This window comes from Paenibacillus barengoltzii NBRC 101215, from assembly GCF_004000745.1.
GTDB lineage: Bacteria > Bacillota > Bacilli > Paenibacillales > Paenibacillaceae > Fontibacillus > Fontibacillus barengoltzii.
Genome location: NZ_BILV01000055.1, coordinates 1 through 41,819, shown reverse-complemented (window position 1 = coordinate 41,819; position 41,819 = coordinate 1). Strand labels below are relative to the sequence as shown.

General features: G+C 51.2%; 41 protein-coding genes and 1 other annotated feature. Of the genes, 33 read left to right on the top strand and 8 right to left on the bottom strand.

Annotated elements, in window-relative coordinates; translation table 11 throughout:
* From PBA01S_RS15625 to PBA01S_RS15590, 8 genes are all read left to right on the top strand, one after another.
* On the top strand, positions 1-270 hold a 270-nt coding region (locus tag PBA01S_RS15625), incomplete at its 5' end, for a hypothetical protein (RefSeq protein WP_164744172.1).
* Positions 271-908: 638 nt separating this feature from the next.
* Positions 909-1,403 carry a phosphatidylglycerophosphatase A family protein gene (locus tag PBA01S_RS15620; RefSeq protein WP_028540011.1) on the top strand — a complete coding sequence of 165 codons (495 nt, stop codon included), beginning with the start codon at positions 909-911 and terminating at the stop codon, positions 1,401-1,403.
* 256 nt (positions 1,404-1,659) lie between these two features.
* Positions 1,660-1,848 carry a hypothetical protein gene (locus PBA01S_RS15615; protein WP_009226742.1) on the top strand — a complete coding sequence of 63 codons (189 nt, stop codon included), beginning with the start codon at positions 1,660-1,662 and terminating at the stop codon, positions 1,846-1,848.
* A gap of 123 nt (positions 1,849-1,971) precedes the next feature.
* Entirely contained in the window at positions 1,972-2,865 is an 894-nt protein-coding gene (gene accD, locus PBA01S_RS15610) for an acetyl-CoA carboxylase, carboxyltransferase subunit beta (protein WP_028540010.1), read from the top strand.
* Positions 2,866-3,966, top strand: a complete 1,101-nt coding sequence (locus PBA01S_RS15605) for an acetyl-CoA carboxylase carboxyltransferase subunit alpha (protein WP_127576306.1) — start codon at positions 2,866-2,868, stop codon at positions 3,964-3,966. It abuts the gene before it with no gap.
* A gap of 247 nt (positions 3,967-4,213) precedes the next feature.
* Positions 4,214-5,635, top strand: a complete 1,422-nt coding sequence (pyk, locus tag PBA01S_RS15600) for a pyruvate kinase (protein ID WP_127576305.1) — start codon at positions 4,214-4,216, stop codon at positions 5,633-5,635.
* Between the two features lie 135 nt (positions 5,636-5,770).
* Positions 5,771-6,190 carry an acyl-CoA thioesterase gene (locus PBA01S_RS15595; protein ID WP_009226746.1) on the top strand — a complete coding sequence of 140 codons (420 nt, stop codon included), beginning with the start codon at positions 5,771-5,773 and terminating at the stop codon, positions 6,188-6,190.
* 66 nt (positions 6,191-6,256) lie between these two features.
* A complete protein-coding gene (locus PBA01S_RS15590) occupies positions 6,257-6,649 on the top strand; it encodes an FxsA family protein (protein ID WP_127576304.1) in 393 nt (130 codons plus the stop codon).
* Positions 6,650-6,739: 90 nt separating this feature from the next.
* Here the strand turns inward: PBA01S_RS15590 and ytvI are convergent, their stop codons facing one another.
* On the bottom strand, positions 6,740-7,858 hold the full coding sequence (gene ytvI / locus PBA01S_RS15585; protein WP_127576303.1) for a sporulation integral membrane protein YtvI: 1,119 nt from the start codon (positions 7,856-7,858) through the stop codon (positions 6,740-6,742).
* Between the two features lie 353 nt (positions 7,859-8,211).
* Here ytvI and citZ point away from each other — a divergent pair, with 353 nt between their 5' ends.
* The 3 genes from citZ (at position 8,212) to PBA01S_RS15570 (ending at position 11,313) form a co-directional block, all read left to right on the top strand.
* Entirely contained in the window at positions 8,212-9,324 is a 1,113-nt protein-coding gene (gene citZ / locus PBA01S_RS15580) for a citrate synthase (protein ID WP_127576302.1), read from the top strand.
* Positions 9,325-9,412: 88 nt separating this feature from the next.
* Positions 9,413-10,708: an NADP-dependent isocitrate dehydrogenase gene (gene icd, locus PBA01S_RS15575; RefSeq protein WP_085279265.1), complete on the top strand. Its 1,296-nt coding sequence runs from the start codon at positions 9,413-9,415 to the stop codon at positions 10,706-10,708.
* A gap of 179 nt (positions 10,709-10,887) precedes the next feature.
* Complete coding sequence (locus PBA01S_RS15570) at positions 10,888-11,313, top strand: hypothetical protein (RefSeq protein WP_016312837.1); 426 nt, start codon at positions 10,888-10,890, stop codon at positions 11,311-11,313.
* Between the two features lie 80 nt (positions 11,314-11,393).
* Here PBA01S_RS15570 and PBA01S_RS15565 read toward each other — a convergent pair whose 3' ends face one another.
* Complete coding sequence (locus tag PBA01S_RS15565; protein ID WP_009226752.1) at positions 11,394-11,747, bottom strand: helix-turn-helix domain-containing protein; 354 nt, start codon at positions 11,745-11,747, stop codon at positions 11,394-11,396.
* 164 nt (positions 11,748-11,911) lie between these two features.
* Between PBA01S_RS15565 and PBA01S_RS15560 the strand changes: the two genes are divergently transcribed.
* From PBA01S_RS15560 to PBA01S_RS15505, 12 genes are all read left to right on the top strand, one after another.
* Positions 11,912-12,802, top strand: a complete 891-nt coding sequence (locus PBA01S_RS15560; RefSeq protein WP_028539528.1) for a glycosyltransferase family 2 protein — start codon at positions 11,912-11,914, stop codon at positions 12,800-12,802.
* A gap of 99 nt (positions 12,803-12,901) precedes the next feature.
* On the top strand, positions 12,902-13,771 hold the full coding sequence (locus PBA01S_RS15555) for an SDR family oxidoreductase (protein WP_009226754.1): 870 nt from the start codon (positions 12,902-12,904) through the stop codon (positions 13,769-13,771).
* Between the two features lie 303 nt (positions 13,772-14,074).
* Positions 14,075-15,628, top strand: a complete 1,554-nt coding sequence (locus PBA01S_RS15550; RefSeq protein ID WP_028539527.1) for a fumarate hydratase — start codon at positions 14,075-14,077, stop codon at positions 15,626-15,628.
* 2 nt (positions 15,629-15,630) lie between these two features.
* Positions 15,631-17,427 carry a two-component system histidine kinase PnpS gene (gene pnpS, locus PBA01S_RS15545; RefSeq protein WP_016312833.1) on the top strand — a complete coding sequence of 599 codons (1,797 nt, stop codon included), beginning with the start codon at positions 15,631-15,633 and terminating at the stop codon, positions 17,425-17,427.
* A 146-nt stretch (positions 17,428-17,573) separates the two neighbouring features.
* Positions 17,574-18,299 (top strand): response regulator transcription factor, encoded by a 726-nt coding sequence (locus tag PBA01S_RS15540; RefSeq protein WP_016312832.1) that lies wholly within the window; start codon positions 17,574-17,576, stop codon positions 18,297-18,299.
* Between the two features lie 118 nt (positions 18,300-18,417).
* Positions 18,418-19,644 (top strand): methyl-accepting chemotaxis protein, encoded by a 1,227-nt coding sequence (locus tag PBA01S_RS15535; RefSeq protein WP_127576301.1) that lies wholly within the window; start codon positions 18,418-18,420, stop codon positions 19,642-19,644.
* A 241-nt stretch (positions 19,645-19,885) separates the two neighbouring features.
* Complete coding sequence (pstB, locus tag PBA01S_RS15530; protein ID WP_028539525.1) at positions 19,886-20,641, top strand: phosphate ABC transporter ATP-binding protein PstB; 756 nt, start codon at positions 19,886-19,888, stop codon at positions 20,639-20,641.
* Positions 20,642-20,659: 18 nt separating this feature from the next.
* On the top strand, positions 20,660-21,319 hold the full coding sequence (phoU, locus tag PBA01S_RS15525) for a phosphate signaling complex protein PhoU (RefSeq protein ID WP_028539524.1): 660 nt from the start codon (positions 20,660-20,662) through the stop codon (positions 21,317-21,319).
* Between the two features lie 156 nt (positions 21,320-21,475).
* Complete coding sequence (polA, locus tag PBA01S_RS15520) at positions 21,476-24,136, top strand: DNA polymerase I (RefSeq protein WP_127576300.1); 2,661 nt, start codon at positions 21,476-21,478, stop codon at positions 24,134-24,136.
* 43 nt (positions 24,137-24,179) lie between these two features.
* Positions 24,180-25,043, top strand: a complete 864-nt coding sequence (mutM, locus tag PBA01S_RS15515) for a DNA-formamidopyrimidine glycosylase (RefSeq protein ID WP_127576299.1) — start codon at positions 24,180-24,182, stop codon at positions 25,041-25,043.
* A gap of 29 nt (positions 25,044-25,072) precedes the next feature.
* Positions 25,073-25,669, top strand: coding sequence for a dephospho-CoA kinase (gene coaE / locus PBA01S_RS15510; protein WP_028539521.1), 597 nt, complete (start codon positions 25,073-25,075; stop codon positions 25,667-25,669).
* Positions 25,666-26,229 (top strand): lytic transglycosylase domain-containing protein, encoded by a 564-nt coding sequence (locus PBA01S_RS15505; protein ID WP_028539520.1) that lies wholly within the window; start codon positions 25,666-25,668, stop codon positions 26,227-26,229. Before coaE ends, PBA01S_RS15505 begins: the two co-directional genes overlap by 4 nt.
* Before the next feature lie 72 nt (positions 26,230-26,301).
* Here PBA01S_RS15505 and PBA01S_RS15500 read toward each other — a convergent pair whose 3' ends face one another.
* The gene (locus PBA01S_RS15500) at positions 26,302-26,523 is read right to left on the bottom strand and encodes an alpha/beta-type small acid-soluble spore protein (RefSeq protein WP_016312824.1); all 222 of its coding nucleotides are present in this window, start codon (positions 26,521-26,523) and stop codon (positions 26,302-26,304) included.
* Between the two features lie 137 nt (positions 26,524-26,660).
* Here PBA01S_RS15500 and nrdR point away from each other — a divergent pair, with 137 nt between their 5' ends.
* From nrdR to PBA01S_RS15470, 6 genes are all read left to right on the top strand, one after another.
* A complete protein-coding gene (gene nrdR / locus PBA01S_RS15495) occupies positions 26,661-27,131 on the top strand; it encodes a transcriptional regulator NrdR (RefSeq protein WP_016312823.1) in 471 nt (156 codons plus the stop codon).
* A gap of 181 nt (positions 27,132-27,312) precedes the next feature.
* The gene (locus PBA01S_RS15490; protein WP_085170748.1) at positions 27,313-28,269 is read left to right on the top strand and encodes a phosphate ABC transporter substrate-binding protein; all 957 of its coding nucleotides are present in this window, start codon (positions 27,313-27,315) and stop codon (positions 28,267-28,269) included.
* Positions 28,270-28,356: 87 nt separating this feature from the next.
* Positions 28,357-29,259 carry a phosphate ABC transporter permease subunit PstC gene (gene pstC, locus PBA01S_RS15485; RefSeq protein WP_127576298.1) on the top strand — a complete coding sequence of 301 codons (903 nt, stop codon included), beginning with the start codon at positions 28,357-28,359 and terminating at the stop codon, positions 29,257-29,259.
* On the top strand, positions 29,256-30,143 hold the full coding sequence (gene pstA / locus PBA01S_RS15480) for a phosphate ABC transporter permease PstA (protein WP_028539517.1): 888 nt from the start codon (positions 29,256-29,258) through the stop codon (positions 30,141-30,143). The genes pstC and pstA overlap by 4 nt, the downstream gene beginning before the upstream one ends.
* A gap of 14 nt (positions 30,144-30,157) precedes the next feature.
* Positions 30,158-30,916, top strand: coding sequence for a phosphate ABC transporter ATP-binding protein PstB (gene pstB / locus PBA01S_RS15475; RefSeq protein ID WP_028539516.1), 759 nt, complete (start codon positions 30,158-30,160; stop codon positions 30,914-30,916).
* Between the two features lie 167 nt (positions 30,917-31,083).
* Entirely contained in the window at positions 31,084-31,707 is a 624-nt protein-coding gene (locus tag PBA01S_RS15470; protein ID WP_085279259.1) for a DedA family protein, read from the top strand.
* A 40-nt stretch (positions 31,708-31,747) separates the two neighbouring features.
* On the opposite strand, the gene PBA01S_RS15465 is transcribed toward PBA01S_RS15470, so the two are convergent.
* Positions 31,748-32,020 (bottom strand): hypothetical protein, encoded by a 273-nt coding sequence (locus PBA01S_RS15465; protein ID WP_244268331.1) that lies wholly within the window; start codon positions 32,018-32,020, stop codon positions 31,748-31,750.
* Between the two features lie 203 nt (positions 32,021-32,223).
* On the opposite strand from PBA01S_RS15465, the gene PBA01S_RS22970 reads away from it, so the two are divergent.
* On the top strand, positions 32,224-32,343 hold the full coding sequence (locus tag PBA01S_RS22970) for a hypothetical protein (protein WP_016312816.1): 120 nt from the start codon (positions 32,224-32,226) through the stop codon (positions 32,341-32,343).
* 56 nt (positions 32,344-32,399) lie between these two features.
* Here the strand turns inward: PBA01S_RS22970 and PBA01S_RS15460 are convergent, their stop codons facing one another.
* The 4 genes from PBA01S_RS15460 to PBA01S_RS15445 all read right to left on the bottom strand — a co-directional run bounded on the left by PBA01S_RS15460 (position 32,400) and on the right by PBA01S_RS15445 (position 37,710).
* Positions 32,400-33,233: a carbohydrate ABC transporter permease gene (locus PBA01S_RS15460; RefSeq protein ID WP_028539514.1), complete on the bottom strand. Its 834-nt coding sequence runs from the start codon at positions 33,231-33,233 to the stop codon at positions 32,400-32,402.
* A 23-nt stretch (positions 33,234-33,256) separates the two neighbouring features.
* Complete coding sequence (locus tag PBA01S_RS15455; protein ID WP_028539513.1) at positions 33,257-34,144, bottom strand: carbohydrate ABC transporter permease; 888 nt, start codon at positions 34,142-34,144, stop codon at positions 33,257-33,259.
* Between the two features lie 49 nt (positions 34,145-34,193).
* On the bottom strand, positions 34,194-35,564 hold the full coding sequence (locus PBA01S_RS15450; RefSeq protein ID WP_028539512.1) for an ABC transporter substrate-binding protein: 1,371 nt from the start codon (positions 35,562-35,564) through the stop codon (positions 34,194-34,196).
* 274 nt (positions 35,565-35,838) lie between these two features.
* Positions 35,839-37,710: an arginine--tRNA ligase gene (locus PBA01S_RS15445; RefSeq protein WP_164744171.1), complete on the bottom strand. Its 1,872-nt coding sequence runs from the start codon at positions 37,708-37,710 to the stop codon at positions 35,839-35,841.
* Positions 37,711-37,753: 43 nt separating this feature from the next.
* Positions 37,754-37,976: a binding site (T-box leader), on the bottom strand.
* Positions 37,977-38,085: 109 nt separating this feature from the next.
* Between PBA01S_RS15445 and PBA01S_RS15440 the strand changes: the two genes are divergently transcribed.
* From PBA01S_RS15440 to PBA01S_RS15430, 3 genes are all read left to right on the top strand, one after another.
* A complete protein-coding gene (locus PBA01S_RS15440; protein WP_127576296.1) occupies positions 38,086-39,243 on the top strand; it encodes a Ger(x)C family spore germination protein in 1,158 nt (385 codons plus the stop codon).
* A 247-nt stretch (positions 39,244-39,490) separates the two neighbouring features.
* Complete coding sequence (locus PBA01S_RS15435; RefSeq protein ID WP_127576295.1) at positions 39,491-40,579, top strand: GerAB/ArcD/ProY family transporter; 1,089 nt, start codon at positions 39,491-39,493, stop codon at positions 40,577-40,579.
* Positions 40,580-40,786: 207 nt separating this feature from the next.
* Positions 40,787-41,440 carry a transcriptional regulator gene (locus PBA01S_RS15430; RefSeq protein ID WP_028539508.1) on the top strand — a complete coding sequence of 218 codons (654 nt, stop codon included), beginning with the start codon at positions 40,787-40,789 and terminating at the stop codon, positions 41,438-41,440.
* The last annotated feature ends 379 nt before the right edge of the window (positions 41,441-41,819 follow it).

The window sequence follows — 41,819 nt, the reverse complement described above, 5'->3', positions numbered from 1 at the left end:
GCGCCCGCGCCGGGCGCGCGGCGCGGGCAGGAGAAGACGCCGGCGCAGCGCGTCTTCATCAAGATCACAGCCGCGGCGGAGAACGCGCGGCTGCTGGAGCGGCTCAAGCTGCTGCTGGAGCAGCATCCCGGCCCGATCGCAACGGTGCTGTTCTACGAAAGCACCGGCAAGCTCTTGGCCTTGACGGAGCGCTACAGCATCAAGCCTTCGCCCGCTTTGATCCGTGAAATGGAGCAGATGCTAGGCCCCGACACGGTCAAAATCAAATAACGGCGATCTGCCGACCAAGGATCGCCATGATCCGGTGGCCATAACCCGGTTCTGCATAGATGCAGGGCCGGGTATTTATTTTGCACCCGATCTAATGGACTCCAGTGCCGTTATTCCAACGTTTACAAGAAGGTTGGCAAAGTAACGGACCTGAGCGACCTTATTTCATCGCATAGTGCCTGAAATCACCAGTTGGGTGCCAAATAACGGCCGTAGTGTCCGTTACATTGGGAAATCTGCGGGAAATGGGCAAATAGCGTCGCTGAGGTCCGTTAGCGCGGGCAAGCTTCGGATAGGTCGGGACACGGTTTAACGAACATTTTTGGAGGGTGGTGCATACACTTAGGAACACACGAATGACCAAGAATCGATCATGAAATGAATTCCGGCATCGTCAACTAGCGGGGGGAACTACGGTCAACGGTAGCCATCATCAGCACCAGCCAACGTCAACAACACCAACTCTACACAGGCACTAGCCAACGTCTGTACCAGTTCAGCAGCAGCACTAGCCGAGTTTCGTTCCTGGAGGTTACGAAGACGACACTAAATGGACAGCACCTCGCAGTGTGACGACAACCCTATCGCGACAATTACGGGCAACGGCGGTTGCGCCGGGATCAAGGGAGGAAGAAACGATGACATATGAATTGGCGAAAGCGCAACTGCTGCGCCGTGGAGTGAAGCTGGAGGATATCGCTCAAATTGTGCATTCGCTGCAAACGGCGTATCATGCGGATCTGACGCTGGACCAATGCTTGGAAAGCGTCAAAGCTGTGTTGCAGAAGAGAGAGGTTCAATATACCCTATTTACGGGAATCGCACTTGATGAACTGGCTGAACAGAAGCAGCTCCCTGAACCGCTGCAAGCGATCCTGGAGGCCGACGAACCGCTGTATGGGGTGGATGAAACGATGGCGCTGGGCATCACGAGTGTGTTTGGAATGATTGGCCTGACAAGCTTCGGCTATTTGGACAAGGTCAAACCGGAGATCATAGGGAAGCTGAACAATCGCGGCGAACGCATTCATGTCTTTCTTGACGATTTAGTCGCCGGTCTGGCCGCAGCGGCTTCCGCGCGAATCGCCCATAAACATGAACAGGCCACGACCTATCCGTCGGGCTCCTCTTGAAAAATCGAGCCCAAGAGCCCATTGTCTTTGGACGGGATCCCGTCTCATCCAATGCCCTTGCCCCATTACTTCTGAAAATATCTTTCAGAGTAATGCCTACTGTCCCGTGGAACCTAGCGCCGGGCTCTGCGGCGGATCTGTTGCCGAGACCCGCTTTCTGCGCGGGTTTCCTTTTGTTGCGGGATTTTTGAAAATTATGTTATCATTACTCTATTATACGGGCTCAAAGATTAGGTTAGGGGGCTTTGAAAAGGGCATGTGGACTGTTATGTATATTGCGCCTACCGCGAAAGTTGCGGATATGATCAAGACGAAACTCACCGAAGAAGGCTTCCTTGTCCAAACACGTCCTGTTAATTTATCCAAACAGCAATACGAGATTTTAGTTCCTTCCGGGGAACTGGAAGAAGTGCAAGAAGTGTTGAATTCGATTTTGCATCCTTAGCAAAGGGATTCGAGATTCCTAGTGCAGATAAGGCCTAGAAGTGCGGGTTCATATAGGGTCGTCTGGGTTTTTATAGACTTTGTGGAACTGCTACGATAAATAAACGGCTGAAGAGGTGTAGTTGTGTTCAAAGATTTGTTTCAGAAGAAGAGGAAGTACGCGACCATTCCCTCAGGACGAACCGGCAATGAAGAGGGCACGCCGCAGGCAGATCGCCCCAAACGCGAAATTCCGGAAGGCCTGATGAATAAATGCGGCCGTTGCGGTGCGATTCAGTACAGCAAAGAACTGGAGAAGAATTTGATGGTGTGCCCTTCCTGCGGACACCATATGCGGCTGAACGCTCTGGATCGGATTCGCTATACCTTTGATGAAGGCAGCTTTACGGAGTACGATGCTGACCTGATCTCGGTCGATCCGCTGAAGTTCCCGGGGTATGCCAGCAAGCTGGAGCAGCAGGCTTTGAAATCGGGACTACGCGAAGCGGTCGTGACCGGAGAGGGGACCATCCATGGCTATCCTGCTGTGGCAGCCGTGATGAGCTTTGACTTCTTCACCGGGAGTATGGGATCGGTTGTAGGGGAGAAAATTACGCGTGCCATCGAGAAGGCCATCGAAAAACGTCTGCCGATGATCATTTTCTCCACATCGGGCGGAGCGCGGATGCAAGAGAGTATCCTCAGTTTGATGCAGATGGCCAAGACGAGCGCCGCTTTGGCCCGACTAAGCGAACATGGTGGTTTATATATATCAGTCATTACAGACCCGACGACGGGTGGTGTATCGGCTAGTTTTGCCATGCTTGGCGACATTATTGTGGCCGAGCCCGGGGCCGTGTTTGGTTTTGCCGGAAGAATCGTTATTGAGCAGACGATCCGTCAGAAGCTTCCGGACGACTTCCAGACGGCGGAATTTAACCTGCAGCATGGTCAGATCGATCTTGTCGTGCACCGCAAGGATATGAAATCGACGCTGGCGAAATTGCTAGAATTGCACGGCGTGAAGGGAGGAGTATAAATGGCAGGCGAATTGCCTTTTGAGACGCCTCTTGTGAAGCTGCGTGAGAAGATTTCCGAATTGGAGCAGTTTGGCAAAGAGAAGGGAATCGATTTTACCGATGAAATCGCGCGCTTGGAAGAGCGTTACCGGCAGCTGGAGGAAGAGATCTACAGCAACATTTCTCCCTCCCAAAAGATGCATCTGGCCCGCCATCATCAGCGCCCGACATCGCTGGATATGATCGGCTTGATCTTTGAAGATTTTATTGAACTTCACGGGGACCGGTTGTTTGGGGATGATTTGGCTGTTGTTGGCGGTCTCGCGAAGCTGGGCGGCGTGCCGGTCACGGTGATCGGGCAGCAGCGGGGGAAGGATACGAAGGATAATATCGCCCGCTTCTTCGGCAGCGCGCATCCGGAGGGCTTCCGCAAGGCGCTGCGGTTGATGCAGCAGGCGGACAAGTTCCGGCGGCCGATCATTACGTTTATCGATACGAAGGGGGCCTATCCGGGAATTACGGCGGAGGAGCGCGGGCAATCGGAAGCGATCGCTCGGAATTTGCGCGAGATGTCGATGCTGCGGGTACCGATCATCTGCGTTGTTCTCGGAGAAGGCGGAAGCGGCGGCGCGCTCGCCCTTGGCGTAGGCAACCGCGTGCTGATGCTGGAGAATGCCATTTACTCCGTTATTTCGCCAAACGGAGCGGCCTCGATCCTTTGGAAGGATGCCTCCAAGGCGGATCAGGCGGCGGAAGCGATGAAGATCACCGCCCAAGATCTACTCGCGATGGGCGTCATTGAAGAGATTGTTCCCGAACCGCGCGGCGGCGCGCACCGGGATTACGATTCGACAGCCGCCTCGATCAAAGAGGCGTTGCTTCGTCATTTGGAAGAACTGTCCAACTTGAATCCCGATGAGCTGGTGGAGGACCGTTATCGGAAATTCCGCAAAATCGGCGAGTTTCAGGTAGCAGGCAAGGCAGGAGCGCCGAAGGCGCAAGGAACTGTGGTGCCGGAAACGGTGGCTGAGGTCGCCGGCATCCCTGAGGATGAGAAGTCTTCAGAAGCGCCAAGCGAACCGGAGGCGGCTTCGAAAGTTCAAACTGCCAAGCCAAGTTAAAGTTTCACAGCGATAACCTTACGGGGGAACCTACGGGACCTGCGGTAAGGTTATTTTCGCTGTTTTCGGGAAATACTGGAAATTTAGATACCGAGAATCCCTGCGCTTAGCCAAGTCGTTAGGCGCGTAATCATGGATAGTTCGTTACAATATGATAAACTTCCTATACAAATCGACAAAACTGTAGTAAATTTAGTTGTTGGAAAAGATTATATAGAGAGAACTATTTTAAACGGAGGAAACCCAAATGCGCAAAACAAAAATCGTATGTACTATCGGTCCTTCTAGTGAATCGTTAGAAAACATCAAGAAGCTGATCATGGCCGGAATGAACGTCGCTCGCTTGAACTTCTCCCACGGTGATTACGAAGAGCGTGGGAACCGGATCAAGAATATTCGTCAAGCGAGTGCGGAGCTGGGGAAATCGATCGCCATACTGTTGGACACCAAAGGTCCTGAAATCCGTACCGGTAAATTGAAAGAAGAGCCTATCGAGCTGGTACAGGATGAATTCATTACCTTGACGACCGAAGAAATTCTCGGCGATAAGAACCGGATTTCCATCACATACAAAGATCTTCCTGGAGATGTGGAAGTCGGTTCGACGATTCTGATCGACGACGGTTTGATTGGTTTGACAGTCGTTGACATTCAAGGAACGGAAATCAAATGCCGCATCGTCAATGGCGGAACGATCAAGAGCAAAAAAGGCGTGAACGTACCCGGCGTAAACATTTCCCTGCCAGGCATCACTGAGAAAGACGCTAACGACATTAAGTTCGGGATCGAGCAAGGCATCGATTTTATTGCCGCTTCCTTCGTTCGTAAAGCGAGCGACGTGCTTGAAATTCGTCAACTGCTGGAGCAACACAACGCAACTCATATTCAAATCATCTCTAAAATCGAAAACCAACAAGGTGTGGACAACCTTGATGAAATCCTGGAAGTATCTGACGGCCTGATGGTTGCTCGCGGTGACCTCGGCGTGGAAATTCCTGCGGAAGATGTACCGCTCGTGCAAAAACGCATGATCGAGAAATGTAACCGTGTTGGCAAACCGGTCATCACAGCTACGCAAATGCTTGACTCCATGCAACGCAACCCAAGACCTACGCGCGCAGAAGCCAGCGACGTGGCTAACGCGATTTTTGACGGTACGGACGCAATTATGCTCTCCGGTGAAACGGCTGCCGGGAAATATCCGGTGGAATCGGTGCTGACGATGTCCCGCATCGCAGAGAAAGCAGAATCCGCTTTGGAATATCGTGAAATCTTCTTGAAGCAAAGCAATGCCCAACAAACGACCGTAACCGAAGCGATCAGCCAAGCAGTTGCCAACTCGGCGCTGGAGCTGAACGCGAAAGCGATCATTACTTCGACGGAAACCGGTTATACGGCACGGATGGTCTCCAAATATCGTCCGAAAGCACCAATTATCGCTGTGACGACGGAAGATCAAACCTTGCGCCGCCTGGCCCTGAACTGGGGCGTAACGCCGGTGAAAGGCGATATCGCCAGCACGACGGACGAAATGTTCGACAAAGCGATGAAGGGCGGCTTGGATTCCGGACTGGTGAAGGAAGGCGACCTCGTAGTCATTACTGCCGGGGTACCGCTCGGACGTTCCGGTTCCACGAATCTGGTGAAAATCGGGCAAATCCGCAAGTAGCTTAAGGTTTATATACATCGACTTCAAGTCACAAAGAAAGCAATGGGGCCCGCTGAGGGACCATTGCTTTTTTTGCCGCCGAACGGGAACTGTACCTGCGGCAGCATCAGGCAAATCAGAAAGGAGCGGAGAATCGTGTACGTATGCGAACTGTCTATTGAGCCGAAATATTCGGAGTTTGACATGATGGGGATCATTTACCATGCCCGTTATATCGAGTGGTTCGAGCAGGGGAGGCTGCATCTGAGCCGGAATCTCGGCTTCGATTATTTCGATATGGAGCAGGCGGGGTATATCTCGCCCGTTCACGAAATGAAAGTAGAATATAAACGCGGGATCCGGTACGGGGATACCGTCCTGCTTAAGACCCGGGTCATTGAGAACAACGGGGTTAAAACGGCCTACGGATATGAGGTGTATAACGGGGAAGGCACGTTGTGCGTCGAGGGTTCTTCTTCGCATTATGTCGTTCGCCGCGAGGATTTCAAACCGGTGCAGTTCAAGAAGGTGTTCCCGGAATGGTACGCGGCGTTGGAGGAAGCCCGAAAACCGTAAAATTTTGATTATGTGACGCGGAGGCGGTAAAATACAAGTACAGGAATGTGATAAAGGAGTCCTAATATGCGTAAATGGATAGCCGCTCTCATCGTGTTGATTCCGATTGTTGAGTTTTGGGGGTATATGTACGTCGGCGAGAAGCTGGGCGTTGGGAAGACGATATTTTTGACGCTGGCGACTTCGGTCATCGGCGGGTTGATGATGCAATTTGAAGGACGTAAGGTGCTCGCGGATGCCCGAGCTCAGATGAGCGGCGGCCAACTTCCGGGACGAATGGTCCTAGATGGCTTATGCGTATTTGCCGGCGGGATTCTGCTGCTGATCCCTGGCTTCATTACCGATATCATTGGGTTTACGATGGTGTTTCCGCTGACGCGTATTCTCTATCGGAGCCCGCTGATGAAATGGGTCAGCAAGAAGATCAAGGACGGAACGATTACGTATTTCCGCCGTTAACTCTGGTGGCAGGCAGCCCCTAAACAAGTCAAGAAAGGCATCTCGTCTCGGAGGGACGGGATGCCTTTTTTTTCAAGCGTGAAGCTAATTCTATCTCAATCGACCATGCAAAATATAGTTCCGCAAATCCCGGACAACACCTGCACGGACGGCAGCACCCAGGATGACCAGCGTCACCGGACCGATGATCAGTCCCAATACGCCAAACAGCTTGAGCCCAACAAACATGGCGATCAGCGTGGGCAGGGGATCAAGTCCTACGCTGCTGGCCAGGACCTTTGGTTCAATGAGCTGACGGGCCAGCAGGATGACGCCGTACAAGACGGCCAGTCCAATCCCCAGCGTGTCGTGACCGGTGGCAAAGGCGTAGATGAGCCAAGGAATCATCACTGTACCGACACCGAGATAGGGCAACAGGTCGACAAGGCCGATCAGCAGGGCGTAGGTGAAGGCGGAATCGACGCCGAGGATGAGCAAGCCGATGAGAACGATAAACGCGGTGATCGAGATCATGATAAATTGCGCGCGCAGATAACCCGATAACGCCCGCTGGAGGTCGCGCCAGATGGCGCCTACGGTTTTGCGGAACGGCGCAGGGACCGAGGCGGCCAGAAATCGCATATCCCGCTCCCAATGATTGCTGATAAAAAAAGTAGCCAGCAGGATCACTCCAAGAATCACCCCTAAATTCGGGAGAGAAGAGAGCAGGTTGACGATCGTTTCCAGCACGTGATTAATGAGATGGGAGACAAACGATCCGAACTTTTCGGCGGTATTGTCGATGTTTTTGTGGATCGTATTTTCATAGCCAGGGTTATCCGCAATAAACCGGTTGATTTCAGTAATGATCGACTGAATGCCTTCGCTTTGCGTCCATGAGATCAGCAGATTTCTCCACTCCGCGATTCGATGATCAAAGGATTCGGCGAAATGGATGAGCTCCTTGACCAGCCGTGTTAAGGCCGCGGACACAATGATTCCTGCACTGCCTACATAAATGAACAATGAGAGGGTCACAGCCAGCCATTTTGGCACTTGCAAGTGTCTTTGGAGCCACAGGACCAACGGATTCATCGCGTAGGCGATCAGCCAGGCGATCAAAAATGGATAAACGAGCGGGAGCAGCCAGTAGACCGCCAGGACAGAGACGATGAGGACAACGCATATCCAGCTGCCGCGCAGCACGCGCTTGACAATCACGTGATCCAAGTGGCATCTCCCCTTTTTCCCAAAAAACCTGTCCTAGTTCAACTCTATGATTTGTCCACCCCGGATATTCCGCTATGCACATTTTTTGGAAGATGTGATATAATTCATTGCACAACTGCAATCGTTTACAAAATTTCTTTATTGTTGTGATAAAATCATTTAATGTACCCGGTGGTGTCGAAGCGGTTCCCATGTTTTCGGAAATCCAGTATGATGAAGAAGTAAGCGGTGGAGCTCTATTAATGCATTTATAAGCCCGTTATTGGTTAACTTCGAAAATTTAAAACTTTCAATTTTGAGAGTGTTTCATGGGCTTGTTTGCTCACAAAATGTTAACAAAGGAGAGATGAATCATGACAGCTACGAAAGGCCTGGAAGGCATTGTTGCGGCAACCTCTTCGATCAGCTCCATACATGATGGCGTTCTCGCTTATCGTGGTATCAATATCGACGAATTGGCGGAACGTGCGAGTTTTGAAGAAACAGCTTATTTGTTGTGGTACGGTAAATTGCCTAATCGAGCCGAATTGGACCGCCTGCGGCAGCAATTCAGCGATTATGCCGAAGTTCCTGAAGCGGTGCTAGAACAGATGAAGCTGTATCCGCAGACTGCTAACACGATGGCAGTGCTTCGTACTGCCGTATCGGCTCTTGCTTTGTATGATGAGAACGCCAATGACAACTCCCGCGAAAGCAACCAATTAAAGGCGATTAAGCTGCAAACTCAAATTCCAACTCTGATTGCCGCGTTTGCCCGGATCCGGGAAGGCAAGGAGCCTGTGGCTCCGCTCAAGAACGTATCGATCGCGCACAACTTCCTGTATATGCTGACGGGCGAAGAACCGGATCCGATTGCCGTTCGCGCCTTAGATCAAGCGTTGGTGCTGCATGCCGACCACGAGTTGAATGCTTCGACGTTCTCTGCACGGGTCACGATCGCAACGCTGTCTGATATTTACTCCGGAGTAACCTCCGCGATTGGCACCTTGAAGGGACCGTTGCACGGCGGTGCCAATGAAGCGGTAATGATTATGCTGGCCGAGATCGGGACGCTCGATCAAGTAGAGCCGTATATTCTGAAGAAGCTGGCCAATAAGGAGAAAATTATGGGCTTTGGCCACCGGGTATACAAAAACGGCGATCCGCGGGCAAAACACCTGCAAAATATGTCCCGCCAGTTGAGTATTCTGAAGGGCGATAGCACATTGTACGATATTTCTGTCAAAGTGGAACAGTTGGTTACTTCGCAAAAAGGGCTGAAGCCAAACGTTGACTTCTACTCTGCTTCCGTCTATACGATGTTGGGCATTCCGCGTGACCTGTTTACGCCGATTTTTGCCATCAGCCGCTTGTCCGGTTGGACAGCTCATATTCTGGAGCAGTTGGAAGATAACCGTCTGATCCGTCCTCGTGCGGAATATACCGGTGCGACCAATCAGAAATACATTCCTATCGAACTAAGATAAACCGCAATACGGGAGCTCCAAGGAACATTGTGGTAAAATGGAGACCGTGAGATGCAGCAAACAGACTTGAAGGAGGAAAACGTAAAAAATGTTGAAACTCGAAAAGTTTGATCTTCCTACTGAAGGCGAGAAAATTACAATTCAGAATGGGAAGCTCCAAGTGCCGAACAACCCGATCATTCCGTTTATTGAGGGCGACGGGACTGGCCGTGATATTTGGAAAGCTTCGAAACGTGTACTCGACGCCGCCGTGGAGAAAGCCTACGGCGGTGAGAAGAAAATCGCTTGGTATGAAGTGTTCGCCGGCGAGAAGGCCTTCAATACATACGGGGAGTGGCTGCCAGCAGATACGCTGACGGCGATCCGTGAGTATATCGTGGCCATTAAAGGACCGTTGACAACGCCGATCGGCGGCGGTATCCGCTCGCTGAACGTAGCGCTCCGTCAGGAGCTGGACCTGTACGTCTGCCTCCGTCCGGTCCGTTACTTCCAAGGCGTGCCGTCTCCGGTGAAGCATCCTGAGCTCGTGGACATGGTGATTTTCCGGGAGAACACCGAGGATATCTATGCCGGCATCGAGTATAAAGAAGGCTCCGAGGAAGTGAAGAAAGTACTGGCCTTCCTGCAAAACGAAATGGCTGTGAAGAAGATCCGCTTCCCGGAAACGTCCGGTATCGGGATCAAGCCGGTTTCGGAAGAAGGTTCGAAGCGTCTCGTCCGTGCAGCGGTTGAATATGCAATCAAGCACGGCCGTAAGAGCGTGACTCTGGTGCATAAAGGCAACATCATGAAGTTTACGGAAGGCGCGTTTAAGAATTGGGGTTATGAAGTAGCGGAAGCTGAATTCGGCGATAAAGTGTTTACTTGGGCTGAATACGACCGGATTAAGGAGCAGTCCGGTGTGGATGCAGCGAACCAAGCGCAGAAGGCAGCAGAAGCCGAAGGCAAGATTATCGTGAAAGATGCCATTGCCGATATTGCGCTTCAACAAGTATTAACGCGGCCGACGGATTTTGACGTCATCGCTACGCTCAATCTGAACGGCGACTACTTGTCTGATGCCTTGGCTGCACAAGTTGGCGGTATCGGTATCGCGCCAGGCGCTAACATTAACTATGTCACCGGCCACGCGATCTTCGAAGCCACCCACGGTACAGCTCCGAAATATGCCGATCTCGACGTGGTAAACCCGGGCTCCGTCATTCTGTCCGGCGTCATGATGTTGGAGCATCTGGGCTGGCAAGAAGCTGCGGATTTGATCTATAAAGGCTTGGAAGTTTCGATTAACAACAAAACGGTGACCTACGACTTTGCCCGCTTGATGGACGGAGCAACGGAAGTGAAATGCTCCGAGTTTGCTGATCATGTCATCAAAAACATGTAATCGTTCATTTTAAGCTACAGCAGGACAATCTCCGTTGAAGTAAGCCCTCCCTAGCGTTTGGCAGGGAGGGCTTTTTTACCTTGTAATTCAGCAATTTCTTTGGTTACCATTCTTTGTTTCCATCCATAAAGAAAATAGATTATAATAAATGTAATTGACACGAAAGGACGGTTACGTTCATGTACCAAGTTATGTTATTCCTACATATTGTCGGCGCATTGGCGCTTGGCTTCTATCTGGTTCTGCCGTTTGTACTCGGCCGGATCGGCAAATTATCGCTGGCAGCTCAGGAGGGTACGGTATCAGCAGTGATCTCTTTGAACCGATACGCACAAATCGGGCTGATCATCCAATTGTTGACGGGCGGTTATTTGATTGGACAAGGCGATTATTCCGTCGCATGGATGATCGTGATCGTGATCTTGTATTTAGCGATCGGTGCATTTAGCGGAATTATGGGCAAGCCGCTGCGTTTAGCGCTGGATGGCATTCGCAAGAATCAAACGGTGACGGCAGAGGAAGGGAAGCTTCGTACATTAAGCGCTCTGCTCTCTGTGACGGTGTTGCTCATTTCGTTCTTTATGGTGTTCAGCACCATCATTTAATGGATCAAAAAAAGACCTGACGGTAGATCTACCGGCAGGTCTTTTTGTTGAACGCTGTTTAAACAGCGTTGGCGCTAAGTTCAGGAAGGACTTTGATTCGCCTTTTTCAACTCGTCCAAATGGGTGAACATTAATTTTAAAATATCGAGCGCCAGTTGCTTCTCTTTCGTAGAACGGTTCATGACGATCTGTTGGATCTGATCCAAGAAATGATCGTCACTAATCTCAATCGAATCGTGGAGCAAATAATCAACGGTAACACCCAATTGATTCGCCAATTTCACCAGCGTTTCCAGGGATAGACTACGTTCTCCCCGTTCGATTTGCCCTATGTATGCGTCCGAAACTTCAATGCGTTCGGCGAGTTTTTCCTGGGTCAAGTGCATTTTATGCCGTTCTTGACGCAGCCTTTTCCCCAATGCCTCGTAATCCATATTACCCCTCCTGTATTTACCTTAAGTTAGAACCTGTTGGAAAGATAATAAACTACAGGTTTTGTTTGTATTTACTGAAAGTACGAATTGGGTTATTATGGAATTACAGGATTTACTAAATTATATCCTATTATTTATTCTTACTAAATATAAGGAGATCATGTATGTCTTCCTCATCAACATCAGTATCAATTATTATCGCAGTCAAGAATAATGGAATCGATTTGTACACGACGATGGAATCTTTGAAAGTGTCGCAGACGACCTTGCCGTATGAAGTGATCATCGTTGATGAAGGTTCGATTGACGGGTGCTGTGATTTCTTGATGAACTATCGGTTTGATCAGCCGTTTCAACGGATCAAGGGGGAGCCCGGAACATCGGCGCGTAATCTCGGTGCAGCGCATGCTAGGGGGGATTATCTGATCTTCAGCGGCTCTCATTTATATTATGATGACGGATGGATGGAGCGGCTGTTGGAGCCGCTTATGCAGGGACAAGCCGATGCCGTATCCCCGGCTTTTGAGAAGAGTGAACGTTCCACCGTCCCGGCCAGCAAGGAGGTCGGAGGGATGATTGGCTTGTTGCGCCGCTACCCGATCCAGCGTGCAGATCAGAACCTGGACATCCCGTGGTTGTCTTGGGAATGCTTTGCCGTCGGGCGTAGTACGTTTCGCGAGATGGAGGGGCTGGTGGACGGCTTTTTCGGCAAGGATGTGGAGACGGCGGAATTTTCCTTGAGGCTCTGGTTGCAGGGGAGAACCTGCCAGATTGTCCCGGATGTGACGTTAATGCAAGTCTTCCGTCAGAATTTCCCCTATGACAATAGCCGGGAAATGTGGGGTGTGGATCTACTGACCCTTGCGAACTTACATTTTGGGGATGAACTGACTTCGGTTTGTAGGGAACAGGTGAATCAGGCGTTTGGCGAAGAGTTGTTGGAAGCAGCACAGCTCAGCCCACTGGCATTAGCTCGGAAGGAGAAATTTGCTTCCCTGCGGAAGCACGATGCAGCATGGTTGTTTGAACGATTCGGGGTCCATTGGAAATCATAGACGGATAAGCTGGGGATGTCAGGCTATCCTAAGAGGTGAGTGAGTGGACAGGTACGTTCGTACCGAGGTTCACCAATTACCGTAAAGGAGGATGCAGCAATGGCAGGTAATGGACAAGCGAAGCAAACCTTGCCGCCTCAGCATCAAAACCATCAGCCAGGTATCGAATCCGAGATGCACCCGCGTCCAGAATATGAAGGGAACTACAAGGCAGCAGGCAAGCTAAAGGGCAAAGTGGCGTTGATCACCGGAGGTGACAGCGGTATTGGCCGGGCGGTGGCGGTAGCTTACGCTAAAGAGGGTGCCGATGTGGCCATCGTTTACTTAAATGAACACGAGGATGCGAACGTGACTCGACAGGAAGTCGAACAAGAAGGACGCAAATGCCTGTTGATCGCCGGTGATATCGGCGACGAAGCATTTGCCGAGAAGGCGGTACAACAGACGGTACAGGAGCTCGGACGCTTGGACATCCTGGTGAACAATGCGGCTGAGCAGCATCCGCAGCCAGACATTACAGCCATTTCGGCGGCACAACTGGAGAAGACATTCCGGACGAACATCTTTTCCATGTTTTATTTGACGAAGGCAGCGATGCCGCATTTACGCAAGGGCAGCTCAATTATTAATACGGCATCGGTAACGGCTTATAAAGGCAACCCGCAGCTGATTGACTACTCCGCCACGAAAGGGGCAATTGTCAGCTTCACACGGGCGTTATCGATGAACGTTGTTGGAAGCAAAGGCATCCGGGTGAATGCTGTTGCCCCGGGACCGATCTGGACGCCCCTCATCCCGTCTACCTTCGATGCGAAGCAAGTATCCGAATTTGGTGGAACAACGCCAATGCAACGGCCTGGTCAACCGGAGGAGTTGGCTCCGGCTTACGTCTTCTTGGCTTCGGATGATTCTTCGTATATGAGCGGCCAGGTGCTGCATATCAACGGCGGTGAGATTGTCAACGGCTAGCCTTCAGGCTAAGATTCTGAGATTGGATCAATTCATGTAATCGAACCCTCAGGAAATTCGGCACAGGACCGAACAGCTTGAGGGTTCTATCCGTTTTTTTCGCAGAATCAGCCCTCTATAGAAATTGTTCAGTGATAAATCTCACTGAATTCGGAGCTGATTTTGGACAGAAATCGTCAACCGAATCGAGTTCTTATGTTATTATGAATCTAAAGAATGCGATATGTTAAAGACATCATGGGATGAATCATATTTTGCGCCAAAGGTACTAACAAGATGGCAGGGAGAGGGGATTCTTGGATCATGCACCAGTTTGAAGAAAGCGTATACGAATTGATTGTGGAAGCTTCAACGAAATTGCCGGGCGACGTTCGTCGTGCAGTGAATCGGGGCCGTGCCTTAGAAAACCGGGCGACACGGGCCGGGTTGGCCATGTCAACCATTGCGCAGAACATTCGGATGGCAGAGGAGCAAGTTTCACCGATCTGCCAAGATACCGGGATGCTCACGTTTATGATCCACACGCCGGTAGGGGCGAATCAAATTGAAATGAAGAAGGCGATTCACGCTGCGGTGAAGCGTGCCACGGAAGAAGGTAAGCTGCGTTCCAATTCGGTGGATTCACTCACCGGAGCGAACAGTGGAGACAATTTGGGTCCGGGGACGCCGGTCATTCATTTCGAGCAATGGGAACAGGATTCGATTGACATCCGGCTGATTTTAAAAGGCGGCGGGTGCGAAAATAAAAATATCCAGTACAGCCTTCCAACCGAGTTAGAGGGACTGGGCCGAGCCGGACGTGACCTTGACGGTATTCGTAAATGCATCCTGCATGCCGTGTACCAAGCGCAGGGGCAAGGATGCAGCGCAGGATTCCTTGGCGTGGGCATCGGCGGCGATCGGACGACAGGATACGAGCTCGCTAAACAGCAATTGTTCCGCCCGCTGGATGACGTGAATCCTAATCCGGATTTGGACCGACTTGAAAAATATATTATGGAAACCGCCAACCAGTTGGGGATTGGAACGATGGGCTTTGGCGGAGAGGTTACCCTGCTGGGCTGCAAAGTCGGGGCGATAAATCGGCTTCCGGCAAGCTTCTTTGTCTCCGTTGCTTATAACTGCTGGGCGTTCCGCCGTCAGGGCGTGGAGATTGATCCAGCAACCGGCGCAATTCGGGAATGGCTTTATGAACGTGGCAGCGAGGTGCCGGTTGAGGACGAATTTGAGTCGGTTACAACTGAAGCCGCTGCGGAAGGGACACCTGCGCCAGCCAGCCGAGAAGTAGTGCTGCAAACCCCGGTGACGGAAGAGCAAATCCGTAGCCTGCGGGTGGGAGATGTAGTCATCATCAATGGGGAAATGCACACTGGTCGGGATGCGCTGCACAAATACTTAATGGATCATGACGCTCCGCTGGATTTGAACGGTGCGGTCATTTATCACTGTGGACCAGTTATGCTAAAAGACGAGGAAGGATGGCACGTGAAGGCGGCTGGACCAACGACCAGTATTCGCGAAGAACCGTATCAAGGGGATATCATGAAGAAGTTTGGCATTCGCGCCGTAATCGGTAAGGGCGGCATGGGGCCGAAGACGCTGGCTGCCTTGAAAGAGCATGGCGGCGTGTATTTGAACGCGATTGGCGGGGCAGCACAGTACTATGCGGAATGTATCAAGAAGGTCAACGGCGTTGATTTCTTGGAATTTGGTGTTCCGGAAGCGATGTGGCACCTGGAGGTCGAAGGTTTTGCAGCGATCGTGACGATGGATTCGCACGGGGACAGCTTGCATGAAGGTGTGGAGAAGGATTCGTTGGCGAAGCTCGCCGCATTTAAGGATCCGGTGTTTAAATAACCATGAAAACCTTTCGCTCGCGCCTAACCCTCATCCTGATGATTTTGCTGGGCATTTCCATGTTGGCCGCCGGACTAACGATGGCCCAGATGTTTAAGAATATGCACATTCGTGCGCTAGAAGAAAATATGGCCCGGGAAATTAATTTGCTGGAAGCTACTGTGGATTTCGTTCCCGCCCAAGGGAATCCCGAGGCTGAGGCTTACTACGAACGTCAAGCGAAGAAATTCGAAGAGCTGACCGGTTCCCGGGTCACGTTCATCACCCTGGACGGGAACGTTATTGGTGATTCGGAATCCGACCCGGAGCATATGGATAACCATGCCCATCGTCAGGAGATTGAATCTGCAGCAGGCGGGAACGTCGGGAGTGCAATTCGGTACAGCGATACGATTGGCCAAAATATGCTGTATGTCGCTCAACGCGTGACCGCCGGCGGATTTGACGGTTATATTCGGCTTTCGATGAGTTTGGCTGAGGTGGAGGAAGGGCTTGCCCAAGCTTGGATGTGGCTTTTTGGCGCGTTGCTTGTTTTATTCCTCATCGCGGGGCTGGTGAGCTATCGAGTGGCTTCGGGATTAACAAGGCCGCTGGTGCAAATTACTCGCGTAGCTCACCGGATTTCCCGTTTTGATTACGACGCTAGAGTGAAATTGGCTCGTAAGGACGAAATCGGTCAGCTGGGCATGGCGATTAACGGAATGGCGGACAGCCTTCAGCAGCAGCTTAAGCTGATCCGAGATAACGAGGATTTGATGCAAAGCGTCCTCGCCAATATGACCGGCGGTATTCTTATGGTCGATGCCACTGAGCATGTCGCCTTGATTAACCGGAAAGCAGAACGCATCCTCCATACGAAGGGCGAGATGGTATTGGGCAAACCGTATCAGGAGCTTAAGCGAAATTACGAATTCGTGAAATTTATGGAGGAAGGCATCGCCCGGAAGGAAGCGGTACAGGAAGAACGTAATGTCTATGATCCCGAAGAGAAAATTTTGCATTTCGACGGGGTGCCGATGTTTGAGGATAATGGCAACTATCGCGGCATGTTGTTCCTGGTGCAGGATGTTACCGAAATTCGTAAGCTGGAACGGATGCGCAGCGAATTCGTAGCCAACGTGTCCCACGAATTGAAGACACCCATTGCCGCGGTCAAGGGCTTTGCCGAGACGCTGCTTGCCGGCGGGGTGAAGGACGAGGAAACCACCCGTTCTTTTCTGCAGATCATCTATGACGAAGGCGACCGGCTGAACCGGCTGATTGGCGACCTGCTGGAACTGTCCAAAATCGAATCGAAGCGAGTACCGCTGGAGTACGCGCCAGTGCAGTTGAGCGAGCTGTTTGACAGCTTGTATGAGGTGCTTCTCCCGGCTGCGGAGAAGAAGTCGATCTCGATGTCGCATGACGTGCCCGAGCATTTGTTTATCGAAGCGGACGAAGACCGGCTGCGGCAAATCTTCATGAATTTGCTGTCCAATGCGATCAGCTATTCCCTGGAAGGCGGGAAAGTTCGAGTATCCGCTAGCATCATAGGCGAAGGCGGGGACGAGGAGAAGGTGCGTATTCTCGTCAGCGATACGGGGATTGGCATTCCGAAGAAGGATTTGCCGCGAATTTTTGAACGGTTCTACCGGGTGGACAAAGCTAGATCTCGCAGCTCCGGTGGGACAGGACTTGGTTTGTCCATCGTCAAGCACCTTGTCGATCTGCACCGCGGCAGCATCCGCGTGGAGAGCAAGGTAGGCGAAGGGACAACGTTTATTCTGGAGCTGCCTCTGATGCATTCTCTGGATGATTAAGAACGATCCGGGGACCATAAAATAAAATGTAAACCGTTTTTTGTTGAACTTTACACTACGTTAACATTGCCGTGATATGCTGGGCTTGTCATTAAAGTGATATTGGTTCAGACATGAACTTGTACCGCTAACAAATGGAGGGTACTATGACTCAACGTCTATTGGTTATCGAAGATGAACCGACGTTATCCCGGCTTTTGTCTTACAACCTGACGAACGAAGGCTATGAAGTTATCGTAGAGGATCACGGGCAAACCGGTTACGAAACCGCACTTCGGCAGGATTTTGATCTGATCTTGCTTGATTTGATGTTGCCGGGCATGAACGGTTTCGAGATCATGACGAAGCTTCGCAGCGAGGGCGTGAAGACGCCAGTGATTATTCTGACCGCCAAAAATGCGGAGGAAGAGGTCGTCCAAGGCTTGAAATCCGGTGCTGACGATTATATCACGAAGCCCTTTGGCGTTGCGGAGCTGCTGGCTCGCGTTGCTGCTGTTCTCCGCCGTTCCACCGGCCAGGAAGAACGCGAGCAGCCAGCCAAGCAGGATACTTCCCATATCGTGCTGGGCCCCTTGGCGATCTACCCCGAGAAATACGAGGTGACGCTGAACGGGGAACCTATCACGCTGAGACCTAAGGAATTTGAGGTGCTGTTGTACTTGGCCCGCAAGCCCGGTGTGGTCATGACTCGAGACGATCTGATGAACGCCGTGTGGGGATTTGATTATATTGGAGGACAGCGGACGGTGGATGTGCACGTCAGCTCACTGCGCAAGAAGCTGGAGCTGGATCCGCAGTCTGTGCATATCGATTCCATTCGCGGTGTCGGCTATAAGCTGGTTGTCAATAAGAAGCAAGCGTCCATCATGTAACTTTGAGGGTGGACGTTCTTTTTTTTACATAGACCTAACATCCTAGGTGCAAAGACTTAATATTCTCCCTCTATGATTAGATTGAACGCAGTGTTTACATATGGGGGAGTGAAGCAGGTTGGTTAAACAGGCCATAGCAGTGCTGGAAAGCTCGACAGATAAAGAGACAAAGAGCGGGACAGCAAGCGGCGAAGCAGGCGAGATTCACCGTGCGGCATCGGTGAGGTATGAGGAACGCTCGAATGGAGGGCAGGCAGGAGCAGGCAGTAAAGTGATCACAACGGTGGAAGCCCGTTCTTTCTGTCGCAAAGTACCGGTTATTGGCCCGGAGGTTCCCTGTCGTCAGGTGATGGGGCAGTTTCAACGTCAGCCTGATCTTCCGTGTATCGTGGTTTGTGATGATGATCACATACCTCTGGGGCTGTTGATGAGGGATCGGTTTTTTCGCCATATGGCGGGTCGGTTTGCTGCTGATCTCTTTTATGAAGTCGCAATATTTCAGTTTGCCGAGCAGCAGCCTTTGATTTGCGAGGTGGACACAACAGCAGGTGAACTGCTGGATTTGGCGTTGGGAAGGGAGGGAGCCTCCTTCTATGATGGGCTCATCCTGACCGATCAAGGCAAATATTACGGGATTCTGACGATTCAGGATTTGATGCAGATGTCTCGGGAGCTGCAACGGGAGGCAGAGGAAGCAAGGCAAGCGGCGGTGCGTGACAGCCGGGACCGGATCGTAGAGATCGAATACTCGATGGGAGATGTGGCGGAATCGGCAAAACGAAGCTGGCAGGAATTAGAACAGATGAACGCATTATCGTTGGCGGGGCGGCAAGAGCTTGAAGCTGTCAAGGCGTCGTTTACCCGGGTGCTTGAGATGGCTCGTTTCCAAGAGAAGCAAATGGCCAAGCTGCTGGAGCAGATGCAGCAGATCTCATCAGTGGCGGATCATATCCGCCGCCTTGCGGACCAAAGCGGCATGCTTGCGATGAACGCCTCCATTGAAGCGGCACATGCCGGCGAGCACGGCCGCGGTTTTGCAGTCGTCGCCTCCGAGGTTCGTAAGCTAGCCTTGCAGACCAAGCGCTTCTCAGAGGAAATTAGCGAGACATTGGGGGCTGTAAATCACTTCATTCAGCAAACGGCTGCCACCGCCACTTCAACTGTGGAGGAGATGGCGGAGAGTCATGAGCGGGTTGTGAACGCGGACGGGACGTTCCAATCGCTGGTGGAGTCGGCTCGGGTGGCAGAGCAGCGCAGCCAGGAGATGTTTCGCTCATCCGAAATGGCGGCCGAGCGAACGCGAATTGTGCTCATGGAGCTGCAGCATTTAACATCACTTTCGTAAATTTTTACACTCCGTTTACAATGTAGCCCATGTCATTTTACATAAGTGCGATAGAATTCAATTGATTGACACAAGATAAATCGAGAATATGTGTACAGGAACTAAATCGATCAAGAACTAGCACGGGCTCGCGATTGGCGGGTACCGTGCTTCAAGTTTGCTTGGCATTCCCCGGTCTGTAACGGCTTCTTCGAGACGTGGACCGGTGACATAGACGTATTTTTGGTGAAGGAGAGCTGCAATGAAACCGATCATCCGGATTCAAAAACTAAACCTATACTATGACCGATTCCATGCGTTAAAGGACGTTTCCCTGGATATTCCGGAAAAAGCCATCACCGCATTCATCGGCCCCTCCGGCTGCGGAAAATCGACGCTTCTCCGCACATTGAACCGGATGAATGATATGATTCCGGGCACGCGGATTGAAGGGGTTGTCCGAATTTCCGATACGGACATCTACAGTGATGATGTCGAGGTAGAGGCTTTACGCAAACAGGTAGGGATGGTGTTTCAGCAGCCCAATCCTTTTCCGAAATCGATTTATGACAATGTAGCTTACGGTCCAAGGTTACACGGCATCAAGAATAAAGCGGAGCTGGATGAAATCGTGGAACGCAGCCTTCGCCAGGCTGTACTGTGGGACGAGGTGAAGGATTTTCTGAAACGGTCGGCACTGAGTTTGTCTGGCGGGCAACAGCAGCGGCTTTGCATCGCTCGGGCGATCGCCGTGCAGCCGGATATTTTGCTTATGGATGAAGCCACTTCAGCGCTGGACCCGATCTCTACCCTCAAAATTGAGGAGCTGGTGCAGCAATTAAAAGATAACTATACGATTGTGATGGTCACTCATAACATGCACCAGGCGGCTCGCATCTCGGGGAAGACGGTCTTCTTCCTGAACGGAGAAATTGTGGAAGCGGATGATACGCAGAAGCTCTTCTCCACGCCGCAGGATCCACGCACTGAAGATTACATTTCCGGTCGTTTCGGATAACAAGGAGGCTGCAGCAAGATGATTCAAAGAAAGGAATTTGATCAGAATCTGGAGGATTTACGGCAGCTGCTGAGAAAGATGGGCGAGCATGTAGAAGCGGCGCTGACGGAGGCAATCCATGCCCTGCAGGCGCTGGACTCGGCCAAAGCGAAAACGATCATTGAACGCGATGTCGAGCTGAACAAAATGGAGGAGCAAGTGATGGACATCGGCTCGCGCCTGATCGTGACGCAGCAACCGGTGGCCAAGGACCTGCGGCGGATTATTGTAGCGTTTAAAATTTCCAGCGATTTGGAGCGGATGGGCGACTTGGCCATCGATGTCGCGAAGGTCACCCTGCGGCTGGAAGGCCAGAAATTAATCAAGCCGCTCATCGATATCCCGAAGATGTCCGAGCTGGTTGTTCTAATGGTACGAGAATCGCTGCAATCGTATTTGGATGAGAATACCGATCTGGCTTATAAGATGGCCAAGGATGATGACGAAGTGGATCACCTGTACAGCCAGATGATTCAAGAGTTGTACGGATATATGATCAATAACCCGGAATCCCTCCAGCAGGCGATGCTGCTGACGTTGGTAGGCCGATACATCGAGCGAATCGCCGACCATGCAACCAATATCGGGGAAAGTGCCGTTTACCTGGTGACCGGGCATCGTCCGGACCTGAATCAATAACTTTCAAGAGGAGTTTTACGTGCGTCCAACCGGTCGCAGCTTGCGAAATTACGCAGGCTGCGGCCGGTTTTTCTTTTCCAAGACCGGCTTTGGTGTTATCGAGATGGCCCCTGTGTTATCATAGGATAAGGTAGAATACTGTGGACGAGGTGTCGTATGGAAAAATTGATTCTTATAGATGGGAACAGCATCATTTACCGGGCATTTTTTGCGATGCCGCCGCTTACGAACTCCAACGGATTGCATACGAATGCCGTTTACGGTTTCACCAATATGCTGTTGCGTCTGATCCAGGAGGAACGCCCTACCCATATGTTGGTTGCCTTTGATGCGGGCAAGGTGACGTTCCGACATGAAGGGTATCAGGAGTATAAGGGTGGACGCGAGAAAACGCCGCCGGAGCTGTCCGAGCAATTTCCGCTGATGCGCGAGCTGCTGGAGAGCTTTGGCATCGCCTGGTTTGAACTGTCCGGTTACGAAGCGGACGACATTATCGGCACCTTGAGCAAACGAGCGGAAGAGGCTGGTCACGAAGTGCTGGTTGTGACCGGGGATAAGGATATGCTGCAAGTCGTCAGCGATCGGGTGAAAGTGGCGTTAACGCGCAAAGGTGTCAGTGAAGTTGAGCCTTACGGCCCGCAGCAAATCGAAGAGAAATATGGACTGAAGCCGCTGCAAATCATCGATTTGAAGGGGCTGATGGGAGATACGTCCGATAATATTCCAGGAGTACCGGGAATCGGCGAGAAGACGGCTTTGAAATTGCTGCATCAATACGGTTCCGTTGAGGAAGTGCTGGCCCATACCGACGAATTGAAGGGCAAGATGAAGGAAAATCTGGTGAATCACGCCGACGATGCCCGCATGAGCAAGCAGCTGGCAACCATTTTCCGCGAGGTTCCGATTGAACGCTCCTGGGAGGAAATGAAGTTTGACGGCATTCCGGAGGAATCCGCGGTGCCGATGCTGCGCAAGCTGGAGTTTAAGTCGCTGCTGGAGCGGATGAACTTTGCCGGCGGCGAGCATGCAAGCGGTGAAGGAGCTCGCGCGGAGCAGGTGGACATCCAGGTGACCACGGTGGACTTGGACAACCTTCAGGAGCTTACGGCCGATTTGCCAAACATCGAGGGAATCATCGTGGAGTCCCACGGGGAGAACCCGCATCAGGCCGAAATGATGGGGATGGTGCTGTCTACGGCCAGCCGTCATTATTACTTGCCTTTTGACGTGTTGCAAGCGGAGGAGGCGGCAGATGTACGTGCTTGGCTGGCGGACGATCAGGTGCCCAAGCGCGGGTATGATCTGCACCGGGCTGACTTGGTGCTGTTCTGGCATGGTGTAGCGTTTGCTGGAGCTGAGCACGACGTTCAGCTGGCGGCTTATTTGCTTGATCCGACGGAGAGTGATCAGACGATCAGCGGGCTGGCTGTGAAATACCAGCTGCCGCAGGTACCTGGAGACGACGAGGTGTATGGCAAAGGCGCGAAGTTCAAAGTGCCGGAGCAGGCAGTGTTAAGTCGTCATCTGGCCCGCAAGGCGGATGCATTGCTGCGGATCCTGCCTTTGCAACGTGAGGACTTGGCGAAATACGAGATGGAGAAATTATTTTATGAACTGGAAATGCCGCTGTCTCGGATTTTGGCCGATATGGAGAAGCAAGGGGTTGCCGTTAACAAGGAAGCCTTGAAAGAACTGGGTGTAGAATTTGAAGCCCAAATCAATAAATTGGTTGCGCGCATTTATGAAATCGCCGGCCAGGAGTTTAATATCAATTCCACGAAGCAATTAGGGGAAATTCTGTTCGATAAGCTGGGCCTGCCGGTCATCAAGAAGACGAAAACCGGCTACTCCACAGATGCGGAAGTGCTGGAGAAGCTGGCGCCTTATCATGAGATCGTGCAGTTTATTTTGGAATACCGCCAGTTGGCCAAGCTGCAATCGACCTATGTCGAGGGGCTGCTGAAGGAAATTTCACCGAAGACCGGCAAGGTGCATACGTATTTCCGGCAGACGATTGCCGCTACCGGCCGCTTGAGCAGCCAATATCCAAACCTGCAGAACATCCCGATTCGGTTGGAGGAAGGCCGCAAAATCCGTAAGGTATTTGTACCGTCTGAGGAAGGATGGTTTATTCTGTCCGCGGACTACTCGCAAATCGAGCTTCGGGTGTTAGCGCATATTTCCGGGGATCCGGGGCTGCAGGAAGCGTTCCTGCACGATATGGACATCCACACGAAGACGGCTATGGACGTGTTTGGCGTAGGCCCAGATCAGGTGGACGCCAATATGCGGCGCTCGGCGAAGGCAGTTAACTTTGGCATCGTCTATGGGATCAGCGACTACGGCCTGTCCCAGAACCTGAACATTACGCGGAAGGAAGCAGCTCGCTTTATTGAGCAATATTTTAATGCCTTCCAAGGGGTTCGACGTTACATGGATGAGATCGTGAAGACTGCGAAGCGTGATGGATATGTGAAAACGCTGCTGGAGCGTCGCCGTTATCTGCCGGAAATTAACGCCTCGAACTTCAATTTGCGTTCCTTCGCGGAACGGACGGCGATGAATACGCCAATTCAGGGGACAGCGGCGGATATCATCAAGTTGGCGATGGTACGCATGGACGAGGAACTGCATAAGCACGGATTAAAGAGCCGCATGCTCTTGCAGGTGCATGACGAATTGGTGTTCGAGGTGCCGCCGGAAGAGCTGGAACTTATGAGCAAGCTGGTTCCGGAAACGATGGGGAAAGCGTTAGAGCTCTCCGTACCATTAAAAGCGGAAGTATCGAGCGGATTAAATTGGTACGAAGCGAAGTAAGCTCCGCCACCCCCGACAACAACTTAGATTGAGGTGAGAGGATATGCCGGAATTGCCGGAGGTGGAAACGGTCCGACGGACCTTAACCCAATTGATCGTGGGCAAGACGATCCAAAGCGTGCAGGTGTTTCTGCCGCGCATCATCCAACGGCCGGATGATATCCGTCGGTTTGAAGCCGAGCTTGCTGGCCATACCATCTTAGAAATTGGACGCCGCGGCAAATTTTTGCGGATCATCATGGACGGCCTGGTGCTCGTCTCCCATTTGCGGATGGAAGGGCGTTACGGGGTGTATCAGACTGGTGAAGAGGTGGAGAAGCATACCCATGTCATCTTCCGGTTCACGGACGGGACGGAGCTCCGCTACAAGGATGTACGCCAGTTTGGGACGATGCATCTGTTCGCTCCTGGGGAGGAGTTTACGAACAAGCCGCTGGTGAAGCTGGGATTGGAGCCGCTGGAGGAGTCGTTTACCCTTCAAGCCTTCCAAGACATAATCTCCCGGAGAACGACGAAAATTAAGCCGGCGCTGCTGAACCAGGAATACATCGTTGGATTGGGGAATATATATGTAGATGAAGCATTGTTTCGGGCGGGCATCCATCCGGAATATCCGGCGGACAAGCTGAACCAGACACAGTTGGAGCGGCTCCATACCGCCATCATTGAGACGTTAACCGAAGCGGTAGAAGCAGGGGGTTCCTCCATCAAATCATATGTGAACGGACAAGGGGAAATGGGGATGTTCCAACATTCCTTGCGGATGTATGGTCGCCAAGGAGAGCCTTGTCTGAACTGCGGAGGGCCGGTGGTGAAGACTGTCGTAGGAGGGCGGGGCACTCATTTTTGCCCGAACTGTCAGCCGCCATATCGGACAAGCACGCGCGCACGCACCAAGCAACGTTAAATGAGAGAGATTTGTGAGGTGGATAGGGTATGAACATCGGACTGACTGGAGGCATCGCAACCGGGAAGAGTACGGTTTCCCGATTGTTGGCCGAGCGCGGAGCTGCCATCATCGATGCGGATGTGATCGCCAGAGAGATTATGGAACCGGAACACCCGGTATTGGCCGCCGTCAGCGAACGTTTTGGCCCGGGCGTGTTGAACGCCGATGGGACGCTAAATCGCAAGAAGCTTGGCGAGATCGTCTTCTCGAACCCGGAGGAGCGAAAGGCGCTGGAGGCCTTAACGCACCCGGCGATTCGTGCTGAAATGAAGCAGCGCATGGAAGAACTGGAAGCAGCGGATCCTCACAGATTGGTGGTAGCGGATATTCCGCTGCTTTATGAATCGGGGCTTGATCCGCTATATGAACGGATTATGGTTGTTTATGTCCCTCGCGAGGTACAGTTAACCCGGTTGATGTTGAGGGACGGGCTGTCGAAGGAGGCAGCGGAGCAGCGGATCAACGCCCAAATGGATATCGAAATCAAGAAAGAGAGGGCGGATATTTTGATTGATAACAGCGGTGGACTTGAGGAAACGAAGCGACAGATAGATGACTTTTGGCGGGATCAGGGACTACGATGAGGTGGCTTCGCAAAAAAAGAGTCTTGCTTCTGTTGTTTATCGGTTTCATCATCCTTATCTTTTTTAATTCGGCATGGCTTTCGTTGTTTTATCCGATTCACTATAAAGAAGAAATTCGGCGGCATGCCAAGAACAACGGCCTGGATCCGTTTATTGTTGCGGCGATCATTAAGGTGGAGACGAACTACAAATCAGGAGTGGAGTCCCGGAAAGGCGCGCTCGGTATTATGCAGATCATGCCGGATACGGCGGAGTGGGTAATTTCCAAAGCGAAGTTGCCCGAAACGACGCTGGATGATATCCGTAACGAGACGGAAACGAATATCCAGATCGGCACCTGGTATCTGAGATCGCTGTCCCAGCAATTCGACGGCAACAACATCGCCATGATCGCTGCGTATAATGCCGGACCAACCAATGTGAAAAATTGGCTGAAGAGCGGGCGATGGGACGGACGATTGGAGACGGTGCAAAATATCCCGTTTGGCGAGACCCGACATTATGTCCAGCGGGTAACCCACTACTATAAACAATATCTGAAGATTTATGATGATTTCTAAGGGGGCCTAAGGTGATAACAAAAGAAAGCATTGACCGGCCTACGCCAGCCAATGCTCTCTTCAGTTGATCGGTTATTTGAATTGACCTGCCAGCTGTTGTTCAGCCAGAGTCACCAAACGTTTCGTGATGTAACCACCGATCGAACCGTTTTCGTAAGAAGTCAGGTTACCAGCATATCCGTCTTGTGGGAAAGAGATGCCAAGCTCCTGAGCGATTTCATATTTCATTTGATCCAAAGCTCCGGATGCTTGTCTAACCACCAGGTTGTTCGAAGAGTTATTATTTTGGGCCATGATTTGTTCACCTCCTTGTGGTTGGTAACAGTATTATGTGCCGGACTATGAATTTCAATCACATGATTTTGCAGTAATTTATTGCCATCCGGTGTGACAAGCCGTGATGACGTTATTTTAAGGGGAGGTGTTCTAGCTTGAAATGTCCTTATTGCGACTATTTAGGCACCAAAGTGCTGGATTCGAGACCGGCGAACGAGAACCGTTCGATCCGCCGCCGGCGGGAATGCGAGAAATGCAATCGACGGTTTACAACGTTTGAAATGGTGGAAGAAGTGCCGTTGATCGTGATCAAAAAGGATGGAAGCCGCGAGGAGTTCAGCCGAGAGAAAATGCTGCGCGGTTTGATTCGAGCTTGCGAGAAACGTCCGGTTTCCGTTGAACAGCTGGAATCTATCGTATCCGAAGTCGAACGGTCCCTGCGCCACTCGGCGAACGCTGAGGTTGAGAGCCGGCAAATCGGGGAATTGGTGATGGAGCAGCTCTACCCGGTGGACGAAGTTGCTTATGTGCGGTTTGCCTCGGTGTATCGACAATTTAAAGATATCAACATGTTTATGAAAGAACTCAAAGGACTGCTGTCCAAAAATACAGGGGTCAACGAATAGCTTCATTTCTCAAAACACTCTTCGCCGGTTGGCGCGAGTGTTTTTTTATTTTTTGCAAAGAATAAACCTAAAGGCTCAGGATTCCCTCGCATTTTACACAAAGTTTACAAAACGAGAACACTGGATTGATCTTCGCTTTCTATAATCAAACTGTAAATCAATTAAGGGGGAAACCTAAACAATGAAAAAGAGTATGTTATTGGTTTTGACTTTGATGCTGAGCTTCGCGCTGGCAGCTTGCGGTCAAAACAACGCGGCACCAAACAACACCGCCGGCACCAACGGAAGCACTACGGATGAAGCATCCGCGAGCAACGGGGGTAATGCAGCGACATCGGAACTCTCCGGGTCGATCTTGGCGGTAGGTTCCTCGGCTTTACAACCTTTAGTAGATCAAGCTTCGAAAAAATTCATGGATCAAAATCCGAATGTTTCTATACAAGTTCAAGGCGGCGGCAGCGGCACAGGGTTGACGCAAGTTTCCGGAGGCCAGGCAGATATCGGGAACTCCGACGTCTTCGCAGAAGAGAAATTAGATGCAGCTCAAGCCAGCGAACTGGTTGACCATCAAGTTGCCGTTGTAGCGATGGCAGCTGTCGTGAACCCAGACATCACGGTCGACAATTTGACGAAAGACCAACTGGTCCAAATTTTCACGGGTAAAATCACCAACTGGAAAGATCTTGGCGGTCCAGACCAAGCGATTCAAATCGTAAACCGTCCGTCGAGCTCCGGTACTCGGGCAACGTTTGAGAAATATGCGCTAGGTACAAAAACAGAGGACCTGCAAGGTTCGATCCAAGAAGATTCCTCCGGTACGGTTAAGAAGCTGGTGAGCGAAACGCCAGGGGCGATCGGTTATCTGGCCTTGTCCTACCTTGACGATACGGTTAAAGCTGTGAAGTACGAAGGCGTAGACGCAACGGAAGAAAACGTAGCGAACGGAACTTATCCGGTATGGGCTTACGAGCACATGTATACGAAAGGCGAGCCAAATGAAGTCGTTAAAGCCTTCTTGGATTACATGGTATCCCCGGACGTTCAAGGCGACAACGGCGACGTTGTAGAGCTTGGTTATATTCCAACCAGCAAAATGCAAGTCGTACGCGACGTGGACGGCAATATCACGAAGAAATAATCAGCAGAATTCGATAACAAAATATCAGTGCGGCAAGAGGCGGATTGTTCTGCCTCTTTCTGTGCTGTTCTTAAAGGGAGAGGTTTCATGGCTCAATCCGGCGGAAGAAAAAAAATACAACCACATATCGTCGAGGAATGGACCGGCAAAATCTACGCTTCATTTTGTATCGTATTGCTGGTGGTTACGATCTTCTCGATGGTTTATTACGTAGCAACCAAGGGGTTAAGCACCTTCATTCAAGACGGAATCTCAATAGGTGAAATTTTCGGCAGCACGAACTGGAAGCCGGATGGGGAGCCGCCAATGTTTGGCGCTCTGCCGTTTATTTTGGGATCGTTCAGCACATCGATTCTGGCGGCGCTGATCGCGGCACCGCTTGGCATTAGCGCGGCCTTGTTTATGGTTGAAATAATGCCGAAGTTTGGCAAGAAATATTTACAGCCGGTGATCGAGCTGCTGGCCGGGATTCCTTCGGTGGTGTATGGTTTTGTTGGGCTGAGTATTATCGTTCCTTTTTACCGGGATATTTTTCCGGGACAAGGTCTGGGGATCTTGGCGGGAGCAACCGTATTGTCGATCATGATCTTGCCGACGATCACGTCGATCGCCACCGATGCCCTGTCTGCCCTGCCTCCTGGCCTGAAGGAAGGTTCCTACGCCCTTGGCGCTACGCGCTGGCAAACCTTGTCGCGGACCGTATTGCCGACGACGATGCCGTCCTTGTTGACCGGGGTGGTCCTTGGCATGGCTCGGGCTTTCGGGGAAGCCTTGGCGGTGCAGATGGTGATCGGGAATGCGCCGCATATTCCGCGTTCGCTCTTTGAATCCACCTCGACTCTGACCAGTGTCATTACGCTGAGCATGGGGAATACGGTTATGGGCACAACGCAGAATAATGTCCTCTGGACACTGGCACTAATCTTGATGCTAATGACGTTTGTCTTCGTCTTTATCGTTCGTTGGCTGGAAGGGAGAGCAAAACGATGAGCGCCAAAACCGTCGACAAAATCGCAACGGTTGCCATTATCGCTTTAGCAGGCTTAATTGTCTTGATTATGGCGGGGTTGCTTGGCTTTATTTTAGTCCGGGGGTTGGGTCATATCAGCTTTGATTTTCTCACGTCACCTCCTGAAACGATTAAGGCAGGCGGCGGGATTGGCCCGCAATTGTTCAATTCCCTGTTCCTCTTGGTCTTGACCATGATCATCACGATTCCGCTTGGGATCGGTGCGGGAATCTATATGAGCGAATACGCCAAGCCGGGAAAAATCACCGATTTTATCCGTTTGATTGTTGAGGTCTTATCCTCTTTTCCATCGATTGTGGTAGGTCTGTTTGGTCTGCTCGTTCTTGTGAACCTGTTTGGATTTGGCTTCTCTTTGTTCTCAGGGGCGCTGGCTTTGACGATCTTTAACCTGCCGTTGATGGTGCGGATTACTGAACAAGGGTTGGCCAGCGTGCCGCAGGCCCAAAAGGAAGCCAGCTTGGCGCTGGGCTTGTCCAAATGGAAAACAATCCAGTCGGTGATGCTTCCGATCGCCCTGCCGGTGATTCTGACCGGGACGATCTTGGCGGCGGGCCGCGTGTTCGGCGAAGCCGCTGCCCTGTTGTTTACGGCTGGGATGAGCAGTCCGCGGCTCGATTTTAGCAACTGGAATCCGTTAAGTCCGACGTCCCCGCTGAATCCGTTCCGTCCGGCGGAGACGCTGGCTGTTCATATCTGGAAGATCAATTCTGAGGGCTTGGCGCCGGATGCGCCTGAAATCGCCGCCGGTGCTTCGGCTGTCCTGATCTTGACCGTGCTGGTGTTTAACTTGCTGGCTCGCTGGCTCGGACGCGTGATGCTCAAGAAATTTACGGCGACGAAATAGGAGGGCGAAGCCAAGTGTCTAACATTGAACTATCCACGAAAAACTTAAGCGTCTATTACGGAGAGAAACAAGCCGTTAAAAATATATCGCTCGATTTCGCCTCCCGGCAGGTGACCGCCTTGATCGGCCCTTCAGGCTGCGGCAAGTCCACATTCCTGCGCAGCCTGAACCGGATGAACGATTTGATCCGCGGGGCGAAGATTACGGGGGAAATCTGGATCGGGGACGACAATATCAATGATCCGAAGACCGATGTCGTGCTGCTGCGTCAAAAGATCGGCATGGTATGGCAGCGTCCTAACCCGTTCCATAAATCCATCTATGAAAATATCGCCTTTGGACCGCGTTACCACGGGATTCGCGACAAGAAGAAGCTGGATCAGATCGTGGAGGAATCGCTCACCAAAGCGGCGCTTTGGGACGAGACGAAGGATCGGCTGCACAGCTCCGCCTTGGCCTTATCCGGCGGCCAGCAGCAAAGGCTGTGCATCGCCCGATCGATTGCGGTTAATCCAAGCATCATCCTGATGGATGAACCGGCGTCGGCGCTGGACCCGGTGTCCAGCGCCAAAATTGAAGAGCTGATCGCCGAGCTGAAGCAGGAATTCTGCATCATTATTGTCACGCACAATATGCAACAGGCGGCTCGGGTGTCGGAAAAAACGGCGTTCTTCCTCATGGGGGAACTGGTCGAGTACGGCGATACGACCAAAATCTTTACCAATCCATCCGAGAAACGGACAGACGATTATATCAGCGGCCGCTTCGGATAAAAATTCTTCTCTCCATCTCCCACTAAATCAGGACTGGTCCCGGGGCGGGGAATCGCCCCGTCTGCGGACTCTTTTAGATTGGAAAATCTCCGTATATACTGATAACATAAAGAGTGGACTCAATTGGCGTGGGCAGCGCCTGGTATTGGTTAAAGGAGATTTGGATGATGAACGTTTTGGATTGGATTGAAAGGATGTTTGAGCATTACGGCTATTTTGTTCTGCTGCTCGGACTTCCCATTGATTTTATTGCGCTGCCGCTGCCTCCAGGTCAAACGACGCTGACCTATACAGGATATTTGGCTTATAAAGGCGTGCTGGATTTCTTGCCGGCACTCCTCGCCGGATATGCTGGGGCGGTGATCGGGGTGACGATTACCTATTTCGTCGGACATCGGGTCGGCGCACCATTGATCGAACGTTATGGCAAGTGGATTATGGTCAAGCCTTCCCATTTAGAGAAGACGAGGCGGGTCTATGAGAAGTACGGCAATCGAATGCTGTTAATCAGTTTCTTTGTGCCGGGTGTAAGGCAGTTTTTTGGTTATTTTGTAGGCATTATGCGCATTCCTTTTCGAACCTTTGCCCTGTATGCTTACACAGGAGCTGCACTTTGGGTCACGGTTTTTGTAAGCATTGGCTTGGTGTTTGGTGAACAGTGGCAAGTTGCCATCGACCTGGTCGAGAAATATTTAAAGTTTTTCTTTATTGGGCTGGGGGCGTTACTATTGGTACTCGTATATTTGAAATGGCGGAGATGGAGGCTAAAAGTGGCCAAGTTGTCACGGTAACCTTTTAAAGGCGCTGGAGAGCTCACTCCGGCGCCTTTATTTATTTCCGTTTTTTCTTTTTATTTTTGCTTTTGATTCTATTATTATCCTTATTTTCAGGGTTGCTTCGGTGCAATATGAAATCGTCAAGCAGTGTCTCCTCAAAGCCACCGCCATTCTGCGATTTTTCCTCTTTCAGTTTCATCAGGGAGAGCAAATCGAAAATATCTCCAAGCACGGTGAACCCGGCGCCGATAATGGCCAAGTCGTCCGAGGAAAGGTCATTTTCTTGGATTCTTTGGTATTGTCTCCTCTTTTTTCCTCCCAAGAGCACCACCTGCTTTTAAATCGACTTATTTCATCTTATGCAAATGGCGTTTGGCTTGATTAGGCGTGAACTGGGCTACAGCCGCCACCTCCTCTCCAGCAAAAGTACTGGGGGAACGGATACCCATTTTCGCCCCTCTCCGCGAATGTCCCGATCGTTCACAGGCGAACCGTAATATGATGTTCTATATTTAAAAAGGAGGGAAAACAATGTCGGGATATGAAAATGGCGTAGGTGGCGTAGGTTATGGTGGTTTCTGGACTTCCACAGGGACGATTCTGGTTCTCTTCATCCTGCTGGTTATTGTATCCAGAGCGCTTATCGTATAATTGAATGTGTACCCCATGCAAAGGCCCTGCTTCAGCAGGGCCTTTGTTCTTTATAGCTACCCTTTCGTTCCCCCTTGCAACCCAAACCCCTTGGACATAAACCGCTGGGACAAGATGTACAGTACGATGGACGGGATCGCATACATAATGGAGAAGGCTGCAAGATTGCCATACTCAATCATCCCGTACTGACCAAAGTATTGGTATAACTTCAGGGAAGCGGGGAAGTTCTCCGGATTTTGCAGCAAAATGTATGGAACAAAGAAATTTCCCCAGCTGCCCGAGAAGGTGAAGATGGCGACCGTGCAAATCCCCGGCACCATCAGCGGTGCTACAACTCTGCGAATCCCCGTAAATACCGAGGCCCCGTCGACCCATGCCGCTTCCTCCAGATCCAGAGGGACGGAATCCATAAAGTTCTTAAGCATCCAAATGCCGTAGGGCATCGATGAGGCTACGTAGAATAGGATCACGCCAAAGATTTGGTCATACAGCTTCAAACTGAGAAACAGCTGGTAGACCGGGACCATCACCGCTGTGATCGGCAAGGAAGTCATAAACAGGATGGTCAACATAAACGGCTTCTTGTATTTCATTTGATATCGGGACAACGGATAGGCGGCCAACAGTGCCAAGAGGACGACGAGCAGCGCCTGCCCCAGCGACATGATCAAGCCGATCAGGAATGCGCGTTGGTTCTCGCGGCTGGTGATCACGTTGATATAATTATCCGCCGTGATTCGCTGGGGCATTTTTAGCGTCTGCATGGCATTGGGATCGACCGAAGCAACTACCACCCAGAGCAAGGGTAAGACGAAGCAGATGCCGATGATCGTGAGGATCGTATAGGGCAAGATCCGGTAGATGATTTTCCGTTGTTTTGCGTTCATAAGAGGTTCTCCTTGCACTTGGACTATTTCAACGAGCGGGTATAGAACAAGCTAAGCACGATTCCGATGAGCAGTAGCAGCAAGGAGATCGCGGTTCCGTACCCTAGTTGATAGTTCACGAAGGCTTGGTTGTACATGAAGATGGGCAGTGTGGTCGTAGACGTTCCCGGGCCTCCGCCGGTCATGGCATATATCAAACCAAACACGCCCAATGTCTGTAACGTGATCAGCATCATGTTGGTCATAAACGAATCTTTGATATAAGGGATGATAATCCGAATCAGTACCTGCCATTTTGAAGCGCCATCGACCACTGCCGCTTCTTCTACCTCGCTGGGCACGTCGTCAAGAGCCGCTTGAAAGACGAGCATCGAGAAGGCGGTACCGTGCCAAATGTTCGCGAGGATGATCGTCAGCATTGGAACAGTATACAGCCAGGTGACTGCCGGAAGCCCCAATGAAGTGATGATCGAGTTCAGCGTCCCTTCGTCGCCGAAGAAGCTGTATAAGCATAGCGCACATACGATTTCCGGGGTGACCCAGCCGGCGAGGACGATCGTGCCAATCACCCGCCGGAACGTCCGGTTCTTGCGCTTCATCAGGAGGGCGATGAATAAGCCGAGCAGCTGCTGGCCAATCACCGCCGAGCCAAACAGGAAGACCAATGTGTTCCAAATACTAACCTTGACCGTCGGGTCCTTGAACATGTGAATATAGTTGTCGAACCCAACGAATTTTAACTCTCTTGCCGATTCCCCCGTTAATGCCAGATTCGTAAAGGAATAGAAGAACGTAAGGAAGACCGGGGTGATGAAAAACACCAGCATTATCACAATCGAAGGGAGCAAGAAGTAAAGCCACGTGTACGAGTTGCGATTTCTGGAATATCCTTCAGCCGTCATGCTGCTCATGGTTCGTTCTCCTTCCGGAAGGCAGTGCTTTGCCGCTTATTCGAATTCGTCATTTTCGGATGACAGCGTCCTCGCCTACGATGCGGGTGACGTCTTGGGCGTATTTTTGGGCGGCCTCTGCAGGGGAGGTGCCTGTGGCGACGGATTCCACCATCGTCTGAATTTGCGTCGATACTTCCGGGTATTTCTCTTGAGCAGGCCGGAATTCGGCGTTCTGCAGATATTCCGTAGCGATTTCGTTAAACGGCATCTGCGTGTATTCCGGATCTTTGGCGACGTCAGCTCGCACCGTAATATTGCCTGAGGAGGTGACGAGCTTCTTGCTGTTTTCTTTGTTTAACGCGTATTTGATAAACTCCCAGGCTTCGTCTTTATGCTTGGCGTTGCTTGGAATGGACAATGCCCAACCGCCAGCGAGCGTGATGGAACCTGGTGCCTGACCTTGACTTGTTGGCATCGGAGCAAAGCCTAGCACGTCCTTGTATTCCGGCCATGGAGAAGCGCCGGTTTCCAGATAGTTGCCGGTAATCCACGAGCCGTCGAGGGAGATGGCCAGCTTGCCTTGAGGCAAGTATTCTCGGGAAGCGGTGTTGCCGGCCTGCCCGTTCAGCACCTTGGAGAGCGGCGGGCCGAGCTTCTCTTTGTTTACGGTTTCAATGAACCCTAAAGCATCCAAGATCCCTTGACTTTCGATAATCCATTTTCCGCTTGCATCGTCATACAGTCGTTCGCCGGTGCCGTAAAGGAGCATTTCGTACGTCTGCATGGAGGTGGCTTCCCCGGTCGCCTTGCCCATGTTCATCCAAATCGGGACGATGTCCGGTGCTTTTTCCTTAATGGTGCGAGCTGCATCCAGCACTTCCTCCCAGTTCTTCGGTGTCCACTCTTCCGGAAGGCCGACCTGCTTAAAGATCTCTTTGTTATACCAAAGACCGCGGGAATCCGTGTTGTACGGTACGCCGTACACTTTGCCGTCGCTGGCGGTAACACCTTTCTTCATCGCCTCGATAAACGATCCGTTTGACCAATCCTCCCAGTCCTTCAGCCGCTCATCCAGCGGTTCCAAATAACCGGCGCTGGCGTCGGAATTGAGAATAAACGTATCCTCGGTCACGATATCTGGAGCGGTATCTTTGGATTTCAAAGCTAAGGCAACTTTCGCAAAATAGTCCCCCTCCGAGGCTTGAATCGGGGATGGCTTAATTTCAACATCCTTGTTCGGGTAATCTGCAGCGATCTCGGTGAGCCAGCGGTATAACGTGCCTTTTTCTCCGGCTCCGTCATCGCGATACGTCACCGTAATCGTTGTTTTGCCGGAGCTGCTAGTCTTGTCGCCCGACCCGGAACAACCGGCTAATAGCGCCCCGCCTAAAGCCGTACACAACAATACGGAAGCGATGGCCCAACCTCTTTTTTTCATCAATGCCATGTTTGATCCCTCCTTGGTTTGTAAATCTCATCGTGTTAAGCGCTTAACTCTATGGTTTAACTTATGAATCAATTCTGTGTACATCCCTTCCAGTAAAACATACTTGCCGAAGAATCAATTTATTCAAAAAAACGTCACGAATAATATTGATATCAAAAAACATTGATTAACTGCATCGCGACTGAGGGGGACATCCACGCAAAAGGCGCGGCTGGTTGGTTCCAGTCGCGCCTTTCACTTGGTGTTACTCTTGCCTTGCCCTTGTTTACATGCGATCCGGAGCTGGCAATCCGATGACCTCCAGCACCTCTGCGATGGTCTCCTTAAATTTTGCCGTAAGCCATAGGCGGTAGGTCTGCCGCTCGGGCTCGGCTTTTAGGATCGGACAGGCGGTATAAAAATGATTAAACAAGGTAGCGAGCTCATAAGCGTAATGACAGATCGGTGTTGGGGATAGTTCCTCACACGCAGTGCCCAGCGTATCCGGCCATGCCGCGATTTGTCTCAGCAGGACGTGTTCCGCACGATCCTGAGGGGCGATGTCCTCCGGAAGCTGGAGCGATTCCGCCCGAGGAATCCCGTCGGCTTGAGCTTTGGCCAAGATGCTGGCCGCCCGGGCATGCGCGTACATCAGATAGACGCCGGTATTGCCGGTCGTCTCTGTGGCCTGCTGAATGTCGAATACCACTTCGGTTGGTAAAGCGAACCGGAGCAGGTAATACCGGATCGCCGCTGCGGCAATCCGACGGCTGGACAACCCTTCTGAATCAGAACGCTTGGCATCGATCTGCGTTTCCATCCGATCCAGCAATTCGGACACTTTGATACCGATTCCTTGTCTGCCGGACATGGCGTACGAAGCTTTGCCGTCTGAGGTGTCGAGGCCCAGCTCCCGGGCTGCGGCCGGGCTTAGCGAGACGACGCCGTAACCAACGTGACGCAGCTTCTCCGCCTGGGTTGTGAAGCCTAACGCCTCCAGCGCTTGCTTCACCATCGCCTGTGGATACGCTTGCCTGTGGTCGATTACGTTCACGACGAGATCTGCTTTGCCGTAATCAGCAGTGACACCGTCTGCACGGGTTGTCCAGAGCCCGTCCGCAAACGACTTGTACTTGAAATCATTTCCGAGTACCCCGAACTTCCACAGATGATAGGCGATATCTTTGGCCGTATAGGTCAAAATTCCGTTGGACCGAACGAGCACCTTATCAGCCTGATGCTCTGCTTCAGGATCCACATCTTCGTCTGCAGGTTGCTTCAGGACCCAACACCCCTCCAGTTTACCAGACGTCTCCTTCTGGAAGAGTGCGGTTTGCTGGAGCAATCGGAAGGCCGTGTCCCAGAACCCTTCCCGGACAATGTTGCTCTCCCAAACTAACAAATCGTAATCAATCCCAAACGCCTTCATTTCTTCCAAATGCTCCCGCACGATGCGCTCTGCTGTAAGTAAGCCAACCCAAGCCAGATTCCCGTCCCCAGCCTCCAGCGCTTGCAGCACCTTCGTTCTCTGCTCTAACAGCGAAGGTTGATCCTCGTATTCCTTGTTCACGTTGGAATAGATGTCCCAACAGAAATCCCCGAATCTCACATGAGCAGCCTGATGATCTACATGAAGCAGCCCAACGACGGTGTCAGCCAACTGATTCCCTAGATCGTCGATGTAATTATGCACTTCGACTTGGTAACCAGCTCGCTTAAGCAGCCTTGCCAGCGAGTCGCCGATGCAGGCATTCCTCAAATGACCAATATGAGCGGACTTGTTCGGATTGATGGAGGTATGTTCGATCACGACTTTTTCACGAACAGCCTGCGGAAGTAGAAAATCTTTGCGAGCCCATTCATTCCAATCCAGATGGAAGTTCAGGAAGCCCGGCGGCGCCGTTTCGATCTGGTGGAACAGCCCTTCCATGCGGCCCGTTTGCTCCAGTTCATTCTTAAGCAGCGCGGCAATCTGCAGCGGCGGTTGGCGCAAGGTTTTGGCCAGCTGCATCGCGATGTTGGTCGAATAATCCCCGTGTTCGGCACGGGCGGGGCGTTCAATTACAATGTCTGGCAGCTCCTCGACGCTGTGTCCAAGCCTTGAAAGGACTTGCTGTACGGTCGTTTTCAGATGCTTTTTCATCGATCTACTGATCATTCCATCCACTCCTCCGGGGCAAAAAAATAAGCCTTCATCTCATCAAAGAGACGAAGGCATTACGCGCTCGCGGTACCACTCTTGTTGTTAAACTCTACGTTTAACCACTCTGCAGGATAACGGTCTTGGGCCGTGGTTGCTTACTTTACTTTGCGTTCAGCAACCATTCTCATGGGTCCGCTTCACTGTCAGCCCTGTACCGGTTTCCACCCTCCCGGCTCGCTTGGACTAGAACGGACAGTTACTCTCCCAATCGTCGAATGTGGGATATTTTGTATTATTATATCCGGTTCGCTTGGAATGTCAATTCGCCTTTTCCTAAAAACAATCCTTGAGTAGCCTTTTCGAGTAGAATTACTAAATTTTGGTCATACTCTGCTGACAGGTTGTTGGAATCGCAATGAATTAAATGAACTATCGATTGTGCTCGCTATGGGAATCGACAAGAAGGATGAGCTTTATGAGGTCAGCCTTCAGGTTGTGAATCCCAATCAAATGTCGCGGAAGCAATCGTCCGAACGTACGCCGACGTTCGTACTTTCGATGCGTTCTGATTCCATTAGTGAAGCTATCCGCAAAATGGTGGGCATGTCGTCGCGGAGATTGTATATGTCCCATATGCAAATTTTATTTGTGGATGAAGCCACGGCCCGGGAAGGTATGCATGAACCGTTGGATTGGCTGTTACGTAACAATGAGATTCGGCCCGTCTTCGATCTAATTATCGTTCGGGACCATTCGGCGAAGGAAGCATTAACCTTCGTGACGTCCACGGAACTTTTTCCCGCCCTGGATATGCATAAGGCATTAAAGCTGTCCTACAAAAGCTGGGCTCCGAACATATACAGCCAAGCCAAGGAATTTCTGGAGAGTTTAAACAAGGACGGGGTCGAGCCAGTCATTACCGGATTAAAGCTGGGGGAACAGGCCGATAAAGCTCAGAAGATGGATAACGTGAAGCAGTCTCCGCAGCATGCGAACTATTTTTTCAGCGGTATGGGTGTCTTCCAGGAGGATCGCCTGGTTGGTTGGATGAACCCGTCCGAAAGCCGGGCTTATAACTATTTGACGAATCATGTGGACAACAGTCTTTTCAAAGTAGAGTGTCCGAATGCGAAAGAGCATTTTACGTTGGACGTCATCCGGCCCAAAACGAAGTATGATCCTAAGATCGTGAATGATCATCCGGTCCTCGATGCTACCGTGTACATTGAAGCCAACATTAATGAACTGAGATGTAAGAAGGTCGATCTCAATAAAGAGGAGGACCTGTTGAAGCTGCAGAAAATTGCTGCAGACCAGTATGTAGAGGCGATTAATCGAGGGATTCGGAAAGCTCAATCGTTGGGTACGGATATCTTTGGGTTCGGCGAAGCCTTTCATCGGGCATATCCGGCAAAATGGCATGTATGGAAGAACGACTGGGACAAGCGCTTCGAAGAGCTGGATGTGAACTTGCGTGTGACTCTGCAAATCAAGCGAAATGGGAAGATCGTCAGTCCCTACGGAATGCCACAGAATAAACAGGAGTGAGGAAGAACGTGCTATACGCTTTATTGTTTGTATCATTGGCGATATCGGCCTTGGAATACCAGAGGATGTTTCATAAAAAAGAGTTCAGGGATCTCGCTGTGCATGCTTGTTTCCTAAGCGTAGGCATTGTTCTCCTCGTACTTCAATTGCTTCATATTCAAGTACCGTCACCGCTATTGGCAATTCAAACTTTTTTTGAACCGGCTAGCATGTTGATCGCTAAATTGCTATCTTGAGGAGTATCGGAATGAACAAACGGAGTATATCGGTAAGGCAATTCGCATTATGGATTACAATGTATCAAATCGGCAGCGCCTATCTCCTCATCCCATCGAGTCTTGCCGCCGTTGCCAGACATGATGCCTGGATTTGTACCGTAGTGGCCATTGCCATTCATTTTCTGCTCATCCCGCTCTTGTCGGCAATTGCCGGACAAATGCGCGGGATGTCCTTTGTTCAGCACCTTCGTCGTCTAATCGGCACTCCCACTGGTTCGGTGTTGTCGATCCTATTCATTTTGCTGTTTCCTTACTTAATCCTTATCTTAACGTTGCGAAATTTAAGCGACTTTATCACCATATCGATTATGCCTTTAACGCCTCCTTATGTCGTATTGATGCTCATGCTAGTCGTGGTTGTTTATTCGGTCTGGTCAGGGGTGCCGACGATTGGCCGCAGTGCGGAACTGTTATTCTTCTTGCTGCCAGCGATTTTCCTGCTAGTTGGCCTCTCGCTGCTGTATGGGATCCATTGGACGAATCTTGCTCCGATTTTGGAGTATGGCTGGAAACCGGTGTTGCGGGGGTCTTTCTCGTTATTAGCCTTTCCTTACTTAGAAACGATTGGATTTCTATTTCTTGTTCCGGAGCTTCCGAAATCCAAAAATTGGAGTAAGGCGGTCTGGATTGGATCAGCCATTAGCGGGACCATGTATTTGCTGATGATGGTACTAACAATCGCGACGCTCAGTGAAGGGGTAATGGCCAATCTTACGTTTGCCAGTTATTTTGTGGCCCGAACGATCGAGATCGGTGATTTTTTTCAACGGTTTGAGGTTGTGATTACGGTGTTTTGGTACATCTCGATTTTCTTTCGGCTGGTGATGTTGTTGCATATCTCCGTACAGGGGCTCGGCGAAGCCTTTGGATTGAAAAATAAGAATACGCTGTTTCTCCCGCTGGTGTTGCTTGGCATCGTGGCCTCCGGCATCATCTGGCCCAATTTCGCCTATTTGATCGACTTTATGAAGGTTTGGCCGTTGTACGCCATGATCTTCGGAATCGCATTTCCAGTCTGCTTGTGGATCATGGGGAAAGTGAAGAAGCTGAAGACATGAAGTGAAGGTGCGTTTCAATCACCAATCCATCGGCCTGTGGGGTAATCAGGGAACGTTGCTCGAAACGATGTCTTGTGATACATTATTTTCCATAGTGGATATTTCGATATTTCGGTATGAAGCACATGCCGCTTCGATCTGGCTTGCTCTTGGAGCAGGGGGGATCGGGGCGGTTTTTTTATGGACTTTTGAAAGGGAGTGGCAAGGATGAGTGAGTTTGATGCGGTTTACTTGGAGTGGTTGGAACGCCAGATCAACGAGGAGACAAACTTAAGAAGAAAGGAGTTTCTCAAAAAGGGATTAAGCCGAGGGACAACGGACTTTCTGCGGTACATTTGGTATCCCGCTATCGGAAACCTTAACGATCTCTATCCGGAGTATGAGGTTCGCGATTTTAACAATGGCTTCCGCTATCTCGATTTAGCCTACATGCCGGGCAATGCCAAGGGGTGCATCGAGATTCAGGATTATCGAAGCCATGCTCGGGATATCGAGGCCGGGCGGTTTAAAGATCTTTGTATGAAGCAAGCGTTGTTGGCGCTAGACGATTGGCTGTTCTTGCCGATTGCCTATCTATCGATTCGGGAAGACCCGGGGGTTTGCAAGCAGCTGGTCTTATCCTTTGTGGGCAAGTTCCTGTCCAATGCCGTACCCTCCAACCTCCATTGGGCCGAAGCGGAAGCCTTGAGGTTTGCCAGACGACTGATGCGCCCCTTTACCCCGGGAGAGCTCGCGGACCATCTCAGGCTATCCAAGCAGCATACCCGCGCGATTCTACGTGCGATGCACAGCCGAAAGTTACTAGAGGTCGCAGGCGGTAGACAACGGTATCGAACGTTCCGGCTTCCCAGCGCGCGGTAAGGGCAGAGGGGCACAGGTGGTGGCAGATGTAATGGACTCGGTGAGTTCGTTGATGGTGACAGGATGTAACCGGACTCGGGTAGATCGCGGGGGTGGCTGGATGTAATGGGTTCGGGTGGTTCCTTCGGGGTGGTAGGATGTGACTGGGCTCGGGTAGATCGCAGGAGTGGCTGGATGTAACTGAACTCGGGTAGTTTGCTGAGGATGGGAAGTTGCTGTTGGTGTGTATGCGGTTGTTCGTGGGAACGCAAATTGTTGGTGAGAACGCTATATTGGCGTAAACACTATTTCGGTGCCAACACTACTGGTGTATTGCTGGTGCGAATACACTTACTGATGCGAATACACTTGCTGGTGCATACGCTCTTACTTCTATTAG

Coding starts and splice junctions, on each gene's coding strand:
- PBA01S_RS15620 (WP_028540011.1), top strand. CDS start 909: ATGACATATGAATTGGCGAAAGCGCAACTGCTGCGCCGTGGAGTGAAG.
- PBA01S_RS15615 (WP_009226742.1), top strand. CDS start 1,660: ATGTGGACTGTTATGTATATTGCGCCTACCGCGAAAGTTGCGGATATG.
- PBA01S_RS15605 (WP_127576306.1), top strand. CDS start 2,866: ATGGCAGGCGAATTGCCTTTTGAGACGCCTCTTGTGAAGCTGCGTGAG.
- pyk (WP_127576305.1), top strand. CDS start 4,214: ATGCGCAAAACAAAAATCGTATGTACTATCGGTCCTTCTAGTGAATCG.
- PBA01S_RS15590 (WP_127576304.1), top strand. CDS start 6,257: ATGCGTAAATGGATAGCCGCTCTCATCGTGTTGATTCCGATTGTTGAG.
- citZ (WP_127576302.1), top strand. CDS start 8,212: ATGACAGCTACGAAAGGCCTGGAAGGCATTGTTGCGGCAACCTCTTCG.
- icd (WP_085279265.1), top strand. CDS start 9,413: ATGTTGAAACTCGAAAAGTTTGATCTTCCTACTGAAGGCGAGAAAATT.
- PBA01S_RS15570 (WP_016312837.1), top strand. CDS start 10,888: ATGTACCAAGTTATGTTATTCCTACATATTGTCGGCGCATTGGCGCTT.
- PBA01S_RS15565 (WP_009226752.1), bottom strand. CDS start 11,747: ATGGATTACGAGGCATTGGGGAAAAGGCTGCGTCAAGAACGGCATAAA.
- PBA01S_RS15560 (WP_028539528.1), top strand. CDS start 11,912: ATGTCTTCCTCATCAACATCAGTATCAATTATTATCGCAGTCAAGAAT.
- PBA01S_RS15555 (WP_009226754.1), top strand. CDS start 12,902: ATGGCAGGTAATGGACAAGCGAAGCAAACCTTGCCGCCTCAGCATCAA.
- PBA01S_RS15550 (WP_028539527.1), top strand. CDS start 14,075: ATGCACCAGTTTGAAGAAAGCGTATACGAATTGATTGTGGAAGCTTCA.
- pnpS (WP_016312833.1), top strand. CDS start 15,631: ATGAAAACCTTTCGCTCGCGCCTAACCCTCATCCTGATGATTTTGCTG.
- PBA01S_RS15540 (WP_016312832.1), top strand. CDS start 17,574: ATGACTCAACGTCTATTGGTTATCGAAGATGAACCGACGTTATCCCGG.
- pstB (WP_028539525.1), top strand. CDS start 19,886: ATGAAACCGATCATCCGGATTCAAAAACTAAACCTATACTATGACCGA.
- phoU (WP_028539524.1), top strand. CDS start 20,660: ATGATTCAAAGAAAGGAATTTGATCAGAATCTGGAGGATTTACGGCAG.
- polA (WP_127576300.1), top strand. CDS start 21,476: ATGGAAAAATTGATTCTTATAGATGGGAACAGCATCATTTACCGGGCA.
- mutM (WP_127576299.1), top strand. CDS start 24,180: ATGCCGGAATTGCCGGAGGTGGAAACGGTCCGACGGACCTTAACCCAA.
- coaE (WP_028539521.1), top strand. CDS start 25,073: ATGAACATCGGACTGACTGGAGGCATCGCAACCGGGAAGAGTACGGTT.
- PBA01S_RS15505 (WP_028539520.1), top strand. CDS start 25,666: ATGAGGTGGCTTCGCAAAAAAAGAGTCTTGCTTCTGTTGTTTATCGGT.
- PBA01S_RS15500 (WP_016312824.1), bottom strand. CDS start 26,523: ATGGCCCAAAATAATAACTCTTCGAACAACCTGGTGGTTAGACAAGCA.
- PBA01S_RS15490 (WP_085170748.1), top strand. CDS start 27,313: ATGAAAAAGAGTATGTTATTGGTTTTGACTTTGATGCTGAGCTTCGCG.
- pstC (WP_127576298.1), top strand. CDS start 28,357: ATGGCTCAATCCGGCGGAAGAAAAAAAATACAACCACATATCGTCGAG.
- pstA (WP_028539517.1), top strand. CDS start 29,256: ATGAGCGCCAAAACCGTCGACAAAATCGCAACGGTTGCCATTATCGCT.
- PBA01S_RS15470 (WP_085279259.1), top strand. CDS start 31,084: ATGAACGTTTTGGATTGGATTGAAAGGATGTTTGAGCATTACGGCTAT.
- PBA01S_RS22970 (WP_016312816.1), top strand. CDS start 32,224: ATGTCGGGATATGAAAATGGCGTAGGTGGCGTAGGTTATGGTGGTTTC.
- PBA01S_RS15460 (WP_028539514.1), bottom strand. CDS start 33,233: ATGAACGCAAAACAACGGAAAATCATCTACCGGATCTTGCCCTATACG.
- PBA01S_RS15455 (WP_028539513.1), bottom strand. CDS start 34,144: ATGAGCAGCATGACGGCTGAAGGATATTCCAGAAATCGCAACTCGTAC.
- PBA01S_RS15450 (WP_028539512.1), bottom strand. CDS start 35,564: ATGAAAAAAAGAGGTTGGGCCATCGCTTCCGTATTGTTGTGTACGGCT.
- PBA01S_RS15445 (WP_164744171.1), bottom strand. CDS start 37,710: ATGATCAGTAGATCGATGAAAAAGCATCTGAAAACGACCGTACAGCAA.
- PBA01S_RS15435 (WP_127576295.1), top strand. CDS start 39,491: ATGAACAAACGGAGTATATCGGTAAGGCAATTCGCATTATGGATTACA.
- PBA01S_RS15430 (WP_028539508.1), top strand. CDS start 40,787: ATGAGTGAGTTTGATGCGGTTTACTTGGAGTGGTTGGAACGCCAGATC.